The 55,933-nt window shown below is 66.9% G+C and carries 52 protein-coding genes and 1 pseudogene (1 of these 53 only partly in view); 11 read left to right on the top strand and 42 right to left on the bottom strand.

Annotation, left to right across the window (positions count from 1 at the left end):
* The 9 genes and pseudogenes from MRS60_RS17620 to MRS60_RS17580 all read right to left on the bottom strand — a co-directional run bounded on the left by MRS60_RS17620 (position 1) and on the right by MRS60_RS17580 (position 9,769).
* On the bottom strand, positions 1 to 837 hold the full coding sequence (locus MRS60_RS17620) for an SPOR domain-containing protein (RefSeq protein WP_217589947.1): 837 nt from the start codon (positions 835 to 837) through the stop codon (positions 1 to 3).
* Positions 838 to 866: 29 nt separating this feature from the next.
* Positions 867 to 2,177 carry a bifunctional tetrahydrofolate synthase/dihydrofolate synthase gene (gene folC, locus MRS60_RS17615; RefSeq protein WP_131949298.1) on the bottom strand — a complete coding sequence of 437 codons (1,311 nt, stop codon included), beginning with the start codon at positions 2,175 to 2,177 and terminating at the stop codon, positions 867 to 869.
* Positions 2,178 to 2,277: 100 nt separating this feature from the next.
* Positions 2,278 to 3,150, bottom strand: coding sequence for an acetyl-CoA carboxylase, carboxyltransferase subunit beta (gene accD, locus MRS60_RS17610; RefSeq protein WP_006755101.1), 873 nt, complete (start codon positions 3,148 to 3,150; stop codon positions 2,278 to 2,280).
* Between the two features lie 62 nt (positions 3,151 to 3,212).
* The gene (gene trpA, locus MRS60_RS17605; protein WP_175748665.1) at positions 3,213 to 4,028 is read right to left on the bottom strand and encodes a tryptophan synthase subunit alpha; all 816 of its coding nucleotides are present in this window, start codon (positions 4,026 to 4,028) and stop codon (positions 3,213 to 3,215) included.
* 41 nt (positions 4,029 to 4,069) lie between these two features.
* Entirely contained in the window at positions 4,070 to 4,921 is an 852-nt protein-coding gene (locus MRS60_RS17600) for a DNA-methyltransferase (RefSeq protein ID WP_034179989.1), read from the bottom strand.
* Between the two features lie 9 nt (positions 4,922 to 4,930).
* Positions 4,931 to 6,124, bottom strand: coding sequence for a tryptophan synthase subunit beta (gene trpB / locus MRS60_RS17595; RefSeq protein WP_034179990.1), 1,194 nt, complete (start codon positions 6,122 to 6,124; stop codon positions 4,931 to 4,933).
* Between the two features lie 54 nt (positions 6,125 to 6,178).
* Positions 6,179 to 6,877: a phosphoribosylanthranilate isomerase gene (locus MRS60_RS17590; RefSeq protein WP_217589945.1), complete on the bottom strand. Its 699-nt coding sequence runs from the start codon at positions 6,875 to 6,877 to the stop codon at positions 6,179 to 6,181.
* A complete protein-coding gene (truA, locus tag MRS60_RS17585) occupies positions 6,874 to 7,686 on the bottom strand; it encodes a tRNA pseudouridine(38-40) synthase TruA (protein ID WP_034179992.1) in 813 nt (270 codons plus the stop codon). Before truA ends, MRS60_RS17590 begins: the two co-directional genes overlap by 4 nt.
* Positions 7,686 to 9,769, bottom strand: a pseudogene (locus MRS60_RS17580) (FimV/HubP family polar landmark protein). Before MRS60_RS17580 ends, truA begins: the two are co-directional and overlap by 1 nt.
* Before the next feature lie 911 nt (positions 9,770 to 10,680).
* On the opposite strand from MRS60_RS17580, the gene flgE reads away from it, so the two are divergent.
* Entirely contained in the window at positions 10,681 to 11,925 is a 1,245-nt protein-coding gene (gene flgE, locus MRS60_RS17575) for a flagellar hook protein FlgE (protein WP_217589940.1), read from the top strand.
* Between the two features lie 102 nt (positions 11,926 to 12,027).
* Here the strand turns inward: flgE and asd are convergent, their stop codons facing one another.
* From asd to MRS60_RS17535, 8 genes are all read right to left on the bottom strand, one after another.
* Positions 12,028 to 13,149 (bottom strand): aspartate-semialdehyde dehydrogenase, encoded by a 1,122-nt coding sequence (gene asd / locus MRS60_RS17570; protein WP_034179994.1) that lies wholly within the window; start codon positions 13,147 to 13,149, stop codon positions 12,028 to 12,030.
* Positions 13,150 to 13,231: 82 nt separating this feature from the next.
* Positions 13,232 to 13,351, bottom strand: a complete 120-nt coding sequence (locus MRS60_RS17565) for a hypothetical protein (RefSeq protein ID WP_021158720.1) — start codon at positions 13,349 to 13,351, stop codon at positions 13,232 to 13,234.
* Positions 13,352 to 13,447: 96 nt separating this feature from the next.
* Positions 13,448 to 14,515 (bottom strand): 3-isopropylmalate dehydrogenase, encoded by a 1,068-nt coding sequence (gene leuB / locus MRS60_RS17560; protein ID WP_243566290.1) that lies wholly within the window; start codon positions 14,513 to 14,515, stop codon positions 13,448 to 13,450.
* A gap of 77 nt (positions 14,516 to 14,592) precedes the next feature.
* Entirely contained in the window at positions 14,593 to 15,243 is a 651-nt protein-coding gene (leuD, locus tag MRS60_RS17555; protein WP_034179996.1) for a 3-isopropylmalate dehydratase small subunit, read from the bottom strand.
* A 68-nt stretch (positions 15,244 to 15,311) separates the two neighbouring features.
* Positions 15,312 to 15,458, bottom strand: coding sequence for an entericidin A/B family lipoprotein (locus MRS60_RS17550; protein ID WP_034179997.1), 147 nt, complete (start codon positions 15,456 to 15,458; stop codon positions 15,312 to 15,314).
* Positions 15,459 to 15,461: 3 nt separating this feature from the next.
* A complete protein-coding gene (gene leuC, locus MRS60_RS17545) occupies positions 15,462 to 16,871 on the bottom strand; it encodes a 3-isopropylmalate dehydratase large subunit (protein ID WP_034179998.1) in 1,410 nt (469 codons plus the stop codon).
* Positions 16,872 to 17,104: 233 nt separating this feature from the next.
* Positions 17,105 to 17,863: a hypothetical protein gene (locus tag MRS60_RS17540; protein WP_034179999.1), complete on the bottom strand. Its 759-nt coding sequence runs from the start codon at positions 17,861 to 17,863 to the stop codon at positions 17,105 to 17,107.
* A gap of 32 nt (positions 17,864 to 17,895) precedes the next feature.
* The gene (locus tag MRS60_RS17535) at positions 17,896 to 18,717 is read right to left on the bottom strand and encodes a hypothetical protein (RefSeq protein ID WP_243566289.1); all 822 of its coding nucleotides are present in this window, start codon (positions 18,715 to 18,717) and stop codon (positions 17,896 to 17,898) included.
* 398 nt (positions 18,718 to 19,115) lie between these two features.
* Here MRS60_RS17535 and MRS60_RS17530 point away from each other — a divergent pair, with 398 nt between their 5' ends.
* Both MRS60_RS17530 and MRS60_RS17525 read left to right on the top strand, forming a co-directional pair.
* A complete protein-coding gene (locus tag MRS60_RS17530) occupies positions 19,116 to 19,448 on the top strand; it encodes a cupin domain-containing protein (RefSeq protein ID WP_243566288.1) in 333 nt (110 codons plus the stop codon).
* A 113-nt stretch (positions 19,449 to 19,561) separates the two neighbouring features.
* Positions 19,562 to 20,287, top strand: a complete 726-nt coding sequence (locus MRS60_RS17525; protein ID WP_175748670.1) for a glutathione S-transferase — start codon at positions 19,562 to 19,564, stop codon at positions 20,285 to 20,287.
* 12 nt (positions 20,288 to 20,299) lie between these two features.
* Here MRS60_RS17525 and MRS60_RS17520 read toward each other — a convergent pair whose 3' ends face one another.
* The 5 genes from MRS60_RS17520 to MRS60_RS17500 form a co-directional block, all read right to left on the bottom strand.
* Positions 20,300 to 21,997 (bottom strand): flavin monoamine oxidase family protein, encoded by a 1,698-nt coding sequence (locus MRS60_RS17520; RefSeq protein ID WP_217589938.1) that lies wholly within the window; start codon positions 21,995 to 21,997, stop codon positions 20,300 to 20,302.
* A gap of 43 nt (positions 21,998 to 22,040) precedes the next feature.
* Positions 22,041 to 22,523 carry an aromatic-ring-hydroxylating dioxygenase subunit beta gene (locus MRS60_RS17515; protein WP_243566287.1) on the bottom strand — a complete coding sequence of 161 codons (483 nt, stop codon included), beginning with the start codon at positions 22,521 to 22,523 and terminating at the stop codon, positions 22,041 to 22,043.
* On the bottom strand, positions 22,501 to 23,847 hold the full coding sequence (locus MRS60_RS17510) for an aromatic ring-hydroxylating dioxygenase subunit alpha (protein WP_105393654.1): 1,347 nt from the start codon (positions 23,845 to 23,847) through the stop codon (positions 22,501 to 22,503). Before MRS60_RS17510 ends, MRS60_RS17515 begins: the two co-directional genes overlap by 23 nt.
* A 156-nt stretch (positions 23,848 to 24,003) precedes the next feature.
* The gene (locus tag MRS60_RS17505) at positions 24,004 to 24,402 is read right to left on the bottom strand and encodes a DUF4440 domain-containing protein (RefSeq protein ID WP_243566286.1); all 399 of its coding nucleotides are present in this window, start codon (positions 24,400 to 24,402) and stop codon (positions 24,004 to 24,006) included.
* An 8-nt stretch (positions 24,403 to 24,410) separates the two neighbouring features.
* Positions 24,411 to 25,793 carry an MFS transporter gene (locus MRS60_RS17500; protein ID WP_243566285.1) on the bottom strand — a complete coding sequence of 461 codons (1,383 nt, stop codon included), beginning with the start codon at positions 25,791 to 25,793 and terminating at the stop codon, positions 24,411 to 24,413.
* 138 nt (positions 25,794 to 25,931) lie between these two features.
* Between MRS60_RS17500 and MRS60_RS17495 the strand changes: the two genes are divergently transcribed.
* Entirely contained in the window at positions 25,932 to 26,837 is a 906-nt protein-coding gene (locus tag MRS60_RS17495; RefSeq protein ID WP_152855590.1) for a LysR family transcriptional regulator, read from the top strand.
* A 10-nt stretch (positions 26,838 to 26,847) separates the two neighbouring features.
* Here MRS60_RS17495 and iaaH read toward each other — a convergent pair whose 3' ends face one another.
* The 6 genes from iaaH to MRS60_RS17465 all read right to left on the bottom strand — a co-directional run bounded on the left by iaaH (position 26,848) and on the right by MRS60_RS17465 (position 33,305).
* On the bottom strand, positions 26,848 to 28,269 hold the full coding sequence (gene iaaH / locus MRS60_RS17490; RefSeq protein WP_243566284.1) for an indoleacetamide hydrolase: 1,422 nt from the start codon (positions 28,267 to 28,269) through the stop codon (positions 26,848 to 26,850).
* Between the two features lie 115 nt (positions 28,270 to 28,384).
* Entirely contained in the window at positions 28,385 to 29,923 is a 1,539-nt protein-coding gene (locus MRS60_RS17485) for an amino acid permease (protein ID WP_243566283.1), read from the bottom strand.
* A gap of 94 nt (positions 29,924 to 30,017) precedes the next feature.
* Positions 30,018 to 30,482: an Lrp/AsnC family transcriptional regulator gene (locus MRS60_RS17480; RefSeq protein ID WP_243566282.1), complete on the bottom strand. Its 465-nt coding sequence runs from the start codon at positions 30,480 to 30,482 to the stop codon at positions 30,018 to 30,020.
* Positions 30,483 to 30,587: 105 nt separating this feature from the next.
* Positions 30,588 to 31,346: a dimethylarginine dimethylaminohydrolase family protein gene (locus tag MRS60_RS17475; protein ID WP_243566281.1), complete on the bottom strand. Its 759-nt coding sequence runs from the start codon at positions 31,344 to 31,346 to the stop codon at positions 30,588 to 30,590.
* Positions 31,347 to 31,555: 209 nt separating this feature from the next.
* Positions 31,556 to 32,806: a DUF1479 domain-containing protein gene (locus MRS60_RS17470; RefSeq protein WP_243566280.1), complete on the bottom strand. Its 1,251-nt coding sequence runs from the start codon at positions 32,804 to 32,806 to the stop codon at positions 31,556 to 31,558.
* A gap of 109 nt (positions 32,807 to 32,915) precedes the next feature.
* Positions 32,916 to 33,305, bottom strand: coding sequence for a VOC family protein (locus tag MRS60_RS17465; RefSeq protein ID WP_217589930.1), 390 nt, complete (start codon positions 33,303 to 33,305; stop codon positions 32,916 to 32,918).
* 71 nt (positions 33,306 to 33,376) lie between these two features.
* Here MRS60_RS17465 and MRS60_RS17460 point away from each other — a divergent pair, with 71 nt between their 5' ends.
* A complete protein-coding gene (locus tag MRS60_RS17460; RefSeq protein WP_243566279.1) occupies positions 33,377 to 34,342 on the top strand; it encodes a helix-turn-helix domain-containing protein in 966 nt (321 codons plus the stop codon).
* A gap of 89 nt (positions 34,343 to 34,431) precedes the next feature.
* On the opposite strand, the gene gltA is transcribed toward MRS60_RS17460, so the two are convergent.
* From gltA to MRS60_RS17425, 7 genes are all read right to left on the bottom strand, one after another.
* Complete coding sequence (gene gltA / locus MRS60_RS17455) at positions 34,432 to 35,733, bottom strand: citrate synthase (protein WP_014899964.1); 1,302 nt, start codon at positions 35,731 to 35,733, stop codon at positions 34,432 to 34,434.
* Between the two features lie 53 nt (positions 35,734 to 35,786).
* Positions 35,787 to 36,059 carry a succinate dehydrogenase assembly factor 2 gene (locus MRS60_RS17450; protein WP_031400668.1) on the bottom strand — a complete coding sequence of 91 codons (273 nt, stop codon included), beginning with the start codon at positions 36,057 to 36,059 and terminating at the stop codon, positions 35,787 to 35,789.
* 10 nt (positions 36,060 to 36,069) lie between these two features.
* Positions 36,070 to 36,771, bottom strand: coding sequence for a succinate dehydrogenase iron-sulfur subunit (locus tag MRS60_RS17445; RefSeq protein ID WP_011658352.1), 702 nt, complete (start codon positions 36,769 to 36,771; stop codon positions 36,070 to 36,072).
* Between the two features lie 21 nt (positions 36,772 to 36,792).
* Entirely contained in the window at positions 36,793 to 38,568 is a 1,776-nt protein-coding gene (sdhA, locus tag MRS60_RS17440) for a succinate dehydrogenase flavoprotein subunit (protein WP_034180014.1), read from the bottom strand.
* Between the two features lie 3 nt (positions 38,569 to 38,571).
* Complete coding sequence (gene sdhD, locus MRS60_RS17435) at positions 38,572 to 38,940, bottom strand: succinate dehydrogenase, hydrophobic membrane anchor protein (RefSeq protein ID WP_034180015.1); 369 nt, start codon at positions 38,938 to 38,940, stop codon at positions 38,572 to 38,574.
* A 4-nt stretch (positions 38,941 to 38,944) separates the two neighbouring features.
* Positions 38,945 to 39,361, bottom strand: a complete 417-nt coding sequence (sdhC, locus tag MRS60_RS17430) for a succinate dehydrogenase, cytochrome b556 subunit (RefSeq protein ID WP_034180016.1) — start codon at positions 39,359 to 39,361, stop codon at positions 38,945 to 38,947.
* A gap of 170 nt (positions 39,362 to 39,531) precedes the next feature.
* Positions 39,532 to 40,356, bottom strand: a complete 825-nt coding sequence (locus MRS60_RS17425) for a GntR family transcriptional regulator (protein WP_081938389.1) — start codon at positions 40,354 to 40,356, stop codon at positions 39,532 to 39,534.
* Positions 40,357 to 40,644: 288 nt separating this feature from the next.
* Between MRS60_RS17425 and MRS60_RS17420 the strand changes: the two genes are divergently transcribed.
* The 5 genes from MRS60_RS17420 (at position 40,645) to acnA (ending at position 47,809) form a co-directional block, all read left to right on the top strand.
* Complete coding sequence (locus MRS60_RS17420; RefSeq protein ID WP_034180017.1) at positions 40,645 to 41,631, top strand: malate dehydrogenase; 987 nt, start codon at positions 40,645 to 40,647, stop codon at positions 41,629 to 41,631.
* 180 nt (positions 41,632 to 41,811) lie between these two features.
* Positions 41,812 to 42,819 carry an HpcH/HpaI aldolase/citrate lyase family protein gene (locus MRS60_RS17415; protein WP_243566849.1) on the top strand — a complete coding sequence of 336 codons (1,008 nt, stop codon included), beginning with the start codon at positions 41,812 to 41,814 and terminating at the stop codon, positions 42,817 to 42,819.
* Between the two features lie 230 nt (positions 42,820 to 43,049).
* The gene (locus MRS60_RS17410) at positions 43,050 to 43,565 is read left to right on the top strand and encodes a hypothetical protein (RefSeq protein ID WP_034180019.1); all 516 of its coding nucleotides are present in this window, start codon (positions 43,050 to 43,052) and stop codon (positions 43,563 to 43,565) included.
* A 22-nt stretch (positions 43,566 to 43,587) separates the two neighbouring features.
* A complete protein-coding gene (locus tag MRS60_RS17405; RefSeq protein WP_034180020.1) occupies positions 43,588 to 45,039 on the top strand; it encodes a bifunctional 2-methylcitrate dehydratase/aconitate hydratase in 1,452 nt (483 codons plus the stop codon).
* Between the two features lie 52 nt (positions 45,040 to 45,091).
* Complete coding sequence (acnA, locus tag MRS60_RS17400; RefSeq protein WP_243566278.1) at positions 45,092 to 47,809, top strand: aconitate hydratase AcnA; 2,718 nt, start codon at positions 45,092 to 45,094, stop codon at positions 47,807 to 47,809.
* Positions 47,810 to 47,934: 125 nt separating this feature from the next.
* Here the strand turns inward: acnA and MRS60_RS17395 are convergent, their stop codons facing one another.
* Genes MRS60_RS17395 through MRS60_RS17385 form a run of 3 tightly spaced genes read right to left on the bottom strand, consistent with a single transcriptional unit; the run spans position 47,935 to position 49,120 of the window.
* A complete protein-coding gene (locus tag MRS60_RS17395) occupies positions 47,935 to 48,372 on the bottom strand; it encodes a DUF1801 domain-containing protein (RefSeq protein ID WP_243566277.1) in 438 nt (145 codons plus the stop codon).
* The gene (locus tag MRS60_RS17390) at positions 48,369 to 48,800 is read right to left on the bottom strand and encodes an SRPBCC family protein (protein ID WP_034180023.1); all 432 of its coding nucleotides are present in this window, start codon (positions 48,798 to 48,800) and stop codon (positions 48,369 to 48,371) included. The genes MRS60_RS17395 and MRS60_RS17390 overlap by 4 nt, the downstream gene beginning before the upstream one ends.
* Entirely contained in the window at positions 48,797 to 49,120 is a 324-nt protein-coding gene (locus tag MRS60_RS17385; RefSeq protein WP_034180131.1) for an ArsR/SmtB family transcription factor, read from the bottom strand. Before MRS60_RS17385 ends, MRS60_RS17390 begins: the two co-directional genes overlap by 4 nt.
* A gap of 701 nt (positions 49,121 to 49,821) precedes the next feature.
* On the opposite strand from MRS60_RS17385, the gene MRS60_RS17380 reads away from it, so the two are divergent.
* Positions 49,822 to 51,561, top strand: coding sequence for a S53 family peptidase (locus MRS60_RS17380; protein WP_131949322.1), 1,740 nt, complete (start codon positions 49,822 to 49,824; stop codon positions 51,559 to 51,561).
* Positions 51,562 to 51,646: 85 nt separating this feature from the next.
* Here MRS60_RS17380 and MRS60_RS17375 read toward each other — a convergent pair whose 3' ends face one another.
* The 4 genes from MRS60_RS17375 to MRS60_RS17360 all read right to left on the bottom strand — a co-directional run.
* Positions 51,647 to 53,065, bottom strand: coding sequence for an MFS transporter (locus MRS60_RS17375; RefSeq protein ID WP_243566276.1), 1,419 nt, complete (start codon positions 53,063 to 53,065; stop codon positions 51,647 to 51,649).
* A 372-nt stretch (positions 53,066 to 53,437) separates the two neighbouring features.
* Entirely contained in the window at positions 53,438 to 54,277 is an 840-nt protein-coding gene (locus MRS60_RS17370) for an ABC transporter permease (protein ID WP_034180026.1), read from the bottom strand.
* A 32-nt stretch (positions 54,278 to 54,309) separates the two neighbouring features.
* On the bottom strand, positions 54,310 to 55,563 hold the full coding sequence (locus MRS60_RS17365; RefSeq protein ID WP_034180132.1) for an ABC transporter permease: 1,254 nt from the start codon (positions 55,561 to 55,563) through the stop codon (positions 54,310 to 54,312).
* 99 nt (positions 55,564 to 55,662) lie between these two features.
* Positions 55,663 to 55,933 carry the end of an ABC transporter substrate-binding protein gene (locus MRS60_RS17360; RefSeq protein ID WP_105392770.1) on the bottom strand. 776 nt of this gene lie beyond the right edge of the window, so only the last 271 of its 1,047 coding nucleotides appear in the window; its start codon lies off the right edge, out of view — the gene reads right to left on this strand; its stop codon occupies positions 55,663 to 55,665.

Below are 55,933 nucleotides of genomic sequence, written 5' to 3'. Positions count from 1 at the left end.
TTACTGCGTCAGGCCGGCTTCGCGCACCTTCGCGATCGCGGCGGAAGCCGCCGCGCGATCCGCGAACGGGCCGGCACGCAACAGTGTAGCCGTGCCACCGTCTGCCTGCTTGCGATGCTCGACATATGCGGGCACGCCCGCCGATTTCAACTTGGTCGCCCACGAACGGGCCGTCGCGTCATCCTTGAACGAACCGAGCTGCACCGCGAAGCGCGCACCGGCCGGCGACGACGGCGACGATGCATCGCCGCTGTCCGGGCTCGCGCCGTCGGCATTCGCGACGGTCGCGGGCGCCGGCTTCGGCGCGGCCGGTTTCGCCGCGGGAGCAGCCGGCTTCGGCGCGGGCTTCGGCGGCGTCACGCTCGCCGTGGTCGTCGTATCGGGTTTCGCGGCCGGCTTGGCGGCCTCCTTCGGCGCAGGCGCCGGGACCGCCGCGACGGCGGCGTCGGATGCCGGCGGCTCGTCGTGCGCGACACCTGCCTGCACGTCGGAAGCGTCGTCGTCACGCGGCGCGACTGCCTGGTGCGCGGGCCGGTTCGGGATGTCGATCGCGATATCGTCCGTGACTGGCTTCGGGTGCGAATCGAGCACCATCGGCAGCACGATCACGGCGGCCACGACGAGCGCGATCGCGCCGACGAGGCGACGGCGCGCGCGTTGCTTTTCTGGAAGGGTCGGATCGAGGAGCAGCGCGTCCGATTCCGGACGCTCGGTGCGGCGCGGGCGCCGCTCGACGCGTTCAGTGCGCTCCGTGCGCACGTTCCGGGAGGTCCCGGTGCGACCGCCGCGCCGCGTGGGCGCGTCGTCGTCTTTTTTGCCGAACGAGAAAATTCCCATGAATGGCTGAGTCCGAAACTGCCCGTCAGTCAGTGTTGCTGCGATTTACGGTAGGCCAGCACGCCGGCAACCGTATGGAAACTGCCGAAAACCACGATTCTATCATTCTCGGATGCTCTTTTTAGTGCATCGCGAAACGCTTCGGCGGGCGACGCGTAACGCGTCACGCTCGAATCGGCCCCGTCCTCCACGCCAGCCTTGCGCAGCGCGGCTTCGAGCTGCTCCGCGGAGGCCGCGCGCGGCAGCGGCAGGTCGGTCACGCACCAGTGGTCGATCTCGCCTTTCAGATGCCGCAGCACGCCGTCGATGTCCTTGTCGTGCATCGCGCCGAACACCGCGTACGTGTACGGGAAAAAGCCCATGTTGCCGAGATTCTGCTCGAGCACGGCCGCCGCATGCGGGTTGTGCGCGACGTCGAGCACGATCGCCGGCTTGCCGGGCAGCACCTGGAAGCGCCCCGGCAGCTCGACGTTCGCGAGCCCGAGCCGGATGTCCTGCGCGGATACCGGCAGCACCGGGCGCAGCGCCTCGAGCGCGGCGAGCGCGGCCGATGCATTGATCAGCTGATTCGCGCCGCGCAGCGCCGGATACGCAAGCGCCGGATAGCGCTTCTCGCGGCCGAGGTAGCTCCACTGCTGGCGCTCCGCGCCCGCCTGCGCCTCATAGCGGAAATCGCGGCCGACGAGCCACAGGTCGGCGCCGATCGCTTCGGCATGGTCGATCAACGTTTGCGGCGCGGCCGGATCGCCGCAGATCGCCGGCTTGCCGGCACGGAAGATCCCGGCCTTCTCGAACGCGATCTTCTCGCGCGTGTCGCCGAGGTATTCGGTGTGGTCGATGTCGATGCTCGTGACGATCGCGCAATCGGTATCGATGATGTTGACCGCATCGAGCCGGCCGCCGAGGCCGACTTCGAGGATCACCGCATCGAGCCCGCGCGACGCGAACAGATGCAGGATCGCGAGCGTCGTGAATTCGAAGTACGTGAGCGACACCGGTTCCGGCAGCGACGTGCGCGCGGCTTCGACGGCCTCGAAGTGAGGCAGCAGTTCGTCATCGGTGACGTTCTGCCCGTTCACGCGCGCGCGCTCGTTGAATTCGAGCAGGTGCGGCGACGTGTGGCAGCCGACCTTGTAACCCGCGCGCACGAGAATCGTCTCGAGGAACGCGCAGGTCGAGCCCTTGCCGTTCGTGCCGCCGACGGTGATGACGGGGCACGCGAATTCGAGCTGCAGCGCCGTCTTGACCTGCCCGATGCGGGTCAGGCCCATGTCGATGCCGACCGGGTGCGCGCGTTCGAGGTGCGAGAGCCACGCGTCGAGAGTGGGAAAAGTGCTCATCGGATCAAATCTGGATCGGTACCGCCACTACGCCAAAAAACGAAGCGCGCCGCCTGACGCCGAAGCCAGGCGACGCGCAGAGTTCACCACCTCGCGCCGGTCAGGCCAGCGCGTCGGCCGGCTGTCGCTGCAGCAGCGCGAGCAATTGCGCGATCTCGTCGCGCATCTTGCGGCGGTCGACGATCATGTCGATCGCGCCCGTGGTCAGCAGGAATTCGGCGCGCTGAAAGCCTTCCGGCAGCTTCTCGCGGACCGTCTGCTCGATCACGCGCGGGCCGGCGAAGCCGATCAGCGCCTTCGGTTCGGCGATCACGACGTCGCCGAGGAACGCGAAGCTCGCGGACACACCGCCCATCGTCGGATCGGTCAGCACCGAGATGAACGGCAGCTTCGCTTCGGCCAGCTTGGTCAGCATCGCGGTGGTTTTCGCCATCTGCATCAGCGACAGCAGGCTTTCCTGCATCCGTGCGCCACCCGACGCCGTGAAGCAGATGAACGGCACGTGCTGTTCCAGCGCGTTCTGCGCGCCGCGCGCGAAGCGCTCGCCGACGACCGAGCCCATCGAGCCGCCCATGAACGAGAACTCGAAGCAGGCCGCGACGACGGGCAGCGTGTGGATCGCACCGCCCATCACGACCATCGCGTCGGTCTCGCCCGTCTCGTCCATCGCTTCCTTCAGACGATCGGGATACTTGCGGCTGTCCTTGAACTTCAGCGAGTCGACCGGCACGATTTCCTGGCCGATCTCGTAGCGGCCTTCCGGATCGAGCAGCCCGTCGAGGCGCTCGCGCGCGCCGATGCGCATGTGGTGATCGCACTTCGGGCACACGTGCAGGTTCGCGTCCACGTCGTTGCGGTACAGCACGGCCTCGCAGGACGGGCACTTGACCCACAGGCCTTCCGGAATGCCCTTGCGGCTTTTCGGGTCGGTCTGCTTGATCTTCGGCGGCAACAGTTTGTCGAGCCAGCTCATCGTATGGTTTCCTGTTCCGTGGCGGGCCGGGCCGCATGGCCCGCCCGCTCCCTGTGTTGTGTTTATCGCGCCGCCTTGCCTGCGCCGTCCAGCGCGGCACGCAGCTCGGCGATGAACGCCTTCAGCGCAGCGGCGGCGCCTTCCGGCGCAGCGCTTTCGAGCAGCTGCACGAGGCGGCTGCCGATCACGACGGCGTCCGACACCTCGGCCACCGCGCGCGCCGTTTCGGCGTCGCGGATGCCGAAGCCGACGCCAACCGGAACCGGCACGCGCGACTTGATGGCCGGGATTTTACCCGCAATGTTCGAAACATCCAGATTTCCCGCGCCGGTCACGCCCTTGAGCGACACGTAATACACGTAGCCGCTCGCGATCTTGCCGACGTCGGCGATGCGTTCGTCGGTCGACGTGGGTGCGAGCAGGAAGATCGGATCGATCTGCGCGGCGCGCATCTTTTCGGCGAATACGCCCGCCTCTTCAGGCGGATAGTCGACGACGAGCACGCCGTCGACGCCGGCCGCCTGCGCTTCGGCCGCGAACGCGTCGACGCCCATCCGCTCGATCGGGTTCGCATAGCCCATCAGCACGACGGGGGTTTTCGCATCGGTTTCGCGGAAGCGCTTCACGTCGGCGAGCACGCTCTTCAGCGTGACGCCGCGCGCGAGCGCACGTTCCGACGAGCGCTGGATCACGGGGCCGTCGGCCATCGGGTCCGAGAACGGCACGCCGAGCTCGATCACGTCCGCGCCGCCTGCGGCGAGCGCATGCATGAATTCGACGGTCTTCGCGGGATCGGGGTCGCCGGCCGTGATGAACGGGATCAGGCCCTTTCGGCCTTGTTCGGCGAGCGCGGCAAAGGTCTGCTGAATACGGGACATGGCTATTTTCCTTGATGCGTTCGGCGATGCGGCTACGCGATTCACGCGCATGCCGGCGCGGCGAGCGCGCTCACGCGCTCGTGCGCGATCGCACAATAACTTTCGTTGATCTCGTAGCCGACGAAGTCGCGCCCCTGCCGTGCGCAGGCCACCGCGGTCGTGCCGCTGCCCATGAACGGATCGAGCACGCGGCCGCCCGGCGGGCAGCTTGCGAGCACCATCCGCTCGACGATTTCCAGCGGCTTCTGGGTCGGATGATCGACGCGCTCCGCGTGCTGCCGGTGCAGGCGCGAGACCGACCAGACGTCCTTCGGGTTGTAGCCCATCTCCAGCCACTTGCTGCCTTCGAACAGCTTGCGCGAGCGGGCCTTCTTCGTGTCGGCGTCGTACGGGATGCGGACCGGATCGAGATCGAAGTAATACGCCTTGGAAACCGCGAAAAAGCCGATGTTGTCGTGCACCGACGTGAAACGGCGCGTCGTGCCGCCCATGCTCGGCACGCGCCGGTCCCAGATGATCTCGTTGACCATCGTGAGCTTCGTCTTCAGGAAACTGAAGATTTCCGGCGCGTACTGCCATGTGCAGAAGATGTACATCGACCCGCTCGGCTTGAGCTTCGGAATCGCGAGCTCGAGCCACTCGCGCGTCCACGCGAGAAAGTCGTCGCCCGAACGCTTGTCCGAGTCGTTGCCGTAGTCCTTGCCGAGCCCGTACGGCGGATCGGCGACGATCAGGTCGATCGACGCATCCGGCAGGTGTGCGGCATCGGTCAGGAAATCGCGGTTATGCAGTTCGATACCGGACGGCAGCGCGCGCGGCACGACGGCGGCGGGCTGAACCGCCTCCGCCTCGCTCGCGGCACCGCCGCCCGGCTCTTCGATCAGGTCACGCATCGGTCGGGGTCAGAGCTCGATGCCCGATCGCTCGGCGACCGTGTGCATGTCCTTGTCGCCGCGGCCCGACAGGTTGACGAGCAGGATCTTGTCCTTCGGCAACGTCGGCGCAAGCTTCACGCCATACGCGATCGCGTGGCTCGACTCGAGCGCGGGAATGATCCCCTCGATCCGGCAGCAGTCGTGGAACGCCTTCAGCGCTTCCTCGTCGGTGATCCCGACGTACTGCGCGCGACCGCTGTCCTTCAGCCATGCATGCTCGGGGCCGACGCCCGGATAGTCGAGGCCCGCCGACACCGAGTGCGTCTCGATGATCTGGCCGTTGTCGTCCTGCAGCAGGTACGTACGGTTGCCGTGCAGCACGCCCGGGCTGCCGGCGATCAGCGATGCCGCGTGATGGCCGGTGTCGAGCCCGTCGCCGGCCGCTTCGACGCCGATCAGCTGCACCGACGCATCGTCGATATACGGATAGAAGATGCCCATCGCGTTCGAGCCGCCGCCGACGCAAGCGATCACCGCGTCGGGCTGCCGGCCCGCGAGCTCGGGCATCTGCACCTTGCACTCGTCGCCGATCACGCGCTGGAAGTCGCGCACCATCATCGGGTACGGGTGCGGGCCCGCAACCGTGCCGATGATGTAGAACGTGCTTTCAATGTTGGTGACCCAGTCGCGCATCGCTTCGTTCAGCGCGTCCTTCAGCGTGCGCGAACCCGACTCGACCGGCACGACCGTCGCACCGAGCAACTTCATCCGGTAGACGTTGGCGGCCTGCCGGCGCACGTCCTCGGAACCCATGTAGACGACGCACTCCATCCCGAAGCGCGCGCAGATCGTCGCGGTCGCGACGCCGTGCTGGCCGGCGCCCGTCTCGGCGATCACGCGCTTCTTGCCCATGCGCTTCGCGAGCAGCGCCTGGCCGATCACGTTGTTGATCTTGTGCGCGCCCGTGTGGTTCAGGTCCTCGCGCTTCAGGTAGATCTGCGCGCCGCCGAGCGTCTCGCTCCAGCGCTGCGCGTGGTAGATCGGCGACGGACGGCCGACGAAATGCTTCAGCTCGCGCTCGAATTCGGCGACGAAGTCGGGATCGTGCTGGAATTTTTCATACGCCGCGCGCAGTTCGTCCAGCGCGTGAATCAGCGTCTCGGCGACGAACGTGCCGCCGTACGGGCCGAAGTGGCCGCGAGCATCAGGAAGGTTGTACATGGTGTCTCTCTCGATCGGTCGATGCGCCCGCTTTCGGGGCCGCACCGGCTTGCATCACCCGGCGTCCGCTTCGCGCACCGCGCGTACGAACGCCGCCATCCGGGCGTGATCCTTCACGCCCTTCGCGCCCTCCACTTCGATGCCACTCGAGACATCGACAGCAAACGGGCGCAACTGGCGGATCGCATCACCGACGTTTTGCGCGCTCAAGCCACCACTCAAAACGGCCCGATGCGCGAGCTCTGCGGGAATAAGAGACCAATCGAAGACCTTGCCGCTACCGCCGTAGTCCGGCACCAGGGTGTCGAACAGGAGGCCGCGCGCTTTCGAATAATGAAGAGCCGATTCTACCAAATCGGACGGCTGCGTCGAGGGCCCGACGCGCACTGCGCGCAACCACGGCAGGTGTGCCGCGCGGCCGAGCGCGTCGCATTGCTCCGGCGTCTCGTCGCCATGGAACTGCAGCAGCGTGAGCGGCACGTCGCGCACGACGGCTTCGATCTCGGCTGCGGTCGCATTCACGAACAGCCCGACCACCGACACGAACGGCGGCGCGAGACGCGCGAGCTCGGCCGCCTGCGCGAGCGTCACCGCGCGCGGGCTCTTCGGGTAGAACACGAGGCCGATCGCATCGGCGCCGAGCGCCGCTGCGTGCAGCACGTCCTCGGGGCGCGACAGCCCGCACAGCTTGATGCGCGTGCGCGGCGGCAGGCCGGCGGCGGAAGTCGAAGGAGACACGGCGTGATCCGTCATGATTGCGGGTCCAGATCGGCCCAGACGCTGCTCCACGGCACGCTGCCGAGCTGCGCGGGCGGGACGGCGAATTCCGCCGGGTAGCCGACGTGGGCGAGATACAGCCCGTCGGCCATGAACGTGGGCGCCGCGAGGTTGCGGTCGCGCCCTGCCAGGACATCGGCGACCCAGTCGGCCGGATAGCGGCCGCGACCGACCGCGACGAGGCAGCCCATCAGGTTGCGCACCATGTGGTGCAGGAACGCGTTGGCGCGGAAGCGGAAATGGATGAAATGGCCCGCGCGCCGCACGTCAATCTGGTACAGGTGTTTGACCGGCGTCTTCGACTGGCATTCCGACGACCGGAACGACGAGAAATCGTGCTCGCCGATCAGGTGCGCGGCGGCGGCGCGCATCGCGTCGTCGTCGAGCGGCGTATGGATCCAGCCCGCGCGTCCGGCCAGCATCGGCGAGCGCACGGGGTGCACGTACAGCACGTAGTAATAGGTGCGCTCGAACGCCGAGAAACGCGCGTGGAACGTCTCCGGCATCGGCTTCGCCCATTGCACCGACACGGTCGACGGCAGGAACGCGTTGGTGCCGCGCACCCACGAGAATGCCTCGCGGTCGAGATCCGTGTCGAAGTGCACGACCTGCCCGAGCCCGTGCACGCCGGTGTCGGTCCGCCCGGCCACCGTCGTATGCAGCGGCACCCGCGCGAACTCGGCCAGCGCATGCTCGAGTGCGTTCTGCACGGTCTTGCCGTGCGGCTGCGCCTGCCAGCCGCAAAATGCCGCGCCGTCGTACTGAATGCCCAGCGCGATCCGCATCACGCCTCGTCCGCGAGTTTCGCGAGCAGCGCGCGCGCATCGTCGCGCGTCGCGGCGTCGTTCGCGTCGACCACCTCCTGCAGCAGCGTCCGCGCGCCGGACAAGTCGCCCAGCTCGACGTACTCGGCCGCGAGGTCAAGCTTGTTGCGTGCGATACGCGCGAGTTCGTCCGGCGTCAGCGCAGGCAGCGCGGCGCCCGGCGCGGACGGCAGGTCGAGGTCGAAATCGAGCTTCAGCGCGCCGAACTGCGCGCCGCCGAGCGGTGGCAGCGACGACGTCGCGGACGGGCTGCCCACGTGGTCGGCCGGTGTCGTCGCGTCCGGATCCCATTCGAACTCGTCGTCCTGGTCGGCCGGGTGTTCCGGGGCCGGATCGTTCGAGCCAATTGGCGGGTGCGACGCGGATTGACCGTTAGTTGCGATTTTATCGGCGTCGGACTGCCCTGCTCGTGCGGCCGACTCGTCCGCCGCCAGCGACGGATCGTCCTGCGTGCGCGGCGGCAGCGGCATGTCGAGGCTGCTGAGCGCACTGATCGCGTTCTGCATCAGCGCCGCGTGCTGCGTTTCGGTCGCCGAAGGCTCGGCGAGCGTCTCGGCAGCCGCCTGTTCTACCGGTTCTGCGTCGTGCGGGGCCGAGACCGGGGCCGAAGTCGCATCGTTCTCCGGCGGTACTGCGGCGTGGGCAGGCGCAGGCGGCAATTCAGGCTGGCCGTCATCCGGCTTCGTTACTTCGGGCGCCGGTGATGCATCCACCTCAGGCGGCGCGACCGTCTCCGCCGCTGCGGCAGTCGCCGCGGCGAGATTCATGTCGGCAGCCGCGTCGCGGGCAACCGGCATCTCGGGCAGGATCGGCAGTTCACGTTCGACGGACGGCGCCGCTTCTGCTTCGGCAGCCACGGCACCGCCCGCTGCAGCGGCTGCAGCCGTCGTGCCCGCAGCGTCCGTGTGCCGACCCTTCCGGCGCCTGCGCCACGCGAACCCGGCCGCGAGGACGATCACGGCCGCGCCGGCCGCTGCGACCGGACGCCAGTCCATCTGATCCGCAGCGCGCGCAGGCGCCGTCACGGGTGCGACCGGCTGCGCGGGCGCCGATACCGGCTGCGCAGCGCTGGCGGCCACGCCGGACGCCGCTTCAGCTGCTGGCGATGCGGCAGACGGTGCACCCGCATCGTTCGCGGCCGGACGCGGCGCGGCAGGCGCCGGCGCAGGCGCGACGTTGTTCGTCGCGGCCGGCTTGCCGATGCCGTGCTTCTGCAACTCCATCAGCACGCGGTTCTTCAATGCCAGCAGTTGCTGCAGGCTCGACGGCCGCGGCTGCGATGCCCCGTGGCGGGTGCCGCACCAGCCGGTTCGTTCGTGCCCGAAACCTGGCTGCCCGGCGCAGGCTGGGCAGCGGCCTCGCTCGCGGCCGACGGTGCCGACTGGATCGCGCCGCTCCACACATGCGGGCCGCTGGCGCCGGCAGCAGGCGCCGCCGGCTGCATGTTTTCGACAGCCGAAGCGCCGTGCGCGACCGAAGCACCGACCGAAGCCGACGCCCCTGCCGCCGTCGCGACACTCGCACCGCTCACCGGCGCCGCATGCACGGCCGGCGCCACCGGCGCGGATTGCACGGCCGACCCCGGATGCGGCGCGGACGCACCGGGCTGCGCGAGTGCCGCACCGCCCGACGCAGCGACGGGCGCGGAGGCAGCCGCCGCACCGGATGCACCGGATGCGCCAGCCGGCGCAAGCGCCGCGCCCGTTGCGTCGAGCGCGGGCACGGTCAGCGTCGCGCCGACTTTCAGGCGGCTCGCGTCGCGCTTCATGAACGCCTGCGGATTGGCGTCGAACAGCGCGCGACCGGCACGCGCGAGCACGCCGGGATCGTGCGATTGCGTCGCCGCTTTCGCGATGTCGTTCAGCGACTGGCCCGGCTGGACCGTCACGGTAAGCGGCGCGGCGGCGCCGGCAGCAGACGCCGGCAGTTCGCCAGTGCCGGCCGCCCAGGCCGACGCGGCTGCGCCGAGCGCCAGGATCGCCAGCGCGCCACGCACGGCGCGCGACAGACGGGACTGACGCGGAAACAAGGAAATTCGGGACATCGTAGGCTCTATCGCCGCGCGCGGGCGCGGCTCGGATTCACGGTTGGAAGCGTCAATAAAGTTGCCGCAGAAATGCAAAAGCGTCGCGCGGAACGCGACGCTTTCGGCTGGTCTGTGCGTCGTAACCGCGTAGTTTACTTCACGTGCTCGCGTTCGGGCCGAATTCATCGGCTGCGGGTGCAACCGGCCGCGCTCGCGCGTCGCGGCGCACGCAGCGATCGCGTCGGGCTGCCGCACCGGTTCGCACACTGCAGCCGGCACGCCGGATCGATCGAAAGGATAGGCATCAATGGATGAGAATCCCTGCGACAACATCTCATCCGGAACGAATGGCAAGGCTTTACGCCGCGCCGCTTCCTCTCCTCGCGCCAAACGATGCGATGCAGGAACGACCGCGCAAGCGGTTCGGCGCTTCCATGTTTCCGCCGGCCCGTTCCCGCGCCGAACCACGACCGGAGAATCGGGCGCGTTCGCTCAATAATTCGCATCACCTGCCGTTAATTGATTAACAGCCAACATTTCAAATAAAACCCGCTGCCCCGCCAATCTCATTCAAATCAATTTCAATTGAACGATAAGAAGGCAACTCCCACCTCTTATCGTCGAATTGAACATCCCTCCCGCCAAATCCCCGCCCCATAAGGCTTACAGACCTGACAGCACAAACCATTACTCATACAAAAGCGATCATCTCGACAACAATTCAATTACATTACACAAAATTACACAGAGCAAATAATTGCCGTCGCTACGATCGACTTCAAACAGGAATCGGTGCAATCCGGCCATCGCGTTTGCACATGCCGGAAAGGCGGGACTGCGATCGGCCGGGTTGACGCCGTGAGGCGCCAGAGGGTCATCGCGCAGTTGCAAGACTGCATTCACTCACCAGCTCGTTACGGGGATCGAACATGGGCTATCAGCAGGGTTTGAGCGGGTTGGCCGGCGCGTCGAGCAATCTCGACGTGATCGGCAACAACATCGCGAACGCAAACACGACCGGCTTCAAGCAGGGCCGCGCGAACTTCTCCGACATGTATGCGAATTCGGTCGCGACGTCGGTCAATACGCAGATCGGCATCGGCACGAGGCTCGCGTCGGTGCAGCAGCAATTCGGCCAGGGCACGATCAATACGACCCACTCGTCGCTGGACATCGCGATCAACGGCAACGGCTTCTTCCAGATGTCGAGCAACGGCGCGACGACGTACTCGCGCGACGGCACGTTCCACCGCGACAAGACCGGCGCCATCGTCGACTCGCAAGGCCGCAACCTGATGGGTTATGCGGCAGGCGCAGGCGGCGTGATCAACACCGCGCAGACCGTGCCGCTGCAGGCGCCGACCAGCAACATCGCGCCGCAGGCGACGAGCAAGATCACCGGCCAGTTCAACCTGAACTCGCAGGACAAGGTGCCGGCCAAGACGCCGTTCAACGCGAGCGACAACACGACGTACAACTACAATTCGTCGATCCAGGTCTACGACACGCTCGGCGGCTCGCAGCAGGTCACGATGTATTTCGCGAAAAGCGCCGCCGGCACCTGGCAGGCCTATGCGGGCGTACAGGGCCAGACGCCGACGAATCTCGGCACCGTCACGTTCGATGCGTCGGGCCGGATCAGCTCGACGACGTCGGCCGCCACCGGCCTGCCCACGCCGAGCCTCGGTCAGTTCGCGTTCTCGATCCCCAACACGACGGGCGGCGCCAACCCGCAGAACCTGACGCTCGACCTGACCGGCACGACGCAGTATGGCGGGAAGGATGGCGTGAACAACCTCGCGCAGGACGGTTTCGCGAGCGGCACGCTGACGACGTTCTCGATCGGCGCCGACGGCAAGCTGACCGGCAACTACTCGAACGGCCAGAGCGCGGTGCTCGGCCTGATCGCGCTCGCGAACTTCAACAACCCGAACGGGCTCGTGAACATCGGCGGCAACCAGTATGCGGAGACCTCTGCGTCGGGCGTGCCGCAGATCTCCGCGCCGGGCAGCACGAACCACGGCACGCTGCAGGGCAGCGCGCTGGAGAACTCGAACGTCAATCTGACGACGGAGCTCGTGAACCTGATCACCGCGCAGCGCAATTACCAGGCCAACGCGCAGACGATCAAGACCCAGCAGACGGTCGACCAGACGCTGCTGAACCTGCGCTGATCCGCGCATGAAAAACGCGCCGCGCCAGCCTTGACATCGTCAAGGCCGACGCGGCGCGTCATCTTGTGCAGCCCGGCCCGCGGGCCGGGCACGCAAGCGGGCTTACTTGTCGAGCAGGATGCGCAGCATGCGGCGCAGCGGCTCGGCCGCGCCCCACAGCAGCTGATCGCCGACCGTGAATGCCGACAGGTATTCGCCGCCCATCGCGAGCTTGCGCAGGCGGCCGACCGGCACCGTCAGCGTGCCGGTGATCTTCGCCGGCGACAGGTCGCGCATCGATGCTTCACGCTCGTTCGGCACGACCTTCACCCAGTCGTTCGCCGATGCGAGGATGCCGTTGATCTCGTCGAGCGGCACGTCCTTGTTCAGCTTGATCGTCAGCGCCTGCGAGTGGCAGCGCATCGCGCCGATCCGCACGCACAGGCCGTCGACCGGGATCGAGCCCGGCTCGCCCATCGCCGGCTTGCCGAGAATCTTGTTGGTTTCCGCGCCGCCCTTCCACTCTTCCTTCGACATCCCGTTGCCGAGATCCTTGTCGATCCACGGGATCAGCGAGCCGGCGAGCGGCACGCCGAAGTTGCTGGTGGGCATCGCGTCGCTGTTCATCGCGGCCAGCACGCGGCGGTCGATGTCGAGAATCGCGGAAGCCGGATCGGCGAGCTGTTCCTGCACCGCGCCGTTCAGCGTGCCCATCTGCGACAGCAGCTCGCGCATGTTCTGCGCGCCCGCGCCCGAGGCGGCCTGGTAGGTCATCGCCGTCATCCAGTCGACGAGGTTCTCGCGGAACAGGCCGCCGAGCGCCATCAGCATCAGGCTGACCGTGCAGTTGCCGCCGACGAAGTTCTTCGTGCCCTTGACGAGCGCATCCTTGATCACGTCGAGGTTGACCGGATCGAGGATGATGACCGCGTCGTCGTTCATCCGCAGCGACGATGCCGCATCGATCCAGTAGCCGTTCCAGCCGGCCGCGCGCAGCTTCGGGAACACGTCGTTCGTGTAGTCGCCGCCCTGGCACGTGATGATCACGTCGCACTTCTTCAGCTCGTCGACGTTGGTCGCGTCCTTGAGCGTAGTCTCGTTTTTCGCGAACGACGGCGCTTTGCCACCCGTGTTGCTGGTGCTGAAAAACACCGGTTCGATCAGGTCGAAATCGCCCTCTTCCTGCATGCGCTGCATCAGGACGCTGCCGACCATGCCGCGCCAACCTACGAGACCTACGTTCATGACTAACCCTTTGAATGGAGCTTCCCCGCCATTTCCGTCCCCGCTGTGACCGCGCGGGGAAAAAGGCGGGCACGACGGACGATCAGCGTTTAATGATCGTTTTCGTGGTAATGGTTTTCGTGATGACGATGGCGCGCGCACCCGCACGGGCAATGTTGCCGTGGAGTTTCAAGACCGGGGAGATCAGGGAAATTTGCGCCATCGTTCGAGTCTACACAAACCTATTCGGCCGCACAACGGCCAACCCGGTGCGAACCCGCCGTTTTTACCGGCCGCGTTCGCACCCTTTACTGCCTGCTTACAGCGCCGCGACCACCGCGTCGCCCATCGCCGCCGTACCGACCTGCTTGCAGCCCGGCGTCGCGATGTCGCCCGTGCGGTAGCCCTGTTCGAGCACCGTTTTCACCGCGCGCTCGATGCGATCGGCCTGCTCCGCGCGATTCAGCGAGTAGCGCAGCAGCATCGCGGCCGACAGGATCGTCGCGAGCGGGTTCGCGATGCCCTTGCCCGCGATGTCCGGTGCCGAACCGTGCGACGGTTCGTACAGGCCCTTGTTGTTCTTGTCGAGCGACGCCGACGGCAGCATGCCGATCGAGCCCGTCAGCATCGACGCTTCATCCGACAGGATGTCGCCGAACATGTTGCCCGTGACGATCACGTCGAACTGCTTCGGCGCCTTCGCGAGCTGCATCGCCGCGTTGTCGACGTACATGTGCGACAGCTCGACGTCCGCGTATTCCTTCGACACGTCGATCATGATGTCGCGCCAGAACTGCGACGTTTCGAGCACGTTCGACTTGTCGACCGACAGCAGCTTCTTCGCGCGCTTGCGTGCGGCCTGGAACGCGACGTGCGCGATGCGGCGCACTTCCGGTTCCGAGTAGCGCATCGTGTCGAAGCCTTCGCGCTCGCCGGCGAACGGGCCGTCCGGTGCGGCACGCACGCCGCGCGGCTGGCCGAAGTAGATGTCTCCGTTCAGTTCGCGCACGATCAGGATGTCGAGGCCCGCGACGAGCTCGGGCTTGAGCGGCGAAGCATCGACGAGCTGCGGATAGCAGATCGCCGGACGGAAGTTCGCGAACAGCTCGAGATGCTTGCGCAGCCCGAGGATCGCCTGCTCGGGGCGCAGCGCGCGCTCGAGCGAGTCGTACTTCCAGTCGCCTACGGCGCCGAACAGGATCGCGTCGGCTTCCTTCGCGAGCTTCAGCGTCGCGTCGGCCAGCGGATGGCCGCTCGCCTCGTAGCCCGCGCCGCCGACCGGCGCGTGCTCGAGTTCGAACTTCTCGTCGAGTGCGTTCAGCACCTTGACCGCTTCGTTGACGATTTCCGGACCGATGCCGTCGCCGGGCAGCACTGCAATCTTCATGCGTTATTCCTGACTGGGTAGGTTATGGAGCAGGCCGGCGAACGCGCGGATAGCGCGCCCGCCTCGAAGGCGATCTATCAGCCGACCAGCTTGGTGTTGAGCCACGGCTGCTTCACGAGCCGCTCGGCTTCGAACTGGCGGATCTTGTCCGCATGGCGCAGCGTGAGGCCGATGTCGTCGAAGCCGTTCAGCAGGCAGTACTTGCGGAACGCGGCGATCTCGAACGGATACTCGCGGCCGTCGCCCGTGCGCACGACCTGCGCGTCGAGGTCGATCGTCAGCTGGTAGCCGTTGAACGCGTACGTGTCGTTGAACACGTGATCGACCTGCTGCTCGGTCAGCACGATCGGCAGCAGGCCGTTCTTGTAGCAGTTGTTGAAGAAGATGTCCGCGAAGCTCGGCGCGATGATCGCGCGGAAACCGTACTGCTGCAGCGCCCACGGCGCGTGCTCGCGCGAGCTGCCGCAGCCGAAGTTCTTGCGCGCGACCAGCACCGATGCGCCCTGGTAGCGCGGCTGGTTCAGCACGAAATCGGGATTCAGCGGACGCTTCGAGTTGTCCTGGCCCGGCTCGCCGTGATCGAGGTAACGCCACTCGTCGAACGCGTTCGGACCGAAGCCCGTGCGCTTGATCGACTTCAGGAACTGCTTCGGGATGATCGCGTCGGTGTCGACGTTCTCGCGATCGAGCGGCGCCACGACGCCGGTATGTACTGTGAATTTTTCCATGATCCGTCTATCCGGTTGGAGGGCCGGCGTTCAGCCGGCGCACATCGACAAATTCTCGGCGGGAAACGTCACTCCGCGGCGCGCTTCAGCGCGTTGCCGGCGGCGTTGACGTCCTGCCCGAAGCCCTGGACGGTATTGCAGCCCGCGAGGCCGAAGCCCAGCCCCGCCAGCGCCAGCGCGGCAACCAGCCGCGCAATGATCTTCGATGCCGTCACGCGTCACCCCAGCTTGCGAATGTCGACGAAATGGCCTTCGATCGCCGCGGCCGCCGCCATCGCAGGGCTCACGAGGTGCGTGCGACCGCCCGCGCCCTGCCGGCCTTCGAAGTTGCGGTTCGACGTCGACGCGCAACGCTCGCCCGGATCGAGCCGGTCGGCGTTCATCGCGAGGCACATCGAGCAGCCCGGCTCGCGCCATTCGAAACCGGCGTCGGTGAACACCTTGTCGAGCCCTTCGCGTTCGGCCTGCGCCTTCACGAGGCCCGAGCCCGGCACGACCATCGCGAGCCGCACGTTCGACGCGATGCGACGGTTCAGCTTCTTCACGACATACGCGGCCGCGCGAATGTCCTCGATCCGAGCGTTCGTGCACGAGCCGATGAAGATCTTGTCGACCTTGATCGATTCGATCGGCGTGTTCGGCTCGAGCGCCATGTAGGCCAGCGCGCGCTCCATCGCGTCGCGCTTGACCGGATCCTTCTCGCGCTCGGGATCGGGCACGCGGCCGTCGATCGACGTGACCATTTCCGGCGACGTGCCCCACGTGACCTGCGGGACGATCTCGGCTGCGTTCAGCTCGACGACGCGGTCGAACTGCGCGCCTTCGTCCGACTTGAACTGGCGCCAGTATTCGACGGCCTGATCCCATTCCGCGCCGGTCGGCACGAACGGACGGCCCTTCAGGTAATCGATCGTCGTGTCGTCCACCGCGACCATGCCCGCGCGCGCGCCGGCCTCGATCGCCATGTTGCAGACCGTCATGCGGCCTTCCATCGTCAGCGCGCGAATGGTCGAGCCGCCGAATTCGATCGCGTAGCCCGTGCCGCCTGCCGTGCCGATCTTGCCGATGATCGCGAGCACGATGTCCTTCGCGGTACAGCCGCGCGGCAGTGCGCCCTCGACCTTCACGAGCATGTTCTTGCTCTTCTTCTGCAGCAGCGTCTGCGTCGCCAGCACGTGCTCGACTTCCGACGTGCCGATGCCGTGCGCGAGCGCGCCGAACGCGCCGTGCGTCGACGTATGCGAATCGCCGCACACGATCGTCATGCCCGGCAGCGTCGCACCCTGCTCCGGCCCGATGATGTGGACGATGCCCTGGCGCACGTCGTTCATCTTGAACTGCGTGATGCCGAATGCATCGCAGTTCGAGTCGAGCGTGTCGACCTGCAGCTTCGAGACGGGATCGGCGATGCCGTGGCTGCGGTCCGTCGTCGGCACGTTGTGATCCGACACGGCCAGGTTCGCGCTGATGCGCCACACCGGACGCTGCGTCATCTTCAGCCCTTCGAACGCCTGCGGGCTCGTGACTTCATGCAGCAGCTGACGGTCGATGTACAGCAAGGTCGTGCCGTCATCCTCGGTGTGGACGACGTGGGTATTCCACAGTTTGTCGTAGAGAGTCTGTGCCATGGGTATGCGGGGTCGTTGTGACTACAAGCCTTGCGGATGCGGTCGATTATGCCACGCAGAACGCGTCGCGGCGCAGGCCGGACGCGAAAAAACCCATTAAAAACAGTGGTTTGGCTGGTAGTGCCAATACCTGTATCGGCATTACCCGGCAAATGGGGCACGCCGGGTCCGGATGATCGCGATCGCGGATCGCGTCGCCCGGACCGGGCGCGACAGGCAGGAACCCGGCGGCCTCAGCCGTTCGGATATTCGCGGTTGATCAGGTCGAGCCGCAGCATCGCAAGCTGCATGCCGGCGTTGCTCATCAGGTAGAGATCGCGGCGGCGCATCGCCGGCTGCTGCGCGGACGTGTCGTAGGCGACCGGCAGCACCAGCCCGGCCGGCACCGCCGCCTGCATCCCCGCCGCATTCGACACGCGCACGGCGATCGACGCCTGATCCGCGTGCGTGACGACCGCGACCTTGCCGAGCGCCGCGGCCGAGCCGGCCTGTTTGACGATCGCGGCGGCGACGCCGGCGGGCGTCGGTATCGGGCTGCCGGCGCTCAGGGCCGGCGTCGCGATCGTCGTCACGCCGGCCGTCAGCCCGTATTTCGACGCGAGCACGCTCGCGACTTCCTGCTGCGCGCAGACCGGCACGGCGACCTTCTGCCGGAGCGCGAACACGGCGTCGGCAATCGCCTCGTTCACCGGGCCCGGCACCGGCGCGGCACCGGATGCCGCGGCGCGACTGCCGAAGCTGAACGCGGCGATCGTATTGATGCCGGCCGCCGCGACGGTAGGCGGCGCCCATGAGAAAAACGTGTCGAACAGGTAACCCGTCTCGTCGGCGGCGGTCGCGCGATCGTTCAGTTCGTTCGTCAGCTTGCCGAGCATCTGGCGCTGCAGTTCGGCATCGGATGCCGGTGCGTCGCTTGCGAACACGGGCGCGGCGGCCGCGCACGATGCGGCGAGTACGGAAGTGGAAGCCAGGAAATGGCGGCGGGTCGTCATGGTCATCGAAATCGTGTGGAAAGCGGGAATCGTCAGCCTTTCGGGAAGGCCTGCGTCGTGGCGGTCATCGCGCGGCCAAGCATCTGCGCATACATGTCGTGCACGAGATACAGGCTGCGGTTGCGCGTCCACGGCTGGCCCGATTGCGGGTCGTAGAGCGTCGGGAGCGGCACCTCGGCAACGGCAGCCGCCTTCATGCCCGCCTGCTGCGAGGTCTGGATGCAGCGCTTCGCGTGATCGCGATGGCCGACCACCGCGACGCTGCCCATCGCGGCCGCGCCGCCCGCGCGCGACACGGCCACGGCGGCGACGCCTGCCGTGCTCAGGTACACGATCGTGCCGTCGCTCGCGATCACCGGTTCGATCGACGACAGCACGTCGGCGCCCATCCCGTATTTCGACACGAGAAAGCGCGCGATTTCCCACTGCGCGTAGACCTTGACGGGTTTCAACTGTCGGATGCGGTACACGGCGTCCGCGAGCGCTTCGTTGACCGGCCCCGGATCGGGCAGCGCGGACTGGTTGCCGCCCGTGCTCGACGTGTTGCCGCTCGCCGCGTTCGGACGGTTGCCGAAGCTGTATGCGACGATCGCGCCGACCTGCGCGGCCGGCACCGTCGGCAGATCCCACGTGAAGCCGACATCGGTCAGTGCCGGCATGATTGCATTGACCGTCGCCGCATCGCCAAGCTGCGCGTTCAGCTTCGCGGACATCTGTACGGCAAGTGCGCTATCGGTGATGGGCGCCGAAGTGACGTCGTCGCCACCGCATGCGCTCAGCAGCGGTGCTGCCGCGACGGCGGGTGCGGCGGCAAGAAATTTTCTGCGTGAAGCAGCCGACGGGTTCAGATTCATAAGAGATACGAAGCGATGCGAACAACGCCGGCAGCAGGTCGCGGCGTTGCAAATCGCGGGTTCAGGGGAAAATGACAATCGGACACGTCGCGCGGCCGGGAGACGGGCGACAGGATCGACGCGCGGATCGGATCGCAGCACTCTGTCGATCGACGATGCTGGATCGTAGTGGGCGTTTATTAAATTGCGGTGAACCTGTCGATCAAATGCAGGCGATTGCCAAGCCGTTTCATCGATGGACGAGTGCGTTTCATCCGTGGCGAGCGAACTCAGCCGCCGTTTCACCGGTGGCGAGCACGCGATTCGCGCGCATGGTCGCGCACTGCACGGTGATCTCCGGATTTCGCGTTACGATGGCGCAACGCACGCCCCCACGATCCGACCCGGAGCCCACCACGATGAAGCTCGGCCTGAACGAATCGCTTGCTCGCCTCGACGAAGAAGGCACGCTGTTCACGACGCTGTTTCGCCACGGCACGCTCGACGTCGAGCTGTACCGGCCGCACATCGAGGACAAGCAGAAGCCGCATACGCGCGACGAGGTTTACGTGATCGCCACCGGCACCTCGCGCTTCGTCGTCGACGGACGCGAATGCGACGTCGCGGCAGGCGACGCGCTGTTCGTCCCTGCGCAGGCGGAGCACCGCTTCGTCGGTTTCTCCGACGACTTCTCGACCTGGGTGTTCTTCTACGGCCCCGAAGGCGGCGAACGCGGCAACCGCGGCGCATGACGCGCAGCACTTTTCTTGCGATTGCCTGGACTGTCAATTCGCGGCGGACCGCGCACGGCCGCCCGGTCATCACGATAGCTCAAGCATCCGGTTCAACTGGACAGGAGAACAGCATGCGATACGAACTCTATTACTGGCCCGAGATCCAGGGTCGCGGCGAATATGTGCGGCTCGCGCTCGAGGCGGCCGAAGCCGACTATGTCGACGTCGCGCGCGAATCGGGGCGCGGCATGGGCGTGTCGGCGATGATGCGCATGATGGACAGCACGAAAGCGGAATGCGTGCCGTTCGCGCCGCCGTTCCTGAAGGCCGGCGACGTGGTCGTCGGGCAGACCGCAAATATCCTGCTGTTCCTCGGTGCGCGGCTCGGGCTCGCGCCCGACGACGAGGCCGGCCGGCTGTGGGTGCACCAGCTCCAGCTGACCGTCGCCGATTTCGTCACCGAGATCCACGACACGCATCATCCGATCGCAAGCGGCCTGTACTACGAGGACCAGAAAGCGGAAGCGGCCGAGCGCGCGGCCGATTTCCTCGAGAATCGGCTGCCGAAATTCCTCGGCTACTTCGATCGCGTGCTCGAACAGAATCCGCACAAGAGCGGTTATATCGCCGGCAGCGCGCTCAGCTATGCGGACCTGTCGATGTTCCAGTTGATCGACGGGCTGCGCTACGCGTTTCCGAAGGCGATGAAGCGCGCCGAGCGGAAGGTCGCGGCGCTCGTCGCACTGCACGACCGCGTCGCGCGGCATCCGCCCGTCGCGCGTTATCTCGACTCGGAGCGCCGCATCCCGTTCAACGACATGGGGATCTTCCGGCACTATCCGGAGCTGGACCAATAGCGGCGTGCCGCATCAGTCGCCGTACCGATAGCGGCTGCGCATCGCATCGAGCGGATTGCCGTCGGCGAGCGTGCCGCCGAGGCTGCGGATCACCGCGCTCGCCGCGTTGATCGCGGTCTGCACCGCGCCCTCGATCCAGCCGCCCGTGAACGAACAGCAGCAGCCGGCCAGATAGATCCCGCGGTCGGTCGACGGATCGGCCGCCGTCTGGAACTGGTAGAACAGCGCCTGCGAGTGGATGTCCTCACCCGGATAGTTCAGCTTGAACGCGCCCAGCGCGTAGCGGTCCGACAGCCAGTCGTGGCTCGTGACGTTGCGCGCGTAGTCGTCGTCGAGCGGGCGCAGGTGTGCGGCAAACGCCGGCGACACGACGCCGATCTCGGCAACGAGCCGCTTGAAACGCTCGATCTTGTCGGTGAGCGACAGGATCTTGTGCGAATCGTCCTCCCACGTGTAGCTGATCAGCACGACGCCATGCGCGTCGGGATCGTCGGGCGCGTAGTCGAGGCAGTAGATGCCGCGCGCGAGCGTATCGGTCTGGATGTTGTGCGGCAGCCCGTGCTTGAGCCAGAACTTGTCGCGGGTCAGCACGAAAAGCTTCGACGAACTGACCATGTGCGTCTCGTTGATCGCGCGGACGACGTCCGGCGCGAACAGGTTCGCGATGCCCGTCATGCCCATGCCGACCTGCATCGCGCGCGTCGTCGTCGCGACGATCACGCGGTCGAACACGCGCGTCGATCCGTCGTCGAGCGCGAGCGCAAACGTGCCGTCGGGCTGCTTCGTCACGCCGCGCACGGCCGCGTAAACGATGCAGTCGCGCACGTGCGCGCCGTCGGCGCCGTCGTCCAGCAGCCCCTGCGCGAGCGCGAAGATGCCGGCCGGGATCAGCCGCTGGTCGACCTCGAGCTCGTTGACGACGATCCGCAGGATTTCGAGGAACGACGCGCGATAGACCGGCTGGAAGCCGCCCGATCCGATGCCGAGCGTGCCGAACAGGCGCAGGTCCTCGCCCCTGCGCCAGCGCACGCCGCCGGGCGGCGTTGCGCCCGTGAAGATCTTCACGATCGCCGAATAGAACGACTCGTCGCCGAACCGGTCGATGTACTGCTGCCAGCCGCGCCGCGCGTCGTCGTAGCGATGCGCGCGCAGCAGTGCCGTCAGTTCGGCCGGCGCGGGCAGCAGCGTGCCGTCGTCGAGCCGCACGCCGTCGCGAATGAACGCGCGCCAGCCGCGGTCGACGCGCTCGAACAGTGCGGGCGGTGCATCGCCGGCCGGCCAGCGATACGCGTGGCCCTGGTAGTGGATCTCGGTATCGACGATGCCCGGGTCGGGAAACGCGGATGCGCTGTCGACGCCGAACCGGTCGAGGTAGTGGTAAAGCGCGGCCTGCGACGGCGGAAAGCGCATCGCACCCATTTCGGCGAGCAGATGCGGATGATCGGGATTGATCGACTGGGTCAGCAGGCGGCCGCCGACGCGCGCACGATTCGCCTCGAACACGACGACCTGCCGGGCACCCGCACGCAGCAGTTCGCACGCCGCGACGAGGCCGCCGACGCCCGCGCCGACGATCGCGATCCGCGCATCGTGCGCGCCTTCGGCCGGCAGCGTGCCGAGACGGCCACCGGTGCGGGACAGGAAAGCGCCATAGTCGTACAGCGTGTCGATGTACGGTAGCGTGTGCGGCAGGCGTTCAGGGGCGTTCATGGAATCGGGATCAAAGGTGGAAGCCGGATGCGCGAGCCCGCGCTCATACGGGCAGGTGGATGCTGCCGAGCGGTGCGTCGGCATTGACGAGGTCGACGCGCTTCACGCGGATGCGCAACGCGTCGTCGCGCACCGCGAGTTCATGCGTGTACCAGCCGGCGAACAGGGTCTGCTCGTCGCGCCGCGCTTCGACGTAATGGAACGGCGTGCGCAGTACATACACGCCGCGCTCGCGGTCGGCACGCTCGACCTGCGGCTGCTGCAGCAGATGGTGGCCGCGGCTCGCCGGCTGCTGCGAAAACGTGCGGCGGCCGGCCAGGCGTTCGATGCGGATGCGCAGCAGCAGCCGGTCCTCGTCCATCAGCGCGCCGTGCAGCCCGGTGTCGGGCTGGTCCGGCGACAGCGGCATCCAGTAGCGCGCGTCGTCCGCGTAGAGCGCAAGCCAGTCTTCGTAGCGCCGCTCGTCGAGCAGGCGCGCCTCGTGGTAGACGAACGCGGCGAGTTCATCGTGCGGAAAGGTGCGCATCGGCCGCCTCCTTCGTCGCTGCGGGCGCGATGTAGCGCAGCCACGCGCGGAACTGGTTGCGGATCTGCTGCTCGCTGGTGCCGTTCGTTTCCGACGTAGGCTGCGCGAACTCCTGCGGATCGAACAGCCGCCCCACGTGCACCCAGTCGCGCGACTGCGTCGCGAGGCCGCGCTGCGCGCGTTCGTACATCTCGAGATCGTCGTGCGCGACGATCGACGTCGGCGCGTTGATCAGCCGGTTGTACGCAAGCGTGCGCTCGAACAGCGAATCGGGCGCGCCGACGAGGCGGAACGACCACGACTCCACCAGCGTGCGGTCGGCCGCGAGCGGCTTGAACACGCGCAGGATCTGGATCGGCCCCTTCACCATCGCGTTCGGAAACAGCACCGTGTTGTGACGAACCTCGCCGAGAATGCGCGCCGCACGCGCTTCGCCGTAGGCCGCCACCATCTTCTCGTGATACCCGGGAATCGGCGTATAGCGCGCATGGATCGAATCGGCCGTGCCGGTGTGACCGTGCCCGTTGGGCCACACGCGCAGCCCCATCTGCTCGAAGAACGCATGCGGCTGGATGAACGGCTCCAGCAGCTCGACCGCCATCGGCTTCGCACCTTCCGCGCCGTCGCGCTCCCACACGCGCACGGCCGTGCCGGCCGACGACTCGTGCGCGACCATCGGATGGCAGGTGTCGGTCTGGTTCTCGACCAGCATCTTCCAGTTGCACGCGTGCACGTACCGGAACACGCCGCCCGCGACCTCGACACGCCCTTCCGGCGAGCGGTCGACCAGGTTGTCGAGCGACGACAGCGCATCGCCGAAGTAGTCGTGGAAATCGACACCCGACGGATTCAGGCGGCAGAACACGAAGCCGCGATGGTCATGGGTCGCGCCGACCGCCTGCATGCCCTTGCTCGCCTCGCACGATTCGAAGCCGGTGTTCTCGTAGCCGCGCCGCAGCGGGATCGCATAGAGGCTGCCGTCGGTCCGGTACGACCATGCATGGTACGGACAACGGAAGAACGTGCCCGTGTTGCCGCATGCATCGGTCACGAGCTGCGTGCCCTTGTGCGAACAGCGGTTGTGCAGCACGCGCACCGATCCGTCGACGTGGCGCACCATCACGACCGGCTCGGCGCCGATGGTCGTCGTCACGTAGTCGCCGGTATCCGGAATCTGGCTGACGTGGCCGACATAGACCCACGTGTTCGCGAACAGGTGGCGCATCTCCAGTTCGAAGATCCGCGGCGACAGGTAGAGATCCTTGTGCACCTCGGTCTCGCGTACGAGCGCCGCCACCGCATCGTTGAACGGTTGCGCCGTCATGCACACCTCCGGCCGCGGACGCGCTGCCGCCGCGCGCCCTCGCGACGCGCGGATTCGATTGCTTTTATGGTCATCTCTCAGGTTTCTGGTCTTGGGTGCCGCTCGGGCAGCGTGCGCCAGCCGCCGGGCACCCGGCGGCTGGCGTGACGGTGACGGTCAGCCCATCACCGGTGTTTCGTGCAGGCGCAGCCAGCCGATGCGGCCGCTCGCGTCACGCTCGAACACGACGGTCGAACGGCGGACGCTGCGCCGCCCCTCTCCGTCGACTTGCGTCTCGCGATAGGCGATCGCCGCGCCGCCCTGCCAGGCGCTCACTTCGTGCAGTTCGTCGATCGCGATCCGCAGGCCGGGACGCGCGCCGAAGCCGCGCGAGAACAGGACGTCGATGTCCGCGAAGTCCAGCGCATGCCCCTGCAGCGAAATCATCGAGAAACGCCGCGAAAAACGCGCGAGCAGCGGCGCGAGGGCCTCGCGTGCGGCGCTGCCGGACAGCCATCGCTCGATGTCGACATGCGCGTCGACGACTTCCTGGAAATACGGGTTTGACGAATTCATCTCGACACTCACGAACGTTGGGAAACCGGCTGCCCGGCAGGCGCGCGGCGCCCCGCGACGCGCGCGACGAACGGCAGCGGCAGCAGCGTCAGCAACGCGGCCAGGCCGAAGCACTGCTGGTACGGCAGCCGCGCGTCGTCGCCGTGCATCGACAGCAGGAAATTCAGTGCGCTGCCCAGCACCGCAACGCCGAGACAGAAGCTCAACTGCCGGTTGATGTTCCAGAGCGCGCTCACATCGCCCATCCGCGCGGCCGGCACGTCGAGGAACGCCGCGCTTTGCGACGTGCTCGTGCACATGCTGGCGCCGAGCCCCATCGCGACGAAAGCCAGCACGCGTCCGGCCTCGAAACCGGCGAGCGGGGTCGCGAGCAGCGCGATGCCGATCCCGTCGATCACGATCCCGCACATGAACAGCGGCCTCGCACCCCACTTCGGGAAACAGCGGCGCGTCGTCGCGATCGCGACGAACGACGCGATCGCCCACGGCACCATCAGCGCGCCCGTATGCGTCGCGCTGAGCCCCAGCGTGTTCTGCAGATACAGCGCCGCGACCAGGTTCACACCGGTGAACACGCCCGGCACGCACAGATAGACGATCAGGCCGATCCGCAGCAGCGGCTGCGCGACCAGGCTCAGGTCGAGCAGCGGCGCGGCCGCGCGTCGCGCATGCGCGACGTATGCGCCGGCGGCGACGAGCGCGATCGCGAGCGGCGCGATCGCCTGGCGGGCCGCCCCCGCTTGCCCCGCGAACGTCAGGCCGAGCAGCAGCGCGACGAGCGCCACGGCGCTCAACGCGAGGCCGCGCATATCGAGCGCCGCCGGGCGTTCGCTCGCGTCGTCGGGCGGCAGCCACGCGAGCGCGAGCACGCTGGTGGCCGCGGCCAGCGGCAGCATGCCGAAGAAGATCGCGCGCCACGACGCGCGATCGACGATCACGCCGCCGAGCGCCGGCGACAGCGCCGGCACGAGCAGCGCAACCATCATCACGATCGACGTCAGGTGTGCGCGCGCATCGGGCGGATACGCACGATAAGCCATCGTCTGCCCGACCGGAATCAGCAGCCCGCCGCCGAGCCCCTGGATCAGCCGCCACGCCAGCAGCGCGCCGATCGACGCCGACAGCCCGACCCCGAGGCTGCCGAGCGCGAACAGCAGCAGCGACGCGATCAGCAGCCGGCGCTCGCCGAAACGCCGAGCGAGCCACGTGCCGAGCGGGATCACGACGGTCAGCCCGAGCACGTACATGTTGCCGATCCACGCCAGTTGGGCGACCGATGCGTGCAGCTCGCGCTGAATCGTCGGATACGCAGCATTGATGACGAACATGTTGGCGAGGTCGATCGCGAACCCGAGCAGGTAGACAGCAGCAATTTTCGAGCGATCGGTCATGACGGCGGAAGACGAACGAAACGCCGCAGTGTAAGGTTCGGCGCACGCGTCGATAAGACCGCCCGGCCGGCAAGACTGGTCGAAAAATTTTGACAATCAGGGCAACATGTCGGTTTTCCGCAGAGCAGCCGACATGCCATGGTGAGTCTCGATCGTTTCGCCGTCTTCCGCGCCGTCGTGGAATCGGGGTCGTTTACGGCCGCCGCCGCCCAGTTGAATCAGGCCCGGGCCGCGGTCAGCTTCAACATCAAGCAGCTCGAAACCGAGCTCGGCGTCACGCTGCTCACGCGCACGACGCGGCGCGTCGAGCTGACCGACGCGGGCGAGCGCTTTTATGCGCGCTGCCTGCGCGTGCTGGAGGAAGCCGAGAGCGCGATCGACGACGCCCGCAGCGAGCATGGCGGGATGCACGGCGTGCTGCGCGTGACGTCGACCGTCGAGTACGGGACGATGGTCGTCGCGCCGGCGCTGCACGAATTCATGCAGCGCCATCCCGCGCTGCGCGTGCGGCTCGAGACGCATGCGTCGCAGGTCGATCTGGTGCGCGAGCGCGTCGACGTCGCGATCCGGCTCGGGCGCCTCGAACAGTTCCAGGACCTGCCGTACCGGGGCGCGTGCCTTGCGACCTACGAAGTGCGGCCCGTGATCGCCCCGTCGCTGCTCGCCGCTGCCGGCCTGTCGCGCATCGATTCGCCCGACGTGCTGGCGCGCCTGCCGCAGCTCGGCCACACGCGGCTCGAGCGGATCGCCACCTGGACGCTCGCGGATCGCGACGGCAACCCGCACGCATTTCAACCGGGCGCCAAGCCGCGCGTGGTCGTCGACAACGCGTCGGTACTGCGCGTGCTCGCGCGACAAGGCAGCGGCGTCGCGCTGCTGCCCGAATGGCTCGTGCGCGACGACCTCGCGAGCGGTGCGCTGGTCGACGCGCTCCCCGACTACCGGTTTCCGCCACAGGCCGTCTACGCGCTGTACCCGTCGACCCCGCACGTGCCGCAGAAGGTGCGCGCGTGGGTCGACTTCATGAAGGCCTACCTGGCCTGAGCGCGGCGGCTCAGGCGGCCGTCGCGTGCTCCCGCAGCCGCGCGTCGATCCGGCGCGCGATCGCCAGCAGGCGGCGATCGCTGCCCCACGGCCCTTCCAGCATCAGTCCGACCGGCAGCCCCGTTTGCGCGGAACGCCCGGCCGGGATCGACACGGACGGCACGCCGGCGAGTGTCGCCGGCGACGTCTGGCGCGCGACGTGCTCGAACAGCGCCGCGCCCTGCCCGGCCGTCATCGCGGCCACGTCGTCGAGCGACGGCGGCTCGCCCGGCACCGTCGGCATCGCGATGCAGTCGACCGGCGTGCCGAATGCGTCGTCGTACCAGTGCACGAGATGCCGGCGGCACACGATCGCTTCCGCATAGGCGCCGGCATCGATCGGCGCGGACACGAACGACCGGAAGATGTCGCGCACGTCGTCGCTCGCGATCCGCTCGACGAACCTCTCGAACGGGATGCCGAGGCGTTCCGCCGCGAAACGGCGCCAGTACCGGTTCGCCTCGAACGCGGCGATCGGAAAGCCGCATGCGTCGCTCGCCTCGTGCAGCGGCATCGCCGGTAGCGGCACGAGTGTTGCACCGGCCGCCGCGAACGACGCGAGCGCATGCTCGATGCAGGCCGCGACGCCCGGGTCGAGCGCGTCGAAGTAAGGCGCGCCGGGCACGCCGATGCGCAGGCGGTGCCATTCGGGCGCGACGGCCGTGCTGTCGTCGCGCGTCAGCACGGCGTCGAGCAGCAGCAGGTCGTCGATGCCCTGGCCGATCGGTCCGACCGTATCGCGCGTCGGCGACAGCGACAGCACGCCGTGCGGCGAATAGCGCTGCGCGGACGGCCGCAGCCCGTACACGCCGCAGAAGGCCGCCGGAATCCGCACCGAGCCGCCCGTGTCGGTGCCGAGACCGAACGGGATGCCGGCCGCGACGGCCGCCGCCGTGCCGCCGCTCGACCCGCCGGCGATGCGCCGTGGGTCATGCGGATTGCCGACCGCGCCGAAATGCCCGTTGCCGCTCGTGATGCCGAATGCGAGTTCGTGCATGTTCGCCTTGCCCAGCGGCACCGCGCCGGCGTCGAGCAGGCGCCGCACCGTGAGCGCGTCTTCCGCCGCACGATAGCCGCTCACCGCCGGGCTCGCGCCGAGCGTCGGCATCGCGACGGTATCGAGGTTGTCCTTGATCACGAACGGCACACCGGCAAGCGGCAGCGCGTCGCCTTGCGCAACGCGCGCATCGATACGCTCGGCCGTGCGGCGCGCGAGATCGGCATCGACGTGCACCATCGCATTGAGCGGCGCGATCGCCGCGAGACGCGCGAGTGCGTCGCCGGCGACATCGACGGCACGCCGTCCGGCCGTGCGCACCGCATCGGCTATCTCGCGCACGCTGGCGCCGGAAGCAAGTGACTGGGAAGAAACGCGGTTCGGCTGTGTTGTCATGTTGTGTGCTGGACGCGGAATCGATCGGGAAATGCGCAGCGTGCCGCAGGCCCTGAGCGACACGCCGCGCGAACCGCGATGGTATCCCGGCGTGCGGCCGGCCGCACGCCGCGCACTACGCGCCGCGCGATCGCTCGCGCGGGTCCGCAGCCGCGTCGACGGCCTCGACCGAGCGCGTCAGCCACGGCCCGATGTCCATCTCCTCGTAGCGCACGAGCCGGCTCTTGCGTGCACGGCGATACGCGAACCAGATCGCGACGAACAGCGGAATCCACACATAGATCGACAGCACTTCCATCCAGTCGATGCGGGCCGCGAAGAACGCCTGGTAATCCTGCCCGAGCGAGATCACGATGCAGATCGCGATCGCGAACAGCGGCCCGAACGGAAACCACCTGGCGCGATACGGAAGTTGATCGAGCCGGTAGCCCTGCTTCAGGAAGCCCTTGCGGAACCGGTAATGGCAGACCGCGATGCCGAGCCACGCGATGAAACCCGTGATGCCCACCGTATTCAGCAGCCACAGATAGATGCTCTGGTTGTTGGTCAGCGACGTGAGGAAACACAGCCCGCCGACGGCCATCGTCGCGTACAGCGCGTTGCGCGGCACGCCGCCCGGCGACAGCGTCGCGAACATCGCCGGCGCACGGCCTTCCGATGCGAGGTTGTACAGCATCCGCGTCGCCGCGTAGGTGCCGGAATTGCCGGCCGACAGCACGGCCGTCAGGATCACGAGATTCATCGCGCCGGCCGCGAGCGGAAAGCCCGCGTGGCTGAATACCAGCGTGAACGGGCTCACGCCGATGTCGGTCACGTCGCTCTTCAGCAGGTTCGGATCCGTGTACGGCACGAGCAGGCCGATCACGAAGATCGCGAGCACGTAGAACAGCATGATCCGCCAGAAGATCTGCCTCACCGCGCGCGGGATCGTCTTGCGCGGATTCTCCGATTCGCCGGCCGTGATCCCGACCAGTTCCGTGCCGAGAAACGAGAAGCCCGCGATCAGCGCAACGCTCATCATCGCGTGCACGCCGCCGACGAACGGCGCATCGCCCGTCGTGAAGTTGCGCCAGCCGACCGCATGCCCGCTGCCTAGCACGCCCGCCGCGATCAGCAGCCCGGCCGCGATGAACGCGATCACGGTGACGACCTTGATCAGCGAGAACCAATATTCCGATTCACCGAAGCCGCGCACCGACAGCGTATTCAGCAGGAAGATCAGCACGAGGAAGGCCGCGCCCCACCATACGCCCGGCACGGCCGGAAACCAGTAGCGCATCACGATCTGCGCGGCGACCAGCTCGATCGCGATCGTCACGGCCCAGCTATACCAGTAGGTCCAGCCGAGCGCGACGCCGAAGCCTTCGTCGACGTACTTTTCGCCGTAGATCGCGAACGAGCCCGACACTGGCATCAGCGCCGCCATCTCGCCGAGCCCCGTGACGACGAAGTAGACCATGATCCCGATCGCGAGATACGCGGCGATCGCACCACCCGGCCCCGCTTGCGCGACCGACGCGCCCGACGCGACGAACAGCCCCGTGCCGATCGAGCCGCCGATCGCGATCATCGCGATGTGGCGGCCCTGCAGACGGCGCTTCAGCGTCGTCCCGGACGGCGCGGCCGTCTGCGCTGCCGCTTGCAAAGCATCCATAGTGTTCACCATGATTTTATTCGGAATGCAAATCGATTGAGCCAGTCATTCGCATTGAAGCCTGGCTTGCGTGGTCGGGCCTACCCGGGCCGCGTCAAACGGCGCTGCGCTTGATCGCCTGCAGTTCGGCCGTCGTCACGATCTTCTCGATCCGGAACCGCGGGCTTTCCAGCCACGCGTTCGCGATCCGACGGTACTCGTCGAGATCCTCGCATGCGAGCCGCACGAGAAAATCGAACGTGCCGCTGACGAGCCAGCAATCGAGCACGGCCGGATTCGCCCGCATTTCATCCTCGAACGGCGCCTGCGAACGCCCGTGATCGGCCAGCACGATCTGCGCGATCACGACGATCGGCTTGGTCGCGCGCGGCGCGTTGATCACCGCGCGGTAGCCTTCGATCACGCCGAGCGCCTCGAGCCGCTCCACGCGCGCCTGGCAGGGCCGCGGCGTGAGGTTCACGAGCTCCGACAGCTTCCGGTAGGAAATCCGCCCGTCGGTGCGCAGGATGTCGAGGATCCGGAGATCGATCTTGTCGAGCTGCATCTTCTTGTCGGTCATCCGCGTTCGCTCCGGTCGGGTCGTGGCTGGTGCGCGGAACGTCTCCTTGTCCGCGCGGGGGCCACATTATCCGGCCGAAGCGGCTGCACACCAATCGCCAATCGGCTAGAACCGCAGCGACAGGCAGGTCAGGCCGCCGTCCATCTTGCGGAACTCGCTCGTGTCGATCACGTGCAGCGGCAGCCCGAGCGACGCGATCGCGTCGTGCACGCGCGGATAGCCGGCCGGTGTGATCAGCGTGCCGTTCACGCGCAGCGTGTTGCCCGCGTATTCGTCGGCGGCCGAGATCGCGATCCGGCGGTAGTCGACAAATGCCGGATGCGCGGCCAGCGCTTCGGTCACGAGCAGCGTGTCGTCGCCGAGCGCGTTGACGACCGACTTCAGGTGCAGGCCGGCGCCGACCGGCACCGCGACGACCGAATAACCGTAGCGCGACACGAGCGATTCGAACGCGGCAATGCCTTCGGCGTCGGTGCGGCCGGTCAGGCCGATGTAGAAGCGCTTGCCGACCAGCATCACATCGCCGCCGTCGAGACGGCCGTCCTGCATCGGCAGCAGGTCGCGATGCGCGGCGAGCGCCGCTTCGATGTGCGCCGTCTCGCCGCGCCGCGCGGGCGCGCCGGGACGCGTGATCACCGCGAATTCCGGCGTCACGACGGCCACGTCCTCGACGAAATGCGAATCGGGGAATGCGTCCAGCGGCGGCAGCTCGGTCAGCTCGACGCCAAGCGTGCGCAGCGCGTCGCAATACGCGTGGAACTGCGTGAGCGTCTTGTCGTAGTCGGGCGCGCCGAGTTCGGCGGTGGTCAGGCCCGCGCCACAGGACGGCGCGGGACGGCGAACGATCGCTTGCGTGAATTGCATCGACTCCTCCTTGGTCATCGCCACGCCCGTGCGGCGCACGGGGCAGCGGCGTTGTGTCCGGACCATTATCGGAAGCCAAATTGCGCAATTCGCGTCGATTTCGGCTGCGCCGACAGCCGATTGCGTCGAATTGCGCGCGGCACGCAGCGGATTCGGCAGACGGCCGTTCGCCGCATCGCGAACGACCGCTTTCGTATGCGGCGCGCCCGTTACGCGCCGGGCCCGAACCCCATCTGCGAACGGCCAAGCGCCGTGAGATCGCCCTCCCCGCCGCGTCCGTCGAATTCGACCTCGAAATGATCGGCCGGGAAATCGGGCGGGCTCTCGCCGCGCAAGAACGCGGACTGCTGGCGCCGCAGGTACGCGTCGTTCTTCGCGCAACCGGGCGCGGCCGCGATGTACATCACGTTGCTGTCGCCGCTGCCGCGATGCGCATCCTCGACCGCATGCACGACGTCGCCATGCCAGAACACCGCGTCGCCCGGCTCCATGTGCGGGATCGGCACCAGCCCGTCGAGCAGCAGCGCATGCCATTCGGGCCGGATCGACAGCGCGCGGCCGGGACGCGCGCCGCACAGGTCGTCGTCGGCGACATCGTCCTGCAGCGCGCGCAGCACGACATAGGCCATCGCGTTCGCGACCGGAATCAGTTGCAGCGTACCGTCGCCGGGCCCCTGCGGCGTCAGCGCGGTCCAGCCCTGGAACGTGCGGAACATCGAACACACGGCCGGCGACGGAATCTCCTCGACGTCGGGACGGAATGCGGCGTCGAACGGGTCGTAATCGCGCCAGCGGCCGGCCAGCACGTGGCGATAGACCTGGCGGAAGTTCGCGCCGAGCCAGCGTTCGACGGAGCCGCCGTCGACATGCGGCGACAGTCCGAGCGACGTCGATCCCGGCGGCCGGCGGCGAATCCGGTCCGCGTAGGTGGGCACCTGGTCGGGATCGAAATGCGTGCGCGCGCCGTCCGCATGCCGCCACAGGCGGTTCAGGAACACGCGCGCCTGCGTGAGCGCCGGCGACTGGCGCGCGGCCACCTGCGGCTTCGACCAATAGACGCCGTAGATCTGCGGCTTGCCCGACGCGAGATTGCCGAAATAGCGATCCTCGGCGCGTGCATGCAGCCGGTCGGTGAAACGGTTCGAATCCAGATACGCGCCGATCTCGTCGTTCCAGTCGCGCGCCTGCCGCGCATCGAACACGCCGCGAATCACGACCGCGCCATGCGCGCGGATCGCGGCAATCGCGTGCGGATCGACGGCGCCGCCCGCAATATCCGCAAACGGCACGACCGGAATCACGTCGAGGCCATGCGCATGCGCGCGGCGGATCGCGTCGACCTGCCGCGCGATGTCGCCTTCCAGCTCGCGGAACGTGGCCGCATAACCGGGCAGGTCGGCGCGCAGCGCCTGTTTCGCCGCGCGGATCGCGGCGGGCAGATCGTCAATCGTCAGTTGCATCGTGTCTCCTCGCTGAAGCGTGTCGTGATGTGCTGCCAGCGTACGGCCGGCGCACGACCGCCATCACCGCTATCCGGCCAACTATCGATACAATCCTGACAACCGTACGTTACTCGGGACGATGGCAGACCACGCAGAGCTTGTTGCCGTCCGGGTCGCGGAAATATGCGCCGTAGTAGTTGCGGTGGTAATGCGGCCGCAGGCCCGGCGGCCCTTCGCAGGTGCCGCCTTGTCGCAGTGCGAGCGCGTGGCAGCGGTCGACGTGCGCGCGCGTCGGCGCGTCGAACGCGATCGTGTGGCCATTGCCCGGCTCGGGTGCGCGGCCGTCGAGCGGATGGCCGAAGAAGAACAGCGGCCGGTCGGCGTCGGCCGGCATCCAGCCCGACCAGCCGTCCGGCTCGCGGAACTTCAGGCGCAACCCGAGTTCCGCGAACAGCGGCGCATAGAAATCGTAGGCGCGCGTCGTATCGCCGACGCCCACGCAAACATGTGAAAACATGGCATCGCTCCGTGGTGACGATCGCTCACGATCATGCCACGGCGCGCAGCCCGCGCCACCCGGAGGCCGCGATGAAACCTCAATACGAGCACGTGACGTTCGCTCCCGGCTGTTCGATCCGCGTGTACCACCGCCAGCTCGCGCGCATCCCGTTCGAATGGCACCGCCATCCCGAATACGAACTGACGCTGACGCTCAACAGCCGCGGCCAGCGCTTCATCGGCGATCACGTCGCGCGCTACGCGGACGACGATCTGGTGCTCGTGCCGCCCAACCTGCCGCACACCTGGTCGTCGAACGCGCGCATCGATCGCGATGCGCCCGAAGTCGCGCTCGTCGTCTGGTTCGACGGCGACTGGGTGCGGCGGCTTGCCGACTGCTGCCCCGAATACGCACCGCTGCGCTCGCTGCTGCGGCGCGCGGCGCCGGGCCTGTGCTTCGACGCGGACACGGCCCGCGCGATGCGCGCACGGCTGCCGCAGTTGCTCGATCCTGCTCCGCGCGTGAGACTCGCGGCCGCGCTCGACACGCTCGCCGATCTCGCGGAAGCCGGCGGCGAGCCGCTCGCCACCGCGCATGCGTACCGCGGGCCCGACGGCACGACACCGCACGCCGACGCGGCCGCGCCCGAAGCCGAGCGCCTCGATCGCGTGCTCGACGCGATCGACCGGCACTTCCACGAACCGCTGCGTATCGACGCACTCGCCGCTGCCGCGCACATGTCCGAGCGCACGCTGCAGCGCCTGTTCGTCCGGCATCTCGGCGAAAGCGTCGGTCGCTACGTGCAGCGGCTGCGGCTCGCGCACGCATGCCGCCATCTCGTCGGCACCGACTGGCCGATCGCGACGGTCGCCGCGCGCTGCGGCATTCCGAATGCCGCGAACTTCAACCGCCAGTTCCTCGCCGCGCGCGGGATGACGCCGGGCGCATACCGGCGGTTCTTCCTGCGGCACGGCCACGCGCCCGACGAAGACGCGCCGGCGCTCGATACGCGGCCGCCGTCGCTGGAGCGCCGCGCCGATCCGGCGCGCAAATGAAAACACCCCGACGGGCTGACCCGTCGGGGTGTCATAGCGTTGCGATTGCCCGACGCGAGCGGCCTGCCGGCCGTCGCGCCGCACACGACTTAACGTGCGTTGATCGGCTTCGCTTCGCGCGGCGTATCGCCGATGAACAGCTGGCGCGGACGGCCGATCTTCTGCTCGGGATCCGCAATCATTTCGTTCCACTGCGCGATCCAGCCGACCGTACGTGCCATCGCGAAGATACACGTGAACATCGACGTCGGGATGCCCAGCGCGCGCTGGACGATGCCCGAGTAGAAGTCGACGTTCGGGTACAGCTTGCGCGACACGAAGTACTCGTCTTCCAGCGCGATCTTCTCGAGCTGCATCGCGAGCTTGAACAGCGGGTCGTCGTGCAGGCCCAGTTCGTTCAGCACTTCGTAGCACGTCTCGCGCATCAGCTTCGCACGCGGGTCGTAGTTCTTGTACACGCGGTGGCCGAAGCCCATCAGCTTCACGCCCGAATTCTTGTCCTTCACCTGCTTGATGAATTCGGGGATGTTGTCCGGCGAACCGATCTGCTCGAGCATGTTCAGCGCGGCTTCGTTCGCACCACCGTGCGCCGGGCCCCACAGACATGCGATACCGGCCGCGATACATGCGAACGGGTTCGCGCCCGACGAACCGGCCAGGCGGACCGTCGACGTCGATGCGTTCTGCTCGTGGTCGGCGTGCAGGATCAGGATGCGGTCGAGTGCGCGGACGAGCACGTCGTTGACCTTGTACTCTTCGCACGGGTTCGAGAACATCATGTGCATGAAGTTCGCGCTGTACGACAGCGAGTTCTTCGGATACACGAACGGCTGGCCGATGCTGTACTTGTACGCCATCGCGACGAGCGTCGGCAGCTTCGCGATCATGCGGATCGCCGACACTTCACGGTGACGCGGGTCGTTGATGTCGAGCGAGTCGTGGTAGAACGCGGACAGCGCGCCGACCGCGGCGACCAGGATCGCCATCGGGTGCGCGTCGCGGCGGAAGCCACGGAAGAAGAAGTGCATCTGCTCGTGCACCATCGTGTGCTTCGTGACGGTGTCGACGAATTCCTTCTTCTGCGCTGCGTTCGGCAGTTCGCCCTTCAGCAGCAGGTAGCAGCTTTCGAGGAAGTCCGCGTTTTGCGCGAGGTTGTCGATCGGGTAGCCGCGGTACAGCAGTTCGCCCTTGTCGCCGTCGATGTACGTGATCGCCGAATTACAAGCTGCCGTCGACATGAAGCCCGGGTCGTACGTGAACTTGCCGGTCTGGCCGTACAGCTTGCGGATGTCGATTACGTCCGGGCCCATCGTGCCCTTGTAGATCGGCAGTTCGACGCTCGGCGAGTTGTCGCTGAACGATAGCGTGGCTTTAACATCAGACGGAGTCATGGCACATCCTCAATCGAAATAAAGAAACGGGATTCGATAACGGGCGTAACGCGTTACACGTTGCGCAGCATCTCCAACAGCCGGTGGATATCCGGGCTGTCTAGGTCGCCCTCTGGTTCCTTGCGCGCGAGGAGCAAGTCCATCAGGTCGTTGTCGCTCAGATCGAGCAGGCGCGACAACGCGCCTACGTCTGCATCGGTGAGGTCATGCTCGTATCTGCCGAAGAAACGCTCGAAGATGATGTCGTTTTCCAGCAGACCCCGCCGCGCGCGCCAGCGAAGGCGCGCGCGACGGTGCGGGTCGGATTGATGCGAATCGTCGCTCATTGCTCCGGCCTTAAACCGCGCGGCGAACCATCAGTTCCTTGATCTTGCCGATCGCCTTCGTCGGGTTCAGGCCCTTCGGGCAAACGTCGACGCAGTTCATGATCGTGTGGCAACGGAACAGACGGTACGGGTCTTCCAGGTTGTCGAGACGCTCGCCGGTGGCCGTGTCGCGGCTGTCCGCGATGAAGCGGTAAGCCTGCAGCAGGCCGGCCGGGCCGACGAACTTGTCCGGGTTCCACCAGAAGCTCGGGCACGACGTCGAGCAGCTCGCGCACAGAATGCACTCGTACACGCCGTCGAGCTCGTCGCGCTCTTCCGGCGACTGGAGGCGTTCCTTCTCCGGCGGCGGCGCGTCGTTGATCAGGTACGGCTTGATCGAGTGATACTGGTTGAAGAAGTGCGTCATGTCGACGATCAGGTCGCGCACCACGGGCAGGCCCGGCAGCGGACGCAGCACGATCTTCTGCGGCAGGTCGTTCAGGTTCGTCAGACACGCGAGACCGTTCTTGCCGTTGATGTTCATCGCGTCCGAACCGCACACGCCTTCGCGGCACGAACGGCGGAACGACAGCGTCTCGTCCACTGCCTTCAGCTTGACCAGTGCGTCGAGCAGCATGCGCTCGTGCTGGATCTCGAGCTCGTACGTCTGCATGCGCGGCGCTGCGTCCTTGTCCGGATCGTAGCGGTAGACTTCAAAAATGCGTTTTGCCATTTCGGATTCCTTTGACTCGGCTTAGAACGTGCGCGGCTTCGGCGGCACGGATTCGACCGTCAGCGGCTTCATTTGGACCGGCTTGTAGTCGAGGCGATCGCCTTCGCTGTACCACAGCGTGTGGCGCAGCCAGTTCTCGTCGTCGCGGTGTTCGTAGTCGCTGTGTGCGTGCGCGCCGCGGCTTTCCTTGCGCGCTTCCGCCGACACCATCGTCGCGCGGGCGACTTCGATCAGGTTCTCCAGCTCGAGCGCTTCGACGCGCGCGGTGTTGAACACCTTCGACTTGTCCTTCAGGTGGATGCTTTCCACGCGCGCCGCCAGGCCGGCCATCTGGTCGACGCCTTCCTTCAGCAGCGCCGACGTGCGGAACACGCCTGCGTGCTTCTGCATCGTCGCGCGGATGTCGTTCGCGACGTCCTGCGTGTATTCGCCCGACGTCGACTTGTCGAGCTTGTTCAGGCGCGCCAGCGAGAATTCGCCTGCATCGGCCGGCAGCGGCTTGTGTTCCTTCTGGTTCTTCACGTGCTCGACGATGTGGTTGCCGGCCGCACGGCCGAACACCACGAGGTCCAGCAGCGAGTTCGTGCCGAGGCGATTCGCGCCGTGCACGGACACGCACGAGCACTCGCCCACTGCGTAGAAGCCGTTGACCGGTTCCTTGTGATCGCGCGACGTGCCGACGACCTGACCGTGGATGTTGGTCGGGATGCCGCCCATCTGGTAGTGGATCGTCGGGACGACCGGGATCGGTTCCTTGATCGCATCGACGTTCGCGAACTTCAGCGCGATTTCGCGGATCGACGGCAGACGCTTCATGATCGTCTCGGCGCCGATGTGCGACAGGTCGAGCAGCACGTGATCCTTGTTCGGACCCACGCCGCGGCCTTCCTTGATTTCCTGGTCCATCGAGCGCGACACGAAGTCACGCGGCGCCAGATCCTTCAGCGTCGGTGCATAGCGCTCCATGAAGCGCTCGCCGTTCGCGTTGCGCAGGATGCCGCCTTCGCCGCGCACGCCTTCGGTGATCAGCACGCCCGCGCCGGCCACGCCGGTCGGGTGGAACTGCCAGAACTCCATGTCTTGCAGCGCGATGCCCGAACGCGCAGCCATGCCGAGGCCGTCGCCGGTGTTGATGAACGCGTTGGTCGATGCCGCGAAGATCCGGCCTGCGCCGCCCGTCGCGAACAGCGTCGTCTTGCCTTCCATGATGTAGACGTCGCCCGTCTCCATCTCGAGGGCCGTCACGCCGAGCACGTCGCCGTCCGCGTCGCGGATCAGGTCGAGCGCCATCCATTCGACGAAGAACTGCGTCTTTGCCTCGACGTTCTGCTGGTACAGCGTGTGCAGCAGCGCGTGACCGGTACGGTCGGCGGCCGCGCAAGCGCGCTGGACCGGCTTCTCGCCGTAGTTCGCGGTGTGGCCGCCGAACGGACGCTGGTAGATCGTGCCGTCCGCGTTGCGGTCGAACGGCATGCCGAAGTGCTCGAGTTCGTACACGACGTTCGGCGCTTCACGGCACATGAATTCGATCGCGTCCTGGTCGCCGAGCCAGTCGGAGCCCTTGATCGTGTCGTAGAAGTGGAAGTGCCAGTTGTCTTCGCTCATGTTGCCGAGCGACGCACCGATGCCGCCCTGCGCGGCCACCGTGTGCGAACGCGTCGGGAACACCTTCGACAGCACGCCGACCGACAGGCCCGCGCGCGACAGTTGCAGCGCCGCGCGCAAGCCGGAGCCGCCCGCGCCGACGATCACTACGTCGAACTTGCGACGCGGGAGGGAAGTTTTGATTGCAGCCATTCTTTACACTCTCCAGAGAATCTGCGCGGCGTAGCCCGCACATGCGAGCAGCCAGACGATGGTCAGCGATTGCAGCAGCAGGCGCACACCGACGGGCTTCACGTAATCCATCCAGATGTCGCGCACGCCGACCCATGCGTGGTAGAAGAGGGAAAGCAGCATCACGAAGGTCGCGAGCTTCATCCATTGCGCGGAGAAGATCGACGCCCAGCCTTCGTACGAGAAGTCGTGTGCGCCGAAGAACAGGACGAGCAGGATGACCGTGTAGACCGCCATGATCGTGGCGGTGATGCGCTGCGCAAGCCAGTCGCGCAGGCCGTAGTGTGCGCCGACGACGAGGCGCTTCGAGCCGATTCGGTTATTGGCTGCCATTTTCTTAGAATGCTCCGAACAGTTTGAGTGCCATGGCGATCGTCAGTGCGATCGAGACGACAAAGACGACGACTGCCGTCCGCTTGCCGCTTTCCTTCGTGACGGCGTCGTGGTTGACGTCCATCAGCAGGTGGCGAATGCCGGCGCAGAAATGGTGGAAGAAAGCCCAGGACAACGCGAGGACGATCAGCTTGACGACGATGTTGGAGAGGAAGGCCTTGAAGACTTCGAAGCTGAGCTCGGACGTCAGGCTCTGATCGAAGAGGAACAGCAGGAACGGCAGGAACAAGAACAGCAGCGCGCCGCTGACTCGATGGAGGATCGACAAAGTCGCTGCCAGCGGCATGCGATATTTCATCGTGATATCGCCGAATCCGATGTTCCGGTATTCCGGTCTCGGTTTTCTTACTGCGTCAGTCATGCTAGACCCCTACTATGTTGTCACACTAATCCGCGATTTTAGCGCCTTTTTATATCGCGCTGCAGCGAAAGTCTGCTCTGGATAGTTGCGCGAACGAGAACAAAGGCGGCCCGAAACGTGCTTCGCGAGCGTGGGAGACGCGAATGCACTCGGCTTGAGCCGAACCGTCGTCAGCTCAAGTCATTCTGATAGTAGTACCCGGTTGTGACATACCAGCCGCGCCGCACTTCCACCGGCCGATCCCCGTACGTATAGGACACGCGCTCGACCGACAGCAACGGAAAACCCGCGGGCACGTGCAGCAGGTCGGCCACCGCCGGATCCGCCGCGACCGCGCGAATCTTCTCCGTCGCGCGGATCATCCGCGTGCCGAACTCCGTCTCGAACATCGCATAGAGCGGCCCCTTGTACTCGCTCAGCCGCTCGAACGTGAGCCCGCGAAACATCGCGCCCGGCAGCCAGATCTCGTCGAGCACCGTCACCTCGCTGTCGAACTCCAGCAGGCGGCGCACCTGCACGACGGGATCGGCCGGCTTCAGGTCGAGCTGCCGCGCGATCTCGGCCGGCGCACGCAGGCGCCGGCATTCGAGCAGGCGGCTCACGTGCGGGTGCTCGGCACCGTCGTCGGCAAGCAGACGCAGGAAGCGGAATTGCGCGCGATCCTCGTTGTGCGTTGCAACAAAAGTACCCTTACCCTGCCGCCGGACCACGAGGTTTTCGGCGGCCAGTTCGTCGATCGCCTTGCGAACGGTGCCCTGGCTGACCTTGTAACGGGCCGCGAGCTCCACTTCGCTCGGAATGATCTCGCCCGGCTTCCATTCGCCGGTTTCGAGACTTTGCGTGATCAATGACTTGATCTGCTGGTATAACGGGCTGAACGTCGGCGACGCAGACGCCGCGGGCGAAGGCGCGGAATCGCTCGCGCCCGGCTGCCCTGGGCCGCCTGCGCCGGTCTGATTCGCGGTATTCGCCTGGTTCGATGTCATGGCGCGCATTTCATCACAAACCGCACTTTTTCGTCCACTCAATTTCCGCAAAACATCTGTCTTATATAAGACATATGATACCGTTTGACTTTGCGCGTGACGGCTCCTACACTCCCGGTCGAGCAAGGGTTCGCGGGTGCAAAAGCGCGTCCCAGGCTACGTGCCACGGCCGTCTCCAGGTTCACCGCGTCTGCCATCGCGAGTCCTCCGCCCTGCTTCAATGCAACGTTACGCACAACGCGCATAGAATGGCGTTTTCGCTAGCGTCCAACGCTTCACCCGTCCTGGAGATTTTCAATGGCTAAGCCCGCAAAGCGCGTTGCCGTCACCGGCGCCGCAGGTCAAATCGCTTACTCCCTGCTGTTCCGCATCGCGAACGGCGACCTGCTCGGCAAGGACCAGCCGGTCATCCTGCAACTGCTCGACCTCCCGCAAGCCCAAGCCGCCGTCAAAGGCGTCGTGATGGAACTCGACGATTGCGCGTTCCCGCTGCTCGCGGGCGTCGTGATCACCGACGATCCGAAGGTTGCATTCAAGGATGCAGACGTCGCGCTGCTGGTCGGTGCACGTCCGCGCTCGAAGGGCATGGAGCGCAAGGACCTGCTGTCGGCGAACGCCGAGATCTTCACGGTTCAGGGCGCTGCGCTGAACGAAGTCGCGAGCCGCGACGTGAAGGTGCTGGTCGTCGGCAACCCGGCGAACACGAACGCGTACATCGCGATGAAGTCGGCACCGGATCTGCCGAAGAAGAACTTCACGGCCATGCTGCGCCTCGACCACAACCGCGCGCTGTCGCAGCTCGCCGCCAAGTCGGGCAAGCCGGTCGCGTCGATCGAGAAGCTCGCCGTGTGGGGCAACCACTCGCCGACGATGTACCCGGACTTCCGCTTCGCGACCGCCGAAGGCGAATCGATGCTGAAGCTGATCAACGACGACGTGTGGAACCGCGACACGTTCATCCCGACCGTCGGCAAGCGCGGCGCGGCGATCATCGAAGCGCGCGGCCTGTCGTCGGCGGCGTCGGCAGCCAACGCGGCGATCGACCACGTCCGTGACTGGGTGCTCGGCACGAACGGCAAGTGGGTCACGATGGGCATCCCGTCGGACGGCTCGTACGGCATCCCCGAAGACATCATCTACGGCGTGCCGGTCGTTTGCGAAAACGGCGAGTACAAGCGCGTCGAAGGCCTGGAAATCGACGCGTTCTCGCGCGAGAAGATGGACGGCACGCTGGCCGAGCTGCTCGAAGAGCGCGATGGCGTCGCCCACCTGCTGAAGAACTAAATTCGGCACCGCGACGGGCCGCCTCCGGGCAGCCCGTCATCGCAGGGCCGGCAAGCCGCCGGCCCTGCCGCCCGATCCGATCCGGGCACGTTTTGCCGCCTCGTGCGCCCCGCGCATCGGCCCAGAACGCGCCCGAATCCGATTTTCTCCACGTTGACCCGCTTCCCTGACGTAGAAGAGATGGCCGCGCTCACTCCTGCACAAGTGCTGTACGACGGGGCGTCCCCGCCCGCGATCCTGCCATGCTGCGATCACTACGCGGGCAGCGAGAAGCTGATGCGCAAGTCGCTCGCGCTGCAGGCCGAAACGGGCCCCGTATTCGACATCACGCTCGACTGCGAGGACGGCGCGGCCGTCGGCCAGGAAGCCGCGCACGCGGAACTCGTCGCCGAGCTGCTCGGCAGCGCCGAGAACCGCTTCGGGCGCGTCGGCGTACGGATCCACGACTTTTCCCACCCGCACTGGCGCGACGACGTCCGCATCGTGCTGCGCGCCGCCCGCGCACCCGCCTACATCACGCTGCCGAAGATCGCGAACGCCGCCGACGCGGCCGAAATGGCCGCGTTCATCGAAGGTACGCGCCGCGAGCTCGGCATCGCGCAGCCGATCCCGGTCGACGTGCTGGTCGAGACGCACGGCGCGCTCGCGCAGGCGGCCGCCCTCGCCGCGCTGCCGATGGTCGGCACGCTGAGCTTCGGGCTGATGGATTTCGTGTCCGCGCACCACGGCGCGATTCCCGATGCCGCGATGCGCTCGCCCGGCCAGTTCGAACATCCGCTCGTGCGCCGCGCGAAGCTGGAAATCGCCGCGGCCTGCCACGCGCACGGCAAGACGCCGTCGCACAACGTGACGACCGAGGTGCGCGACATGAGCGTCGTCGCCGCCGATGCGCGCCGCGCGCGCGACGAATTCGCGTTCACGCGGATGTGGAGCATCCACCCCGCGCAGATCCGCCCGATCGTCGACGCATTCGCGCCGCGCACCGACGAGGTCGTGCTGGCCGCCGAGATCCTGCTCGCCGCGCAGGCCGCCGACTGGGGCCCGACGCGCCACGGTGATACGCTGCACGATCGCGCGAGTTATCGCTATTACTGGTCGGTGCTGCGCCGCGCGCGGGCCACCGGCCAGCCCGTACCGGCCGAGGCCGCGCCGCTGTTCGGCCCGGCCGCCGCGGGCGACGCGCAGTGAGCGCGCGCCGCCGGCCGATACACGAATTTCATGCATTCGCCGGGGCGCGAACCGGACAGAGGTTTGCGAAACGACAAAAAACGTAACGGAGCCCGAAAACCTGATGTATGCGCGGCCAAATAGGTGAAAATAGCGGCCGCTGCGCGCTTTCGGGGCGCGTGCAGTTTCAAACCGGCCGGCAGCTTCGATTGCCGGCCCTTGTCAACTGATTATCGAAAGGTTCTGACTCCATGAAGAAACTCCTGATCGCTACCGCCATCGGCGCCTTGTCCGCCACGATGCTGGTCTCGGCTCCGAGCGCGTTTGCCCAGGGTACGGCCACCACGACCGCGAAGAAGGCCGCGGCCAAGCGCCCGGCGCCGGCCAAGCGCATCATCCCGCGCAGCAAGAAGGCGCAGGCGCGCGCCGCTGCCAAGGTCGATCCGGTACCGGACGGCGCGGTCAAGTGGGCCTGTAAGGATGGCCTGTCGTTCGACCTCGCCGGCGACATGAAGCGCGACCAGGTCGTCACGGTTCACTGGGCGAAGAAGAACTACAAGCTGCCGCGTCAGGCCACGACGACGGGCGCCGACACGTTCTACGATCCGGCAGCAGGCTTCAAGCTGGTCGTGATCCCGTCCAAGGCGATGCTGTTCTCCGACGCGAACGGCGGCGAGCGCCTCGCGGACGAGTGCGTGACGCCGGAAATGGCGCAAGGCACGCCGGCACCGACGCAGTCGAACGAGCTGAAGCCGGCAACGAACTAAGCGCGTTCCCCCCGGCCCCTCGATGTCCGCCCCGGTCTCCAACGTCCGCCCTGCTCCGGATACGGTACTCGTCGACATCGTCGACTACGTGCTGAACACCGGCATCGACAGCGCGCTCGCGCTGGAGACGGCGCGTCATTGCCTGATCGACACGCTCGGATGCGGACTCGAGGCGCTGTCCTACCCTGCCTGCACCAAGCTGCTCGGCCCCGTCGTGCCCGGCACGATCGTGCCGAACGGCGCGAAGGTGCCCGGCACGTCCTTCCAGCTCGATCCCGTCCAGGCCGCGTTCGACATCGGCGCGATGATCCGCTGGCTGGACTTCAACGACACCTGGCTCGCCGCCGAATGGGGCCATCCGTCCGACAATCTCGGCGGAATCCTGGCGACGGCCGACTGGCTCTCCCGCACGGCCGTCGCGGCCGGCCGGAAGCCGCTGCTCATGCGCGACGTGCTGGTCGCGATGATCCAGGCCCACGAGATCCAGGGCTGCCTCGCACTCGAGAATTCGTTCAATGCGGTCGGGCTCGACCACGTGCTGCTCGTGAAGGTCGCGTCGACGGCCGTCGTCGGCCGGCTGCTCGGGCTCACGCGCGACGAGCTGATCAACGCGGTATCCAACGCGTTCGTCGACGGCCACGCGCTGCGCACCTACCGCCACGCACCGAACACGGGCTCGCGCAAGTCGTGGGCGGCCGGCGATGCCACGTCCCGCGCGGTGCGCCTCGCGCTGATCGCGAAAACCGGCGAAATGGGCTACCCGTCGGTGCTCACCGCAAAAACCTGGGGCTTCTACGACGTGTTGTTCGACGGGCAGCCGTTCCGCTTCCAGCGCCCGTACGGCACGTACGTAATGGAAAACGTGCTGTTCAAGATCGCGTTCCCCGCCGAATTCCACGCGCAGACGGCCGCCGAGGCCGCGCTGCAGCTGCACGCGCAGCTCGCCGCGGCGGGCCGCACGACCGACGACATCAGCCGGATCACGATCCGCACGCATGCGGCCGCGATCCGCATCATCGACAAGCAGGGCCCGCTCGCCAATCCGGCCGACCGCGACCACTGCATCCAGTACATGGTCGCCGTGCCGCTGCTGTTCGGCCGGCTGACCGCGGCCGATTATGAAGATGCGGCCGCAGCGGACCCGCGCATCGACGCGCTGCGCGCGAAAACCGTGTGCGTCGAGGATCCGCAGTTCACGAAGGATTACCACGATCCGGACAAGCGATCGATCGCGAATGCACTGACGATCGAGTTCACGGACGGATCGAAACTTGCCGAAGTGGCGGTCGAATACCCGCTCGGCCACAAGCGACGCCGCGCGGACGGCATCCCGCTGCTGGTCGAGAAGTTCCGGACCAACCTCGCCCGCCGCTTCCCGGCAAAGCAGCAACAAGCGATTCTCGACGTGTCGCTGGACCAGGCAAAGCTCGAAGCGATGCCGGTCGATGAGTACGTCGACTTGTATGTGATATAGCCGTCATCTACAGGACACGTTGTTTCCTAGCCTTAAACCCAGGAAAATCACCATGGCCCACAATCTCCACAAGACCCTCAAGGAATTCGACAGCGGTTCCGGCAAAGGCAAGTTCTACTCGCTGCCGCAACTCGGCAAGGAGCTGAAGACGAAGATCGAGCGCCTGCCGGTGTCGATCCGTATCGTGCTCGAGTCCGTGCTGCGCAACTACGACGGCAAGAAGATCACCGAAGAGCACATCGAGCAGCTCGCGAACTGGAAGCCGACCGCGAAGCGCGTCGACGAGATTCCGTTCGTGGTGTCGCGCGTCGTGCTGCAGGACTTCACGGGCGTGCCGCTGCTCGCCGACATCGCGGCCATGCGCGGCGTCGCCGAGCGCACGGGCAAGAATCCGAAGAAGATCGAGCCGCTGGTCCCGGTCGATCTCGTCGTCGACCACTCGGTCCAGATCGACTACTTCCGCCAGAAGGACGCGCTCGACCTGAACATGAAACTGGAATTCCAGCGCAACAACGAGCGCTACCAGTTCATGAAGTGGGGCATGCAGGCCTTCGACACGTTCAAGGTCGTGCCGCCGGGCGTCGGCATCGTCCACCAGGTGAACCTCGAATATCTCGCGCGCGGCGTCCACAAGAAGGCGGACGGCGGCGACACCGTGTACTACCCGGACACCCTCGTCGGCACGGACAGCCACACGACGATGATCAACGGCATCGGCGTGGTCGGCTGGGGCGTGGGCGGCATCGAAGCCGAAGCCGGCATGCTCGGCCAGCCGGTGTACTTCCTGACGCCGGACGTCGTCGGCGTCGAGCTGAAGGGCAAGCTGCGCGAAGGCGTGACGGCTACCGACCTGGTACTGACGATCACCGAAATGCTGCGCAAGGAAAAGGTCGTCGGCAAGTTCGTCGAATTCTTCGGCGAAGGCACGAAGTCGCTGTCGCTGCCGGACCGCGCAACGATCGGCAACATGGCGCCGGAATACGGCGCGACGATGGGCTTCTTCCCGGTCGACGAAAAGACGATCGACTACTTCGAAGGCACGGGCCGCACGAAGGCGGAAATCGCCGCGTTCGAAAACTACTTCAAGGCGCAGAAGCTGTTCGGCATTCCGAAGGCCGGCGACATCGACTACACGAAGACGGTCACGCTGGACCTGGCAACGGTCGCACCGTCGCTGGCCGGCCCGAAGCGCCCGCAGGACCGCATCGAGATCGGCAACGTCAAGTCGACGTTCACCGACCTGTTCTCGAAGCCGGTCGCGGAGAACGGCTTCGCGAAGAAGGCGGACGACCTGAACACGCAGTACACGACGAGCAACGGCGTCGACGTGAAGAACGGCGACGTGCTGATCGCCGCGATCACGTCGTGCACGAACACGTCGAACCCGAGCGTGCTGCTGGCTGCCGGCCTGCTCGCGAAGAAGGCCGTCGAAGCCGGCCTGACCGTCGCACCGCACATCAAGACGTCGCTCGCGCCGGGATCGCGCATCGTCACCGAGTACCTGACGAAAACGGGCCTGCTGCCCTACCTGTCGAAGCTCGGCTTCGAAGTCGCGGCCTACGGCTGCACGACCTGTATCGGCAACGCGGGCGACCTGACGCCGGAACTGAACGAAGCGATCACGAAGAACGACCTCGTCGCGGCAGCCGTGCTGTCGGGCAACCGTAACTTCGAAGCGCGTATCCACCCGAACATCCGCGCGAACTTCCTCGCATCGCCGCCGCTCGTCGTCGCGTACGCGATCGCCGGCAACATCACGCGCGACCTGATGACCGAGCCGGTCGGCAAGGGCAAGGGCGGCCGCGACATCTACCTCGGCGACATCTGGCCGACGAGCGATGAAATCCACGCGCTGCTCAAGTTCGCGCTCGATCCGAAGAAGTTCGAGGACAACTACTCGAAGCTGACCAAGAAGGGCGACCTCTGGAGCAAGATCGAGGGCGAATCGGGCCAGGTCTACGACTGGCCGAAGTCGACGTACATCGCGGAGCCGCCGTTCTTCGGCAACGACTTCTCGATGGAACCGGCCGCTTCGATCCCGTCGGTCAAGGGCGCGCGCGCACTGGGCATCTTCGGCGACTCGGTCACGACCGACCACATCAGCCCGGCAGGCTCGATCAAGGAAGATTCGCCGGCAGGCAAGTGGCTGAAGGAAAACGGCGTGCAGAAGGCCGACTTCAACAGCTATGGCTCGCGCCGCGGCAACCACGACGTGATGATGCGCGGCACGTTCGCGAACGTCCGGATCAAGAACCTGATGATCCCGGCGAAGGCGGACGGCACGCGCGTCGAAGGCGGCCTGACGATCCACCAGCCGAGCGGCGAACAGCAGTCGATCTATGATGCAGCGATGCAGTACATCGCCGCCGACACGCCGACCGTCGTGTTCGCAGGCGAAGAGTACGGCACGGGCTCGTCGCGCGACTGGGCCGCGAAGGGCACGCAACTGCTCGGCGTGAAGGCCGTGATCGCACGCAGCTTCGAGCGCATCCACCGCTCGAACCTGGTCGGCATGGGCGTGCTGCCGCTGCAGTTCAAGGGCTCGGACAGCGTCCAGTCGCTCGGCATCACCGGCGACGAGACGTACGACATCGAAGGCCTCGGCGACGACTTCAAGCCGCAGCAGGACGTCACGCTCGTGATCAACCGCAAGAACGGCGAAACGCAGCGCGTGCAGGTGCTGCTGCGCATCGATACGCCGATCGAAGTCGACTACTACAAGCACGGCGGTATCCTGCCGTTCGTGCTGCGCTCGCTGCTCGCAGCGTAAGCACCCTGCTTTTGCAGGTGCCGCAGCCGCCTCGCGGGCGGTTGCGGCCGATTTGGATGCCCGACCTCGTGTCGGGCTTTTTTTTGCCTGCGCGCGTTACGCGATGCGGCCGTTCGTCCGACGCGTCACGCCGCCTTGTCGCCGCGCGCCTTCGCGCCCGCGCCCGCGCCTCGCGCGTTCTTCTTCAGATGGGTGCGGTTGTATTCGATCGCCGCGCGCACGAGGGTCTTCAGCGCCCGCTTGTCGATCCGGTCGCCTTCGAAGAAATCGATCGCGCGCCGCGCATTGCCTTCGAGGCCGTCATTGAACAGCCCGCCGGGATCGGGCAGATGCGCGCCGTGCATGAACGTCAGCTTCACCTTGCCCTTGTGCGCATTCGCGACCGCGATCATCCCGTCGCGCGACCACACGGGGCTGCCCATCCATTTCCATTCCTCGACGATGCCGTCATCGGCCGCGAGGATCGTCTGGCGGAGGTCCGCGAAGAGCGGACCGCGCCAGTCGGCGATGCCGGCGATCAGCGCGTCGATGCGCTCCGACGGTTGCAGGTCCGTTGCACTCATGCGCGGGCCTCCGTGCGTTCGTCGGGGCGGGCCAGCACCTGTTCGAGCGACTCGAAGAACCGTACCCAGCCGTGCTGCGCGCCGCGGTATGCCTGCTCCTGATCCGCGCGGAAGCCGACCTGCTCCATGCGCAGGTGCGTGCCGGCCGGCGTCGGCGTGAGCGTCCACGTGACGACGCTTTCGAGACCGTACGCGGCCCATGTGTAGGACAGCGCGCGCGGCGGCTCGATCGTCAGGACCGTGCAGTCGACCGAGCCCCAGTCCGCGCGGAAGCTGAAGGCGCGGCCCGCGACGGGCTCGAAGTCGCTCTTCATCAGCCACGCCTCGATCAGGTGCGGTTGCGTGAGCGCGCGCCAGATCTTCTCCGGCGGATGGGGCAGCTCCCGTTCGACGACGACGGAGCGCGTTTCGGTAGTGGCTTGGTTCATTGATCCATCCTCTTGAGCAGATCTTCGAGGGCGTCGAACCGGTTCTGCCAGAAGCCTGCCATCTGGCTCGTCCAGTCGATCAGCGGGGCCAGCGCTTGCGGCTGTGCGCTGTAGTGCGTCTGCCGGCCTTCGTGACGGTCATTCACGAGCCCGGCCTGCTTCAGTACGCCGAGATGCTTCGACACGGCCGGCTGCGAGACGCCCGCATGGGCGGTCAGCGCGGCAACCGTGAGCTCGCCCTCCTCGCACAGCCGCTCGAAAAGCGCGCGGCGCGTCGGATCGGCAAGCGTCCTGAAAAGCATGTCGTGAGCGTTCTGCATGTCCAAATTCATAACCCGTTGGTTATGGATTGGAGAATATCTGCTGAACGGCAAGAGTCAAGAAGGAATTTCGCGGATGCCGATGCGTGCCGTTGCCGCATGCGGGCACGCTTCGCGTCGGGCGCAATCGCGCCGGAAGCGGACGTGCCGAAGGCTTCGCTTGCCGCCGGATCACGCCTGCTTTGCCCGTCCGGACTCGAGTGTTTGCTCTAATTCATGATGGCGGCCTCGCGTCCGAAAGCCGCCTGCAAGACTGGGCCATGCGCTGTTCCACAGTTCGGGAAACGATCGGGATCGGCCGGCCCTGTTTTTGTGCATGCGCGAAGCGGCTCGGCCCGCATCGCATCGTTTGACCACATAGTGCGACTCGGGCCTGCGTCCACACCCGGTCGCGAAGCACGCATGCGCATGGCCGGTCCGCGACGTCATCGCGCACGTTCCGGCGCTGCGACGAACGACTCGTGCGCGCGAACGCCGCGCATCGTCGTGCCGTCGTGTCGCGAACCGGTTCCCTCGCCGGCGGCCGCCGCTCGCCGCGTTCACCGTGCGCCACGCGCAATTCCGCACGCCGATGTCAGAACTGACAGCTATGGAAACTGGCAGCTACCTGAACGGCACCGACGCCCTACGCTCGTCACCGCTCGCGGCCCCACAAGGGTTGTGGGCTCCAGCAACGTCGTCTCTCCTAAAAAGGACTCCCGATGAAAAGGAATGCCCGGTTTGCCCTGCCCCTTCCTTCGCCCCGCCACCTTGCGTGCGCATGGCCGCTCGTGCTCGCCGCCGGCGCAGCGCACGCGACGACGGACTGGGTCGACACCCACACGAAGGCCTTTCTGACCGGCCCGCAGTTGATGGCGCGCAGCGCGGCGCCGTCGCTCGAACTCGCGGCCGGCGAGACGACGGACGTCGTCGTCAGCCTGAAGCTGCGCAACGCCGCGCAGCTCAAGCAACTGGCGCGCGACGTGAACCGGCCCGGCAGCGCGCATTACCGCCAGTACCTGACGCACGAACAGTTCCTCGCCAGCTACGCGCCGACCGACGCGCAGGTGAAGTCGGTCGTCGACTATCTGCGCAAGAGCGGCTTCGTGAACATCGAGGTCGCGCCGAACCGGCTGCTGGTGTCCGCGCGCGGCACGGCCGGCACGGTGAAGACCGCGTTCAACACGTCGCTCGTGCACTTCGAGTACGCGGGCCGCTCGGGCTTCGCGAACGCATCGACCGCGCAGGTGCCGAGCGCGCTCGGCAACATCGTCGGCTCGGTGCTCGGGCTGCAGAACGTCGCGCGCGCACGGCCGATGCTGCGCATCGGCAACGTGGCGAAGCCGCAAGCACTCGCGGCCGGCACGGCGACGGGCCACTATCCGAAGGAATTCCCGGGCCTCTACAACGCGACCGGTGTGCCGACCGCGGCCGGCGTGACCGTCGGCATCATCACGATCGGCGGCGTGTCGCAGACGCTGCAGGACCTGAAGCAGTTCACGTCGAGCAACGGTTACGGCACGGTCTCGACGCAGACCGTCAAGACCAACGGCACCGGCACGAGCGGCAGCTACAGCGACGACCAGGACGGCCAGGGCGAATGGGATCTCGACAGCCAGTCGATCGTCGGCTCGGCCGGCGGCCAGGTCGGCAAGCTCGTGTTCTACATGGCCGACCTCAACGCCTCGGGCAACACGGGGCTCACGCAGGCGTTCAACCGCGCGGTGTCGGACAACACCGCGAAAGTGATCAACGTGTCGCTCGGCTGGTGCGAAACCGACGCGAACGCAGACGGCACGCTCGACGCCGAGGAGCAGATCTTCACGACGGCCGCGGCGCAAGGCCAGACGTTCTCGGTGTCGTCGGGCGACGAAGGCGTGTACGAGTGCAACAACCGCGGCTATCCGGACGGCTCGAACTACACGGTGTCGTGGCCGGCTTCGTCGCCGCACGTGCTCGCGATCGGCGGCACGACGCTCTACACGACGTCGGCGGGCGCGTTCTCGAACGAAACGGTGTGGAACGAAGGCCTCGACGGCAACGGCAAGCTGTGGGCGACGGGCGGCGGCGTCAGCACGATCCTGCCCGCGCCTTCGTGGCAGTCGGGCAGCAGCCGTCAGTTGCCGGATGTCTCGTTCGACGCCGCGCAAAGCACGGGCGCGTACATCTACAACTACGGCCAGTTGCAGCAGATCGGCGGCACGAGTCTCGCCGCGCCGATTTTCACGGGCTTCTGGGCGCGCCTGCTCGCGGCGAACGGCACGGGCCTCGGTTTCCCGGCCGGCAACCTGTATCGCGCGATTCCGTCGAACCGGTCGCTCGTGCGCTATGACGTCGTGTCGGGGAACAACGGCTATCAGGGGTATGGCTACACCGCCGGCACCGGCTGGGATCTGACGACCGGCTTCGGCAGCCTGAACATCGCGAACCTCAATCAGCTGATCAAGTCGGGCGGGTTCTGAGCGATATGTGAAGGCCGGCGCGCGGCAGCAGTTTGCCGCGCGCCGGCCTGGTCGCGTTCAGGTCGCGCGGTATTCGCGCATCACCCTACTCCGTCGCCCGCTCCTTCACAGGCTCCGGTGCGGCCGGCACACCGATCCGATGCGACGGCGCAAACAGCCGCAACCCGCTCGCGACGCTCGCGGCCCCCGCGAATCCCGCACCGAGCATCAGCGCGAGCGTCGGCCCGTGACGCCCCGCGATCCCGAACGACAGCGCGACGAGCGCCGCGCCCGTTGCCTGCCCGATCAGCCGCGCGGTCGCGATGATCCCGCTCGCGCCGCCGCTGCGCTCGGGCGGCGCGCTCGACATCAGCGCCTTCAGGTTCGGCGACTGGAAGAAGCCGAAGCCCGCGCCGCACAGCATCATCCGCCAGCCGATGTCGAATACGTTCGGCGCCGCCGGCAGTGCGGCGAGCGACACCATGCCCGCGCTCAGCAACGCGAGCCCGATCGCACCGAGCAGGCCGGGCGGGTATCGATCCGACAGGCGGCCCGCGATCGGCGCGGCGAGCGCGACGATCGCCGACCACGGCGTCATCAGGAACCCCGTCTCGACCGCGTTGCGATGCAGGACGGTTTCGAAATAGAACGGCAGCGACACGAACGCGAGCCCCTGTGCGGCGAACGCGCACACGGCGGTCAGCGCGGACAGCGTGAACACGGGCCGGCGAAACAGGTCGACCGGCAGCATCGGCGCCGGGTGCCCGGCCTGGCGGCGGATCAGCAGCCAGCCGAACGCGAACGCAACCGCAGCAGCCGCGAACACCACGGAAAGCGGCCCGCGCTGCGCGAATTCGCCGAGCGCGAAGATCAGCGACGCGAACGTGATCACGTTGAACAGTGCGGCGACCGGATCGAACGCGTGCTTGCCGCGCGCCGTCTGCGGCAGCGACGGAATCGCCACCGCGAGCGCGAACACGCCGAGCGGCACGTTCACCGCGAACAGCCACGGCCATGCGGCGACCGACAGGATCAGCGACGCGATCGTCGGCCCCACCGCGAACGACACGCCGACGACGAGCGCGTTGAAGCCGACGCCGCGCCCGAGCCGGTGCGCGGGAAACAGGCCGCGGATCAGCGCGACGTTGACGCTCATGATCGCGCTCGCGCCGAAGCCCTGCACGATCCGCGCGGCCGTCAGCATCGGCAGCGTCGACGCGAGCGAACAACCGAGCGATGCGAGCGTGAACACCGCGAGCCCGGCGATATACACGCGCTTGTGGCCAACGATGTCGCCGAGCGACGCGAACGGCAGCAGCGTCGCGACCATCGCGAGCTGGTACGCATTGATGATCCACACGGACGCAGCCGGCGACGCATGCAGGTCGGCGGCGATCGCGGGCAGCGCGGTGTTCGCGATCGCGGTGTCGAGCGTCGCGAGCGCGACGGCCAGCAGCACGGCGGACATCGCGCGCCAATTGACGGCCGGCTCCCGGGCGCCGGCGGGGGAAGTGAATTCGGACAAGATGAGGCTCGGCTGACGGGCGACGCGCGGCGTCGCGGATTGAGCGGCGCGGCGGCGTGCGTTCCGGACGGCAAGACCGGCGCGCGCTGCCGCGATCCGTATTGTTGCAGAGCCGTCTCGAACGTGCAGGCGGCCGCCTCGTCAGTCAGCGAAACGAAAGCTTGCGCGATGCCGTGCTTGATGCGCGGTATCGTTGAGCGCACAACGATCTACGAGTCGGCGAGCGCCGGCTGGCATTCCGGGCGCGTGCCCGTCTTCGTCGTGTCGGCGCGGGCGGCCGGCCCGGCCGCGTCTGCCGGCGGCACCGCGCATCGGAATCGCACCGATGCGCCGATGCTCGGCATGCGTGCGCTGCCGTCGCGCCAGATCGGATCAGGTCACCGCGCGTCGCGCATTGCGTCCGCGCAGCCATTCGAGCGCGAGCAGCAGGCTCGTCGAGAAGATGATCAGGATCGTCGCGAGCGCGGCGATCGTCGGGCTGATGTTCTCGCGGATGCCCGTGAACATCTGGCGCGGCAGCGTCGTCTGGTCCGCGCCCGCGAGGAACAGCGTGACGACCACTTCATCGAACGACGTCGCGAACGCGAACAGCGCGCCCGACATCACGCCCGGCGCGATCACCGGCAGCGTCACGCGGAAAAACGTCGACACCGGATTCGCGCCGAGCGACAGGCTCGCGCGCACGAGATTGTGGTTGAACCCCTGCAGCGTCGCGGCGACCGTCGTCACGACGAACGGCACGCCGAGCGCCGCGTGCGCGGCGATCAGCCCCGTATAGGTATTCGCGAGCCCGAGCGGCGCGAAGAACAGGTACATGCCGACGCCGACCACGACGACCGGCACGATCATCGGCGACAGCAGCACGGCCATCAGCAGTGCCTTGCCGCGGAAGTCGGCCTTCGTGAGACCGATCGCGGCGAGCGTGCCGAGCACGGTCGCGACGACGGTCGCCGACGGCGCGACGATGAAGCTGTTCTTCGCGGCCATCCGCCACTCGTCCGACGCGATCAGGTTCTCGTACCAGCGCATCGAGAAGCCCGGGATCGGATAGACGAGGAACGTGCTCGACGAAAACGACAGCGGCACGATCGCGAGCACCGGCAGGATCAGGTACAGCAGCGTCAGCACGACGAGCACGCGCAATGCGACGTACCACGCGCGCTCGACGAACGACATGTGCGGCGCAAACAGCGGCCTGGCGAGCAGTTTCATGGGTCGAATCCCTTTCCGTTCCGTTGTTGCGCTTAGCCGAGGCTCACGTTCGAGCGGGTGAAGCGGCCGTAGATCGCGTACAGCACGAGCGTCGCCGCGAGCAGCAGCCCGCCGAGCGCGCACGCCATGCCCCAGTTGATCGTCACGTTCGTGAAGTACGCGACGTAGTAGCTGACCATCTGGTCGTTCGGCCCGCCGAGCAGCGCGGGCGTGATGTAGTAGCCGATCGCGAGGATGAACACGAGCAGCGCGCCCGCGCCGACGCCCGGATAGGTCTGCGGCACGTACACGCGCCAGAACGCGGCGAACGGATGGCTGCCGAGCGATACGGCCGCGCGCTGGTAGGTCGGCGGGATCGACTTCATCACGCTGTACAGCGGCAGGATCATGAACGGCAGCAGGATGTGCGTCATCGAGATATACACGCCGACGCGGTTGAACAGCAGCGTCAGCGGATGCGAGATCAGCCCGCTGCCGATCAGCGCCGTGTTGATGAGCCCTTCGCTCTGCAGCAGCACGATCCACGCGGCGACGCGCACCAGCACCGAGGTCCAGAACGGAATCAGCACGAGAATCATCACGAGGTTCGCACGCCGCTCCGACAGCGTCGAGATCCAGTATGCGAGCGGGTAGCCGAGCAGCAGCGCGAACAGCGTGACCGCGACGCCGATCACGAACGTGCGGCCGAAGATCGCGAGATAGATCGACTGGTCGGGATCGGCCTGCACGATGTGGCCGAAGCCGTCCTGTTTGTGGTCGAGCGCGGCGAGCAGGTAGAACGGCGAAACCGTGCTGCCGTTCTTCGCGATGGCCTGCCAGTACGCCGTGTCGCCCCAGCGCGAATCGAGTTCGACGAGTTTCGTGCGCGTCTGCGCAGGCGTGAGCGTCGATTCATTGTCGCCCTTCAGCGGCATCGCGCGCGCCGTCTTCGCGACGAGCGAGCGATAGCCGGGAATCTCGGTGTTCAGGCGCCGCGCGAGCGCGCCCATCGCCTCGCTGTCGGCCACCTTCGTCATGTCGGCCGCGAGCGCGACATACGCGGCGTCGGCCGGCGACGCCTTGCGGTCCCAGCCGGATAGCGCGGCGACCGTGTTCGGCAGCGCGGTTGCGATCTCGGGGTTCTGCACCGCGCGCGTGAGCAGCGTGCCGATCGGTACGACGAAGATCAGCAGCAGGAAAATCGCGAGCGGCGCGACCAGCAGCAGCGCCATCGTGCGCTTGCGGGCCTCGGCAGCCTTCAGCTCGCGCTTGAGCGCGGCGCCCGACGAGGAAGGCGCGATCGTCATCGTATTCAACGGGTCTCTCCGGCCGGGCACGCTCCGGCGGAATGCCGCGCGACGCGATCGACGCGCCGCGCGGCGGGTTGCATCAGGATGCCTGAACGGTTACTTCGTCGCCCATGCGGCGAAGCGCTGCTCGAGCTCGTCGCTGTGGTCGGTCCAGAAGCCGATATCTTCCAGCACCGCGTTCTTGCCGTTGGCCGGCGAGTTCGGCAGGTTCGCGAGCGTCTTCGCGTCGAGCGACTTGATCGCGGCGATGTTCGCGGGGCCGTACGCGATGTGCTGCGCATACGCCTGCTGCGGCTTCGGCGTCAGCGAATACGCGATGTACTGCTCGGCCAGTGCCTTGTTCGGCGAGCCCTTCGGAATCGCCCAG

Source organism: Burkholderia pyrrocinia, from assembly GCF_022809715.1.
Classification (GTDB): Bacteria; Pseudomonadota; Gammaproteobacteria; order Burkholderiales; family Burkholderiaceae; genus Burkholderia; species Burkholderia pyrrocinia_C.
This window is presented reverse-complemented; position numbering and strand designations above follow the sequence as displayed.

What these genes read in the sequence shown, in the direction of transcription:
- MRS60_RS17620 (WP_217589947.1), bottom strand. Translation starts at nt 837, where the DNA reads ATGGGAATTTTCTCGTTCGGCAAAAAAGACGACGACGCGCCCACGCGG.
- trpA (WP_175748665.1), bottom strand. Translation starts at nt 4,028, where the DNA reads ATGTCCCGTATTCAGCAGACCTTTGCCGCGCTCGCCGAACAAGGCCGA.
- acnA (WP_243566278.1), top strand. Translation starts at nt 45,092, where the DNA reads ATGGCCCACAATCTCCACAAGACCCTCAAGGAATTCGACAGCGGTTCC.
- MRS60_RS17460 (WP_243566279.1), top strand. Translation starts at nt 33,377, where the DNA reads ATGAAACCTCAATACGAGCACGTGACGTTCGCTCCCGGCTGTTCGATC.
- sdhD (WP_034180015.1), bottom strand. Translation starts at nt 38,940, where the DNA reads ATGGCAGCCAATAACCGAATCGGCTCGAAGCGCCTCGTCGTCGGCGCA.
- MRS60_RS17425 (WP_081938389.1), bottom strand. Translation starts at nt 40,356, where the DNA reads ATGCGCGCCATGACATCGAACCAGGCGAATACCGCGAATCAGACCGGC.
- MRS60_RS17500 (WP_243566285.1), bottom strand. Translation starts at nt 25,793, where the DNA reads ATGACCGATCGCTCGAAAATTGCTGCTGTCTACCTGCTCGGGTTCGCG.
- accD (WP_006755101.1), bottom strand. Translation starts at nt 3,150, where the DNA reads ATGAGCTGGCTCGACAAACTGTTGCCGCCGAAGATCAAGCAGACCGAC.
- iaaH (WP_243566284.1), bottom strand. Translation starts at nt 28,269, where the DNA reads ATGACAACACAGCCGAACCGCGTTTCTTCCCAGTCACTTGCTTCCGGC.
- MRS60_RS17480 (WP_243566282.1), bottom strand. Translation starts at nt 30,482, where the DNA reads ATGACCGACAAGAAGATGCAGCTCGACAAGATCGATCTCCGGATCCTC.
- trpB (WP_034179990.1), bottom strand. Translation starts at nt 6,124, where the DNA reads ATGTACAACCTTCCTGATGCTCGCGGCCACTTCGGCCCGTACGGCGGC.
- MRS60_RS17600 (WP_034179989.1), bottom strand. Translation starts at nt 4,921, where the DNA reads ATGCGTGACCTGATCGAAGAGCCGGGCGGCGGTGCCGCGAGCGAGGCG.
- leuB (WP_243566290.1), bottom strand. Translation starts at nt 14,515, where the DNA reads ATGAAGATTGCAGTGCTGCCCGGCGACGGCATCGGTCCGGAAATCGTC.
- gltA (WP_014899964.1), bottom strand. Translation starts at nt 35,733, where the DNA reads ATGACTCCGTCTGATGTTAAAGCCACGCTATCGTTCAGCGACAACTCG.
- MRS60_RS17465 (WP_217589930.1), bottom strand. Translation starts at nt 33,305, where the DNA reads ATGTTTTCACATGTTTGCGTGGGCGTCGGCGATACGACGCGCGCCTAC.
- sdhA (WP_034180014.1), bottom strand. Translation starts at nt 38,568, where the DNA reads ATGGCTGCAATCAAAACTTCCCTCCCGCGTCGCAAGTTCGACGTAGTG.
- MRS60_RS17365 (WP_034180132.1), bottom strand. Translation starts at nt 55,563, where the DNA reads ATGACGATCGCGCCTTCCTCGTCGGGCGCCGCGCTCAAGCGCGAGCTG.
- MRS60_RS17505 (WP_243566286.1), bottom strand. Translation starts at nt 24,402, where the DNA reads ATGAATTCGTCAAACCCGTATTTCCAGGAAGTCGTCGACGCGCATGTC.
- MRS60_RS17415 (WP_243566849.1), top strand. Translation starts at nt 41,812, where the DNA reads ATGGCCGCGCTCACTCCTGCACAAGTGCTGTACGACGGGGCGTCCCCG.
- MRS60_RS17420 (WP_034180017.1), top strand. Translation starts at nt 40,645, where the DNA reads ATGGCTAAGCCCGCAAAGCGCGTTGCCGTCACCGGCGCCGCAGGTCAA.
- MRS60_RS17450 (WP_031400668.1), bottom strand. Translation starts at nt 36,059, where the DNA reads ATGAGCGACGATTCGCATCAATCCGACCCGCACCGTCGCGCGCGCCTT.
- MRS60_RS17390 (WP_034180023.1), bottom strand. Translation starts at nt 48,800, where the DNA reads ATGAACCAAGCCACTACCGAAACGCGCTCCGTCGTCGTCGAACGGGAG.
- MRS60_RS17385 (WP_034180131.1), bottom strand. Translation starts at nt 49,120, where the DNA reads ATGCAGAACGCTCACGACATGCTTTTCAGGACGCTTGCCGATCCGACG.
- MRS60_RS17485 (WP_243566283.1), bottom strand. Translation starts at nt 29,923, where the DNA reads ATGGATGCTTTGCAAGCGGCAGCGCAGACGGCCGCGCCGTCCGGGACG.
- MRS60_RS17535 (WP_243566289.1), bottom strand. Translation starts at nt 18,717, where the DNA reads ATGAATCTGAACCCGTCGGCTGCTTCACGCAGAAAATTTCTTGCCGCC.
- folC (WP_131949298.1), bottom strand. Translation starts at nt 2,177, where the DNA reads ATGAGCACTTTTCCCACTCTCGACGCGTGGCTCTCGCACCTCGAACGC.
- MRS60_RS17470 (WP_243566280.1), bottom strand. Translation starts at nt 32,806, where the DNA reads ATGCAACTGACGATTGACGATCTGCCCGCCGCGATCCGCGCGGCGAAA.
- MRS60_RS17395 (WP_243566277.1), bottom strand. Translation starts at nt 48,372, where the DNA reads ATGAGTGCAACGGACCTGCAACCGTCGGAGCGCATCGACGCGCTGATC.
- MRS60_RS17540 (WP_034179999.1), bottom strand. Translation starts at nt 17,863, where the DNA reads ATGACGACCCGCCGCCATTTCCTGGCTTCCACTTCCGTACTCGCCGCA.
- MRS60_RS17410 (WP_034180019.1), top strand. Translation starts at nt 43,050, where the DNA reads ATGAAGAAACTCCTGATCGCTACCGCCATCGGCGCCTTGTCCGCCACG.
- flgE (WP_217589940.1), top strand. Translation starts at nt 10,681, where the DNA reads ATGGGCTATCAGCAGGGTTTGAGCGGGTTGGCCGGCGCGTCGAGCAAT.
- MRS60_RS17565 (WP_021158720.1), bottom strand. Translation starts at nt 13,351, where the DNA reads ATGGCGCAAATTTCCCTGATCTCCCCGGTCTTGAAACTCCACGGCAAC.
- MRS60_RS17515 (WP_243566287.1), bottom strand. Translation starts at nt 22,523, where the DNA reads ATGCGCACCTTTCCGCACGATGAACTCGCCGCGTTCGTCTACCACGAG.
- MRS60_RS17475 (WP_243566281.1), bottom strand. Translation starts at nt 31,346, where the DNA reads ATGCAATTCACGCAAGCGATCGTTCGCCGTCCCGCGCCGTCCTGTGGC.
- MRS60_RS17370 (WP_034180026.1), bottom strand. Translation starts at nt 54,277, where the DNA reads ATGAAACTGCTCGCCAGGCCGCTGTTTGCGCCGCACATGTCGTTCGTC.
- leuD (WP_034179996.1), bottom strand. Translation starts at nt 15,243, where the DNA reads ATGGAAAAATTCACAGTACATACCGGCGTCGTGGCGCCGCTCGATCGC.
- MRS60_RS17520 (WP_217589938.1), bottom strand. Translation starts at nt 21,997, where the DNA reads ATGAACGCCCCTGAACGCCTGCCGCACACGCTACCGTACATCGACACG.
- MRS60_RS17590 (WP_217589945.1), bottom strand. Translation starts at nt 6,877, where the DNA reads ATGACGGATCACGCCGTGTCTCCTTCGACTTCCGCCGCCGGCCTGCCG.
- asd (WP_034179994.1), bottom strand. Translation starts at nt 13,149, where the DNA reads ATGAACGTAGGTCTCGTAGGTTGGCGCGGCATGGTCGGCAGCGTCCTG.
- sdhC (WP_034180016.1), bottom strand. Translation starts at nt 39,361, where the DNA reads ATGACTGACGCAGTAAGAAAACCGAGACCGGAATACCGGAACATCGGA.
- MRS60_RS17445 (WP_011658352.1), bottom strand. Translation starts at nt 36,771, where the DNA reads ATGGCAAAACGCATTTTTGAAGTCTACCGCTACGATCCGGACAAGGAC.
- MRS60_RS17405 (WP_034180020.1), top strand. Translation starts at nt 43,588, where the DNA reads ATGTCCGCCCCGGTCTCCAACGTCCGCCCTGCTCCGGATACGGTACTC.
- MRS60_RS17530 (WP_243566288.1), top strand. Translation starts at nt 19,116, where the DNA reads ATGAAGCTCGGCCTGAACGAATCGCTTGCTCGCCTCGACGAAGAAGGC.
- MRS60_RS17525 (WP_175748670.1), top strand. Translation starts at nt 19,562, where the DNA reads ATGCGATACGAACTCTATTACTGGCCCGAGATCCAGGGTCGCGGCGAA.
- truA (WP_034179992.1), bottom strand. Translation starts at nt 7,686, where the DNA reads ATGCGGATCGCGCTGGGCATTCAGTACGACGGCGCGGCATTTTGCGGC.
- MRS60_RS17495 (WP_152855590.1), top strand. Translation starts at nt 25,932, where the DNA reads ATGGTGAGTCTCGATCGTTTCGCCGTCTTCCGCGCCGTCGTGGAATCG.
- MRS60_RS17380 (WP_131949322.1), top strand. Translation starts at nt 49,822, where the DNA reads ATGAAAAGGAATGCCCGGTTTGCCCTGCCCCTTCCTTCGCCCCGCCAC.
- MRS60_RS17510 (WP_105393654.1), bottom strand. Translation starts at nt 23,847, where the DNA reads ATGACGGCGCAACCGTTCAACGATGCGGTGGCGGCGCTCGTACGCGAG.
- leuC (WP_034179998.1), bottom strand. Translation starts at nt 16,871, where the DNA reads ATGGCACAGACTCTCTACGACAAACTGTGGAATACCCACGTCGTCCAC.